52 protein-coding genes (2 of these 52 cut by a window edge) are annotated in these 57,097 nt (G+C 65.8%); 24 read left to right on the forward strand and 28 right to left on the reverse strand.

Going from position 1 to position 57,097, the window contains the following annotated elements:
• The 7 genes from K3551_RS10335 to K3551_RS10365 form a co-directional block, all read right to left on the reverse strand.
• Positions 1-4, reverse strand: the 5' end (the start) of a protein-coding gene (locus K3551_RS10335; RefSeq protein ID WP_259912991.1) for a TfoX/Sxy family protein. Its footprint begins 332 nt before the window's first position; the window shows 4 of its 336 coding nt (coding positions 1-4); the start codon lies at positions 2-4; its stop codon lies beyond the left edge, outside the window.
• Positions 5-489: 485 nt separating this feature from the next.
• On the reverse strand, positions 490-1,323 hold the full coding sequence (locus K3551_RS10340) for a metal ABC transporter permease (protein ID WP_311199722.1): 834 nt from the start codon (positions 1,321-1,323) through the stop codon (positions 490-492).
• Positions 1,320-2,159 (reverse strand): metal ABC transporter permease, encoded by an 840-nt coding sequence (locus tag K3551_RS10345; RefSeq protein ID WP_259912992.1) that lies wholly within the window; start codon positions 2,157-2,159, stop codon positions 1,320-1,322. Before K3551_RS10345 ends, K3551_RS10340 begins: the two co-directional genes overlap by 4 nt.
• Before the next feature lie 138 nt (positions 2,160-2,297).
• Positions 2,298-3,146: a manganese/iron ABC transporter ATP-binding protein gene (locus tag K3551_RS10350; RefSeq protein WP_259912997.1), complete on the reverse strand. Its 849-nt coding sequence runs from the start codon at positions 3,144-3,146 to the stop codon at positions 2,298-2,300.
• Complete coding sequence (locus K3551_RS10355; RefSeq protein ID WP_259912999.1) at positions 3,143-4,024, reverse strand: metal ABC transporter substrate-binding protein; 882 nt, start codon at positions 4,022-4,024, stop codon at positions 3,143-3,145. The genes K3551_RS10350 and K3551_RS10355 overlap by 4 nt, the downstream gene beginning before the upstream one ends.
• 144 nt (positions 4,025-4,168) lie before the next feature.
• Positions 4,169-7,921, reverse strand: a complete 3,753-nt coding sequence (locus tag K3551_RS10360; RefSeq protein WP_259913001.1) for an efflux RND transporter permease subunit — start codon at positions 7,919-7,921, stop codon at positions 4,169-4,171.
• Positions 7,918-9,474, reverse strand: coding sequence for an efflux RND transporter periplasmic adaptor subunit (locus tag K3551_RS10365; protein WP_259913002.1), 1,557 nt, complete (start codon positions 9,472-9,474; stop codon positions 7,918-7,920). Before K3551_RS10365 ends, K3551_RS10360 begins: the two co-directional genes overlap by 4 nt.
• 214 nt (positions 9,475-9,688) lie before the next feature.
• On the opposite strand from K3551_RS10365, the gene K3551_RS10370 reads away from it, so the two are divergent.
• The 5 genes from K3551_RS10370 to K3551_RS10390 all read left to right on the forward strand — a co-directional run bounded on the left by K3551_RS10370 (position 9,689) and on the right by K3551_RS10390 (position 14,453).
• Positions 9,689-10,348, forward strand: a complete 660-nt coding sequence (locus K3551_RS10370; protein ID WP_259913004.1) for a hypothetical protein — start codon at positions 9,689-9,691, stop codon at positions 10,346-10,348.
• 44 nt (positions 10,349-10,392) lie between these two features.
• On the forward strand, positions 10,393-11,718 hold the full coding sequence (locus K3551_RS10375; RefSeq protein ID WP_259913006.1) for a PQQ-like beta-propeller repeat protein: 1,326 nt from the start codon (positions 10,393-10,395) through the stop codon (positions 11,716-11,718).
• A gap of 3 nt (positions 11,719-11,721) precedes the next feature.
• Complete coding sequence (locus tag K3551_RS10380; protein ID WP_259913008.1) at positions 11,722-12,615, forward strand: dihydrodipicolinate synthase family protein; 894 nt, start codon at positions 11,722-11,724, stop codon at positions 12,613-12,615.
• 75 nt (positions 12,616-12,690) lie between these two features.
• Complete coding sequence (gene der / locus K3551_RS10385; protein WP_259913011.1) at positions 12,691-14,145, forward strand: ribosome biogenesis GTPase Der; 1,455 nt, start codon at positions 12,691-12,693, stop codon at positions 14,143-14,145.
• A 128-nt stretch (positions 14,146-14,273) separates the two neighbouring features.
• On the forward strand, positions 14,274-14,453 hold the full coding sequence (locus K3551_RS10390) for a Flp family type IVb pilin (protein WP_259913012.1): 180 nt from the start codon (positions 14,274-14,276) through the stop codon (positions 14,451-14,453).
• A 30-nt stretch (positions 14,454-14,483) separates the two neighbouring features.
• Here K3551_RS10390 and grxD read toward each other — a convergent pair whose 3' ends face one another.
• The 10 genes from grxD to K3551_RS10440 form a co-directional block, all read right to left on the reverse strand.
• Positions 14,484-14,846, reverse strand: a complete 363-nt coding sequence (gene grxD / locus K3551_RS10395; RefSeq protein WP_259913013.1) for a Grx4 family monothiol glutaredoxin — start codon at positions 14,844-14,846, stop codon at positions 14,484-14,486.
• A gap of 4 nt (positions 14,847-14,850) precedes the next feature.
• Entirely contained in the window at positions 14,851-15,108 is a 258-nt protein-coding gene (locus K3551_RS10400; protein WP_259913015.1) for a hypothetical protein, read from the reverse strand.
• Positions 15,105-15,347, reverse strand: coding sequence for a BolA family transcriptional regulator (locus K3551_RS10405; RefSeq protein WP_259913016.1), 243 nt, complete (start codon positions 15,345-15,347; stop codon positions 15,105-15,107). The genes K3551_RS10400 and K3551_RS10405 overlap by 4 nt, the downstream gene beginning before the upstream one ends.
• A 122-nt stretch (positions 15,348-15,469) precedes the next feature.
• On the reverse strand, positions 15,470-17,644 hold the full coding sequence (gene purL, locus K3551_RS10410; RefSeq protein ID WP_259913018.1) for a phosphoribosylformylglycinamidine synthase subunit PurL: 2,175 nt from the start codon (positions 17,642-17,644) through the stop codon (positions 15,470-15,472).
• 56 nt (positions 17,645-17,700) lie between these two features.
• Positions 17,701-18,051: a hypothetical protein gene (locus tag K3551_RS10415; protein WP_259913020.1), complete on the reverse strand. Its 351-nt coding sequence runs from the start codon at positions 18,049-18,051 to the stop codon at positions 17,701-17,703.
• A gap of 66 nt (positions 18,052-18,117) precedes the next feature.
• On the reverse strand, positions 18,118-18,744 hold the full coding sequence (locus K3551_RS10420; protein ID WP_259913022.1) for a DUF1638 domain-containing protein: 627 nt from the start codon (positions 18,742-18,744) through the stop codon (positions 18,118-18,120).
• A gap of 130 nt (positions 18,745-18,874) precedes the next feature.
• Positions 18,875-19,198, reverse strand: coding sequence for a YbjQ family protein (locus K3551_RS10425; protein WP_259913024.1), 324 nt, complete (start codon positions 19,196-19,198; stop codon positions 18,875-18,877).
• A gap of 4 nt (positions 19,199-19,202) precedes the next feature.
• Positions 19,203-19,415 carry a hypothetical protein gene (locus K3551_RS10430; protein ID WP_259913026.1) on the reverse strand — a complete coding sequence of 71 codons (213 nt, stop codon included), beginning with the start codon at positions 19,413-19,415 and terminating at the stop codon, positions 19,203-19,205.
• Between the two features lie 61 nt (positions 19,416-19,476).
• Positions 19,477-20,088: a glutathione S-transferase family protein gene (locus K3551_RS10435; protein WP_259913028.1), complete on the reverse strand. Its 612-nt coding sequence runs from the start codon at positions 20,086-20,088 to the stop codon at positions 19,477-19,479.
• Positions 20,089-20,222: 134 nt separating this feature from the next.
• Complete coding sequence (locus tag K3551_RS10440; RefSeq protein WP_259913029.1) at positions 20,223-20,927, reverse strand: B12-binding domain-containing protein; 705 nt, start codon at positions 20,925-20,927, stop codon at positions 20,223-20,225.
• Between the two features lie 150 nt (positions 20,928-21,077).
• On the opposite strand from K3551_RS10440, the gene K3551_RS10445 reads away from it, so the two are divergent.
• Positions 21,078-22,148, forward strand: coding sequence for a PA0069 family radical SAM protein (locus K3551_RS10445; RefSeq protein WP_259913030.1), 1,071 nt, complete (start codon positions 21,078-21,080; stop codon positions 22,146-22,148).
• Between the two features lie 2 nt (positions 22,149-22,150).
• On the opposite strand, the gene K3551_RS10450 is transcribed toward K3551_RS10445, so the two are convergent.
• From K3551_RS10450 to K3551_RS10460, 3 genes are all read right to left on the reverse strand, one after another.
• Positions 22,151-23,017, reverse strand: a complete 867-nt coding sequence (locus K3551_RS10450) for an endonuclease/exonuclease/phosphatase family protein (RefSeq protein WP_259913031.1) — start codon at positions 23,015-23,017, stop codon at positions 22,151-22,153.
• Between the two features lie 4 nt (positions 23,018-23,021).
• Entirely contained in the window at positions 23,022-24,032 is a 1,011-nt protein-coding gene (gene bmt, locus K3551_RS10455) for a betaine--homocysteine S-methyltransferase (protein WP_259913033.1), read from the reverse strand.
• A gap of 215 nt (positions 24,033-24,247) precedes the next feature.
• Entirely contained in the window at positions 24,248-24,568 is a 321-nt protein-coding gene (locus K3551_RS10460) for a DUF1476 domain-containing protein (RefSeq protein WP_259913034.1), read from the reverse strand.
• 132 nt (positions 24,569-24,700) lie between these two features.
• On the opposite strand from K3551_RS10460, the gene purC reads away from it, so the two are divergent.
• The 7 genes from purC to K3551_RS10495 all read left to right on the forward strand — a co-directional run bounded on the left by purC (position 24,701) and on the right by K3551_RS10495 (position 31,463).
• A complete protein-coding gene (gene purC / locus K3551_RS10465) occupies positions 24,701-25,462 on the forward strand; it encodes a phosphoribosylaminoimidazolesuccinocarboxamide synthase (protein ID WP_259913035.1) in 762 nt (253 codons plus the stop codon).
• 63 nt (positions 25,463-25,525) lie between these two features.
• On the forward strand, positions 25,526-25,753 hold the full coding sequence (purS, locus tag K3551_RS10470) for a phosphoribosylformylglycinamidine synthase subunit PurS (protein ID WP_259913036.1): 228 nt from the start codon (positions 25,526-25,528) through the stop codon (positions 25,751-25,753).
• 112 nt (positions 25,754-25,865) lie between these two features.
• Positions 25,866-26,345, forward strand: coding sequence for a hypothetical protein (locus K3551_RS10475; RefSeq protein ID WP_259913037.1), 480 nt, complete (start codon positions 25,866-25,868; stop codon positions 26,343-26,345).
• A gap of 65 nt (positions 26,346-26,410) precedes the next feature.
• Positions 26,411-27,445 carry a zinc-binding dehydrogenase gene (locus tag K3551_RS10480; RefSeq protein WP_259913039.1) on the forward strand — a complete coding sequence of 345 codons (1,035 nt, stop codon included), beginning with the start codon at positions 26,411-26,413 and terminating at the stop codon, positions 27,443-27,445.
• Between the two features lie 137 nt (positions 27,446-27,582).
• Positions 27,583-28,251 (forward strand): phosphoribosylformylglycinamidine synthase subunit PurQ, encoded by a 669-nt coding sequence (gene purQ, locus K3551_RS10485; protein WP_259913041.1) that lies wholly within the window; start codon positions 27,583-27,585, stop codon positions 28,249-28,251.
• Between the two features lie 157 nt (positions 28,252-28,408).
• The gene (locus tag K3551_RS10490) at positions 28,409-30,118 is read left to right on the forward strand and encodes an ATP-binding protein (RefSeq protein WP_259919558.1); all 1,710 of its coding nucleotides are present in this window, start codon (positions 28,409-28,411) and stop codon (positions 30,116-30,118) included.
• Positions 30,119-30,128: 10 nt separating this feature from the next.
• Positions 30,129-31,463, forward strand: a complete 1,335-nt coding sequence (locus K3551_RS10495; protein WP_259913042.1) for a sigma-54 dependent transcriptional regulator — start codon at positions 30,129-30,131, stop codon at positions 31,461-31,463.
• Between the two features lie 32 nt (positions 31,464-31,495).
• Here K3551_RS10495 and K3551_RS10500 read toward each other — a convergent pair whose 3' ends face one another.
• Entirely contained in the window at positions 31,496-32,182 is a 687-nt protein-coding gene (locus K3551_RS10500; protein WP_259913044.1) for a hypothetical protein, read from the reverse strand.
• 562 nt (positions 32,183-32,744) lie between these two features.
• Between K3551_RS10500 and K3551_RS10505 the strand changes: the two genes are divergently transcribed.
• Complete coding sequence (locus tag K3551_RS10505; RefSeq protein ID WP_259913045.1) at positions 32,745-35,996, forward strand: Rne/Rng family ribonuclease; 3,252 nt, start codon at positions 32,745-32,747, stop codon at positions 35,994-35,996.
• 60 nt (positions 35,997-36,056) lie between these two features.
• Here the strand turns inward: K3551_RS10505 and K3551_RS10510 are convergent, their stop codons facing one another.
• Positions 36,057-37,349: a M48 family metalloprotease gene (locus K3551_RS10510; protein ID WP_259913047.1), complete on the reverse strand. Its 1,293-nt coding sequence runs from the start codon at positions 37,347-37,349 to the stop codon at positions 36,057-36,059.
• A gap of 82 nt (positions 37,350-37,431) precedes the next feature.
• On the opposite strand from K3551_RS10510, the gene K3551_RS10515 reads away from it, so the two are divergent.
• The 4 genes from K3551_RS10515 to prfB all read left to right on the forward strand — a co-directional run bounded on the left by K3551_RS10515 (position 37,432) and on the right by prfB (position 43,695).
• On the forward strand, positions 37,432-38,580 hold the full coding sequence (locus tag K3551_RS10515) for a pyridoxal phosphate-dependent aminotransferase (RefSeq protein WP_259913052.1): 1,149 nt from the start codon (positions 37,432-37,434) through the stop codon (positions 38,578-38,580).
• Entirely contained in the window at positions 38,577-39,764 is a 1,188-nt protein-coding gene (locus tag K3551_RS10520; RefSeq protein ID WP_259913053.1) for an N-acetylmuramoyl-L-alanine amidase, read from the forward strand. The genes K3551_RS10515 and K3551_RS10520 overlap by 4 nt, the downstream gene beginning before the upstream one ends.
• A gap of 159 nt (positions 39,765-39,923) precedes the next feature.
• The gene (locus K3551_RS10525; RefSeq protein ID WP_259919561.1) at positions 39,924-42,458 is read left to right on the forward strand and encodes a penicillin-binding protein 1A; all 2,535 of its coding nucleotides are present in this window, start codon (positions 39,924-39,926) and stop codon (positions 42,456-42,458) included.
• 115 nt (positions 42,459-42,573) lie between these two features.
• On the forward strand, positions 42,574-43,695 hold the full coding sequence (gene prfB, locus K3551_RS10530) for a peptide chain release factor 2 (RefSeq protein WP_259913054.1): 1,122 nt from the start codon (positions 42,574-42,576) through the stop codon (positions 43,693-43,695).
• Between the two features lie 47 nt (positions 43,696-43,742).
• Here the strand turns inward: prfB and K3551_RS10535 are convergent, their stop codons facing one another.
• From K3551_RS10535 to bcp, 5 genes are all read right to left on the reverse strand, one after another.
• Complete coding sequence (locus K3551_RS10535) at positions 43,743-45,080, reverse strand: glycosyltransferase (protein ID WP_259913056.1); 1,338 nt, start codon at positions 45,078-45,080, stop codon at positions 43,743-43,745.
• A 28-nt stretch (positions 45,081-45,108) separates the two neighbouring features.
• Positions 45,109-45,615 (reverse strand): polymer-forming cytoskeletal protein, encoded by a 507-nt coding sequence (locus K3551_RS10540; RefSeq protein ID WP_259913058.1) that lies wholly within the window; start codon positions 45,613-45,615, stop codon positions 45,109-45,111.
• On the reverse strand, positions 45,605-46,936 hold the full coding sequence (locus K3551_RS10545) for a M23 family metallopeptidase (RefSeq protein ID WP_259913060.1): 1,332 nt from the start codon (positions 46,934-46,936) through the stop codon (positions 45,605-45,607). Before K3551_RS10545 ends, K3551_RS10540 begins: the two co-directional genes overlap by 11 nt.
• Positions 46,937-47,128: 192 nt before the next feature.
• On the reverse strand, positions 47,129-47,938 hold the full coding sequence (locus K3551_RS10550) for a ferritin-like domain-containing protein (RefSeq protein WP_259913061.1): 810 nt from the start codon (positions 47,936-47,938) through the stop codon (positions 47,129-47,131).
• A gap of 16 nt (positions 47,939-47,954) precedes the next feature.
• Positions 47,955-48,422 (reverse strand): thioredoxin-dependent thiol peroxidase, encoded by a 468-nt coding sequence (bcp, locus tag K3551_RS10555; protein ID WP_259913064.1) that lies wholly within the window; start codon positions 48,420-48,422, stop codon positions 47,955-47,957.
• A 95-nt stretch (positions 48,423-48,517) separates the two neighbouring features.
• On the opposite strand from bcp, the gene K3551_RS10560 reads away from it, so the two are divergent.
• The 6 genes from K3551_RS10560 (at position 48,518) to K3551_RS10585 (ending at position 56,887) form a co-directional block, all read left to right on the forward strand.
• On the forward strand, positions 48,518-51,823 hold the full coding sequence (locus K3551_RS10560; RefSeq protein ID WP_259913066.1) for an AsmA-like C-terminal region-containing protein: 3,306 nt from the start codon (positions 48,518-48,520) through the stop codon (positions 51,821-51,823).
• A 9-nt stretch (positions 51,824-51,832) separates the two neighbouring features.
• Entirely contained in the window at positions 51,833-52,879 is a 1,047-nt protein-coding gene (gene queA / locus K3551_RS10565) for a tRNA preQ1(34) S-adenosylmethionine ribosyltransferase-isomerase QueA (RefSeq protein ID WP_259913068.1), read from the forward strand.
• Positions 52,880-53,032: 153 nt separating this feature from the next.
• The gene (locus K3551_RS10570) at positions 53,033-54,292 is read left to right on the forward strand and encodes an MFS transporter (protein WP_259913069.1); all 1,260 of its coding nucleotides are present in this window, start codon (positions 53,033-53,035) and stop codon (positions 54,290-54,292) included.
• A 31-nt stretch (positions 54,293-54,323) separates the two neighbouring features.
• Entirely contained in the window at positions 54,324-54,899 is a 576-nt protein-coding gene (locus K3551_RS10575; protein ID WP_311199723.1) for a DUF924 family protein, read from the forward strand.
• 102 nt (positions 54,900-55,001) lie between these two features.
• Positions 55,002-56,393, forward strand: coding sequence for a dihydrolipoyl dehydrogenase (lpdA, locus tag K3551_RS10580; protein ID WP_259913070.1), 1,392 nt, complete (start codon positions 55,002-55,004; stop codon positions 56,391-56,393).
• 101 nt (positions 56,394-56,494) lie between these two features.
• Positions 56,495-56,887, forward strand: coding sequence for a hypothetical protein (locus K3551_RS10585; RefSeq protein WP_259913071.1), 393 nt, complete (start codon positions 56,495-56,497; stop codon positions 56,885-56,887).
• A gap of 3 nt (positions 56,888-56,890) precedes the next feature.
• On the opposite strand, the gene K3551_RS10590 is transcribed toward K3551_RS10585, so the two are convergent.
• On the reverse strand, positions 56,891-57,097 hold the 3' portion of the coding sequence (locus tag K3551_RS10590) for a DUF1330 domain-containing protein (RefSeq protein WP_259913072.1). 84 nt of this gene lie beyond the right edge of the window; only the last 207 of its 291 coding nucleotides appear in the window; its start codon lies beyond the right edge, outside the window — the gene reads right to left on this strand; its stop codon occupies positions 56,891-56,893.

Consider the following 57,097-nt stretch of genomic DNA (forward strand, 5'->3'; position numbering starts at 1 on the left):
TCATGAACCGGAGTGATACGCGCCTGGTCTCGGCTGTCCAGTGCCTTAGATCGAGGCCCAGTCCGTGAATTTGAACGGAGCGGGCACGCGGGTCCGCTTGGCGGGAACGGTCACTGGGGCGACGGGGGGTGTTGGTTGTCTCTGCATGATGTCTCAACGTCCTCAGACCCGGAATGGGTCCCGTCGTTCAGGGAAAGCGGAAACAATGAAAGCAGAAAGACCGAGCCGTGGCGGAAATGCGGCCCCGTCCAGGGAGGAGGAGGGGGACAGGGCCGCAAAGTTCCCCAAGATGGTGAAACCAGGGAGGAGGAGAGGTTCACCGTCTCGATAATTAAGAATTTAAGCTGCAACGCAGAAAGGTCAATGCTGCATCCGCAGCAAATATACGATTTCCGCGCGAAAGACGGAACATTTCGTATTGCGGCATCCCACTGAAACAAAGGCTGTTTTCCGAACGCATATGAATACAGCAGAGCGTCCGACCTTTGATCATTCGTGTCCTGGTTGCAACGCTCTGCGGCTGCCCCGCCAAGCCAGCGCCATCAGAAAGAGGGCTGTCAGAACCACAACGATCGTCGCCGCCGGTGCGCTGTCGAGGTAGATCGACAGATAAAGACCGGCAATTGCAGATCCGCAGGCCACCCCCATGCTCAACAGCAACATCGGTCCGAATCGCCGCACGAGCAGGAAGGCAATCGCCCCCGGTGTGACCAACAGCGCGATCACCAGGATGATTCCCACCGCCCCCAGGGCCGACACGACCGCAGCAGAGATCATGGCCAGCAACCCGTTGTGCAGCAACCCGACCCGCAATCCCGCAGCCCGCGCTTGCGTCGGGTCGAACGCATGCAGCAGAAAATCGCGCCAACGCAGCGCCATGACGGCCAGGATGATGATGGCGATGACCGCCGCCGTCCAGATTTCGAAGGCTTCGACGCCCAGCAGATTGCCGAAAAGGATGTGATCCAGATGCACCTCTGGCGCGATCCAGGTGATTGCGACGATGCCGGTCGCGAACATGCCGGAAAAGACGACCCCCATCAGGGTGTCACGCTTGACCCGGCTGTGTGTGTCCAACCATCCGGTCAGCAATGCCGACCCCATCCCGGCAACAAAGGCCCCCACGATGAGAGGCAGGCCAAGCAGGTAGGCGGCCACGACGCCCGGCAGGACCGCGTGGCTGATGGCATCCCCGATCAGGCTCCAGCCCTTGAGGACCAGAAAGGCGGAGAGCAGCCCGCAAGGTGCCGCCACCAGAAGCGCCGTCAGCATGGCGTCGCGCAGAAAGGGCAGCTGGAAAGGCAGCAGCAGTGTCTCGATCACGCGCGCGCCCTCCGCCGGGTGGCCAGCCAGCCATGGGTCGGTGCAAAGGTAAAGGCGAGCGCAAAGATCAGGGTCTGCAGCATGACGATGACGCCGCCGGTGGCCCCGTCCAGAAAATAGCTGAGGTACGCCCCAAGGGCGCAGGAGACCGTGCCCAACGTCACCGCAAGGATCAGCAGCAGGCCGAACCGGTCGGTCAGCAGATAGGCGGTGGCACCGGGCGTCACGACCATCGCGATCACCAGGAACGCGCCGACCGTCTGCATCGCCGCCACCGCGCAGGCCGACAACAGCGTGAACAGCACCGCCTTCCAGAAGCGCGGGTTCAAGCCGATGGCGCGGGCATGCGCCTCGTCGAAAAAGACCACCAAAAGATCGCGCCATTTCAGCGTGAGCACCGTCAAGGTTACGGCAGAGATCAGAACCACCTGCACCGTATCCTGAGGGGTGATGGCCAGGATGTTGCCCAGGACGATCGTCTGCAAGTCGACTGATGCGGGCGAGAGCGACACCATGAATAGCCCGAGTCCAAAGAACCCGGTAAAGATGACGCCGATTACCGTGTCGGTCTTCAACCCCGTTCGTTCCGTCAGCAGCAGCATCGCGGCAGCCGCCAATCCGCCCGACAGGAACGCGCCCAAGGCAAAGGGCAGGCCCAGCATATAGGCGCCGGCCACGCCCGGCACGACGGAATGGGACAAGGCGTCACCGATCAGGCTCCAGCCCTTGAGCATGAGGAAGGCCGACAGGAAGGCGCAGGTGCCGCCGACCAGGGCGGATACCCAGATGGCGTTGACCATGTAGCCGTAGGCGAAGGGGTCCAGCAGCGTGCTCATCGGGGCGGGGTCGCTTGGGGCGCGTGGGGCTGGGGGGCTCTGCCCCCCGACGCCGAGGGCGCCCCCCCCCGCGGTATTTTCGGCCAGAGGAAGGAGGGGGCGAGCGCGTTAACCTTAACGAATTTTAAACTGGAGGGCTCAGTCATGGTCGTCGCCATATATGACGAACGGCCGCTCATCGTCGGTCAAGACGGTCACGCGGCGCTTGTCCTCGTCGTCGTGCAGATCGTCCCCGCCCAGGTCATAGCGCCGGAGCACACCGCCAAAGGCACGTTGCAGGTTGGCGTGGGTAAAGACCTCTGAGGTCAGGCCGTAGTCCAGCACGGTTCCCTTGATGAAGATCGCCCGGTCGCAGAACTGCGGCACGGAGCCGAGGTTGTGGGTAGAGACCAGCATCACCCGCCCCTCGTCGCGCATTTCGCGCAGGAGCGCGATGATCGCGTCCTCGGTCTTGACGTCAACGCCGGTGAACGGCTCATCCAGCAGGATGACACGGGCGTCCTGGGCCAGCGCGCGGGCCAGGAAGACGCGTTTCTTCTGTCCGCCGGACAGGGCGCCGATCTGGCGATCCGCGAAGGCCGCCATGTCGACACGGGCCAGCGCGTCATCGACGGCGGCATGGTCCGTGGCGGCCGGGCGGCGCAGAAAGCCCATGTGCCCGTAGCGGCCCATCATCACCACGTCGCGGACCAGGACGGGGAAGGTCCAGTCGACCTCCTCGGCCTGGGGGACGTAGGCCACCAGGTTCAGGCGCAGCGCGTCTTCGATGGAATGGCCGAGCAGGGAAATCCGTTCCGCGCGTACGGGCAGGAACCCCATCAACGCCTTGAACAGTGTTGACTTGCCCGCGCCATTCACCCCCACCAGCCCGGCAATGGTGCCCGTCGGCAAGGTGAAGGACGCGTCGCGCAGGGCGGTCACGCCGCCTGCATAGGTCACCGACAGGCCCTCGGCGGCGATGCCTTCCTGAACGGAGATGTCCTTCATCGGGTCAGGCCGTTCAGGATCGTCTCGGAGGTGACGCGCAGCAGGTCCAGATAGGTCGGGACCGGCCCGTCCTCGCCCGACAGGCTGTCGACGTAGAGAACACCGGCGTATGCGGCCCCCGTCTCGCGCGACACCTGCTGGGCGGGGTCGGCGGAAACGGTGGATTCGGAAAAGACGGCGCGAATATCATTGTCGCGGACGGCGTCGATGACCGCGCGGACCTGTTGGGGTGTGCCTTGCTGGTCCGAGTTCATGGGCCAGAGATACAGCTCCCGCAGGGCGAAATCGCGGGCCAGATAGCTGAACGCTCCCTCAGAGGTGACAAGCCAGCGATCGGCCTCGGGCAGGGCGCGGATGGCGTCGCGCAGCGGGCCGATGGTGGCGGCAATCTCGGCCTTGTAGGTCTCGGCGTTGGCGGCATAGGTCGCGGCGTTGGCAGGATCATGCGCCGACAGCGCGGTGGCGATGTTGTCGACGTAGATCAATGCGGAATCGAGGCCCATCCAGGCGTGCGGATTGGGCTTGCCGTCATAGCTGCCGCCGGTGATCGAAATCGGGTCGATCCCATCGGTCAGAACCGCCTGCGGCGTGTCGCCCAGATTGCGGAAGAATTGTTCGAACCACAGTTCCAGGTTCATGCCGTTCCACAGGATCAGATCGGCGTCGCGTGTGCCGATGATGTCGCGAGGGGTCGGCTGATAGCCGTGGATTTCTGCCCCCGGCTTGGTGATCGAAACGACCTCGGCGGCGTCCCCGGCCACGTTGCGGACCATGTCGGCGATCACGGTAAAGGTGGTCGCCACCTTGAAATCAGGTTCGGCCCGCACGGGCAGGGCGGCCAGCAGCAGGGCGGCGAGGGCGACGAAGGGCCGGATCATCGGATCATCCTATGGTGAGCAGGTGTCGGATATAGATTGAGAACGATTCGCAGGAAGTCAATGCCCCTGCGAACCATTCTCAAGTAAGCCGATGAACGCCTGCGTCAAGGCGCAGCAAAAAGCCCCCGAAAAGGGGGCTTTCTGTCATTCCGCCGCGCGGATCGGGGTCGCGCCGCGCGGCGCCGCATCGTCGCTGTCGTCCCGCGCCGTGACCACCGCAACCGGGCGGGCCGGCACCGCCTCGCCGGGGATCTGCACGGCTTCCGGGAGGTCGGCATCTTCCTCCGCCCAGAGCAGGGTCGGGGCCTTCACCCGCTTGGCCGCGCGGCGCAGCGCCCAGTCCTGGCCCGACCGGCTGGTGCGGCCAAAGCCCACGCGCCCGATCATGCGGAACAATCCGATCGCGTAGGTCACGGCCCAGACCCGCGCCGCCAGCATCGCAGGCGTGAACAGCAGCGTCAGAACCGTGGCGACCCCCAGACCCCAGACCACCGCCGTCGCCAGCTGGATCCACCACAGGGACGTGGGCGACCCGATCGAATAGCCGCCGCCGATGAAGTCGAACGACAGGCCGAACATCATCGGTGCCAGGCCCGCCATGGTCGTCAGCGTGGTCAGCAGAACGGGGCGGATCCGATCCTCGGCGGTGCGGGTGATCGCCTCGATCCGGGGCATGTAGCGGCTGTATTCCTGATAGGTGTCGATCAACACGATGTTGTTGTTCACCACGATCCCCGCCAGTGCAACGATCCCCGTGCCGGTCATGATGATCGAAAAGGCCTGATCCATCACCAGCATCCCGATGAGCACACCCGTCGTGGACAGGACCACCGCCAACAGCACCAGGATCGAGTTGTAGATGGAGTTGAACTGCGCCAGCAGGATCACGAACATCAGGCCCAGTGCCCCGATGAAGGCTTGGCCGAGGAAGGCCTGGCTCTCGGCCTGCTCCTCCTGATCGCCGGTCCATTCGTAGGACACGGAGGCGGGCAGGACCTCTCCGGCGTCGAACAATTCGGTCAGCATGACGATGCGTTCGTTGGCGGTGACCGGCACCACGGTCAGGTCGCTGCCCTCGGCGTCGGCGGCGGGGACGATGCCCTGCACGGTGCCCGCGTCGTCGACCAGCTTGACGAGGCCGGGGGCCACGTCCGCCTTGACGTCGAAATAACGCTCGCCGTCGTAGCGGTCGATCTGGGCCAGTTGCGGCACCGGTTTGCGGGTGATGAAGTTGGCCAGCGGGACCAGGCCGTCGGCGGTGCGCACCTTCAGGTTGTCGAGGGTGGACAGAACCCGGTCTTCTTCGGGCAGACGGACGCGGATCTCGATCTCGTCGTCCGAGGAATCCACGCGCATCGTGTCCAGCAGGATGCCGCGCGTGACCAGCTGCACCATGGCACCGACGGTGGCGACATCCGCCCCAAAGCGCCCCGCCTTTTCGACGTCCACATTGATCTCCCAGTCGATGCCGGGCAGGGGCAGAGTGTCTTCGATGTCGATCAGGCCGGGGGTGTCTTCGAAAAAGGCGGACACATCGGCGGTGGTCTGGCGCAACACGCCGTAGTCGCCGCCGGTCAGGCGCAGGTGCACAGGCTTGCCCTGTGCGGGGCCGCGATCATTGGCCGACAGATCGACCTTGATGCCCGGCAATGCGCGCAGACGTGCCAGCAGTTCGTCGGCAATGGCATCACCGTCAAAAGCGGGGTCCACGACCTGCGTGTTCACGGTGAAGCCGGCGATGGTGAACCAGGGCTCCGACACGGTGGGGCGGTCTTCCCAGGGGACCATCTCGATCTGGATCTGGCCGATGGTGTCGCCCGGACCACCCGCAGCACCGGGGCCGCCGGAATTCAGGCCACCGTCGCCCGCAAAGGCAAAGGCCGACTGGATGCCCGGTGTTTCCAGCACCATCTGTTCGGCCCGCTTGAGCAGAGCGTCCTTTTCGTCCAGCGACAGGTTCCCCCGCGCGCGGACGTAGATGTTGGCCTGCTCCAGCTCGCTTACGACGAAGAATTCCACGCCTTTGTTGTTCGCGCCAAAGTAGGTGAAGGTCGACACCACCGCAAAGCCGACGACCCCAACCGCCACGATGGGACCCAGGGGGTTGCCGACAATCATGTGGACGAACCAGCCAAAGGGGCTGCGCCGATAGCCGAATTTCACGGCCTTCTGGCGACGCTGGAACGTGACGGATCCGAGGCTGGCCGACAGCAGCATCGCCGAGAAGACGAAAGCCAGCGCACCGGGGATCGACCAGGTCCAGACGCCCAAGGGGGCCTCGGGCAGCAAAAGCTGCGGGTTCAATGTCTGCAGGATTGCCACGACCATCAGCCAGGCGGCCCCGATCGTCAGAACAAGGCGCGCGACCCAGGGCAGGGTGCGGCGCAGGGCGCCCGACAGACGCTCGATCATACGGCTGACCCGGCCCGAGACGCCGCCCAGAACCGGCAGGTAGACAAGCGCCACGATCAGCGAGGCCGACAGCACGAAGATCAGCGTCACGGGCAACATGCCCATGAATTCGCCCGGCACGCCCGGCCAGAACAGCATCGGCAGAAAGGCGCAAAGCGTCGTCGCCGTGGATGACACCACCGGCCAGAACATCCGTTTCGCGGCCTCGGTAAAGGCGTGCATCGGGCCGGAGCCTTCGGATATGCGCTTGTCCGCGTATTCGACCACCACGATGGCCCCATCGACCAGCATGCCCACGGCCAGGATCAGGCCGAACATGACGATGTTGGAGATCGTCAGCCCCATCGCCCCCATCAGAGCAAACGCCAGCAGGAACGACGTCGGAATCGCGAAGCCCACGAGCAGGGCAGACCGGGTGCCAAGCGCCGCCAGCACCACGATCATCACCAGCGCGATGGCCGTCAGGACCGAGCCTTCCAGCTGCGAGACCATGGATTTGACCGTGCGCGACTGGTCCAGCGTCACCTCGACCTGAACCGCCTGTTGCAGTTCCTCGGGCCAGGACGCGACGCTGGCGTCGATGACCGCGCGGACCTCGGCGGCGGTGTCGATGATGTTGAAACCCTTCCGCTTGACCACCTGAAGCGCGACAGTGGTGTCGCCGTTGTAGCGGGCGGTGCCCTCGCGGTCCTCGAACGTCAGGTTGATCTGGGCCAGGTCGCCCAGGCTGATGATGCGGTCGCCGTTGGTCTTGACCGGCAGGTTGTAGACGTCCTGCGGGTCCTCGAACGATCCGGGGATCTTGACCGGAAAGGCCCCGGTGGCCGTCTCGACCGACCCGGTGGCCACCAGCAGGTTGTTGTTGGTGACGACGTTGATCAGCTCGCCCGCGGTGACGTTATACGCCTCCAGCGCGAGGGGATCGATCAGCACCTCCAGCATTTCGTCACGGTGACCGGCCAGACCAGCCTCCAGGATTGCGGGCATGCCTTCCAGCGTGTCCTGCAATTCATTGGCCAGCCGCAGCAGGGTGCGTTCCGGTGCCTGCCCGGACAGCGAGACGATCAGGATCGGAAATTCGGAGAAGTTGATCTCGTCGATGGCATATTGATCCGCCCCCGAGGGGAAGTTCGCCTCGGCGTTGTTCATCTTGTCGCGGACGTCGGCGATGGTGGCGGCCTTGTCCCAGCCGAACTCGAATTCCAGAAAGATCCCTGCGAATCCCTCGGCGGCGGTGGCCGACATGGATTTCAGCCCGTCGACTTCCTTCAGCTCGGTCTCCATCGGTTTGACCAACAACTTTTCGGCGTCGGACGCGCTGATGCCGGGGAAGGGGACGTTGACGAAGATGCCGGGGATGTCGATGTCCGGCTCGCCCTCTTTGGGCAGCGAGACATAGGCGATCGTGCCGGCCAGAACCGACAGGACCACAAAGGCCAGGACCATGCGGGCCCGTTCGGCGGCCCAGTCGACGATGCCGATCATTGCGTGGCCTCCTGGCTGGCGCGCAGGCTTTCGGGCGTCTCATAGGTTGCCCGGACCGGCACGCCTTCGGTGACGTATTCCTGTCCGACGATGATCACATCGACCGCGTCGGGCAAGCCCCCCAGCAGGACGCCCTGGGGCGTGTCGCGGATCAGGGTGACAGGTGCAAAGCCGGTCACGCCGTCCTCGATCACCCGCAGGCCCAGCGCGCCCATATCGTTGAGCGTCAGCGCCGAGGCCGGGATCATGTGGGCGCGCGTCGGATCGGTGCCGATCAGAATTTCGGCGGTCTGGCCGTCGCGGATCGTCAGATCGGCGTTGGGCACCGTGACCTCCACGCGGAAGGTCCGCGTCAGATCGTCAGCGGACCGCGACAGGAACGTCACCTGACCCACGACCTCTGCGCCAGAGGCAAGGCGTGCGCCTGCTTGCGCGCCGACCTCGATCCGATCCACCTGCGCTTCGGGCAGGAACCCGACCAGTTTCATCGGATCCAGCTGCACGATCACGGCACAATCGCCCGATCCCGGTGCACCCGCCTGCAGCAGGGCCCCCAACTCAGCGGTATCCGATTCCAGCAGACCGGCAAAGGGCGCCTCGATCGTCAGCTTGTCGATTTCCAGTCGGGCGGCTTCGACGCCGGCCTCGGCGCTTTCGATGGCGGCCTCTGCCCCGGCGACACCGGCGCGGGCGTTTTCAACCCCTGCCTCTGCGGCGGCGACGCTAGCCTGCGCGCTTTCGATCTGGGCGCGGGCACCCTCGACGCTGGCGCGGGCGCTTTCGATGTCGGCTTCGGTGGCCTCAAGACCCGTTTGCGCGGCGACCAGACCGGCTTCGGCGGTGCGCAGCGTGGCGTCCGCATTTGCCACGCGCGTCTGCGAGGCGAAGCCGCCTTCGGACAGCTGTTGTGCGGCGTTCTGGTTGATCCGCGCCTCTTCCAGGCGGGCTTCTGCTTCTGCGATGCGCGCGGTGGTATCGGCGCGGCCGGCTTCGGCGACGGTGACACGCGACTGCACTTCGGGCAGCCGGGCGCGGGCCTCGCGCAGGCGGGCCTCTGCCTCGGGGCCACGGGCGGCGGCTTCGGCGATGCGGGCGCGCGCTTCGGGCAGGCGCGCGCGGGCTTCGGCCAATCTTGCTTCGGCTTCGGCAACGCGGGCTTGGCGCGTGCCGGGATCCAGTTCACACAGCATTTGCCCGGCTTCGACGAACTGCCCCTTGCGCAGCGGCTCCGAGATGACGATGCCCGAGGTTTCCGCCTGAACGGTCACCTCGCGCGCGGCCTCGGACTGACCCCGCACCATAACCGCGTCGGGCACATCGCTTGCGACGGAGCGAAGCGCGATGACATGCACGGCCTCACCGGCTTCGGCGGCCTCCGTGGTGGCAATTGCGACTGGCAATTCAGCCGCCTCTTCCGTCACCGGGGCCGCGACCTCGGTGGTCTCTTCGGTGCCGAAGCTGCGGGCAAACTGCAGCAGCGCCTCCCGCTCAAGCACGACATAGAACAAGGCCACGGAAACCAGCACAGCGGTCAGCAGGGGAAAGAAACGCATGATAATCCTCTGAGTGTCGAATAACCGCGGTATCGGGTGCTGCCGCACGCGCTAAACCGTTCGGTTCAGATTTAGGGGTTCCCCTACGCCCGACAACCCCTTCACGCAAGAGAAATTGACGCAGGGGTGTTCTGCGCAAATGCAGGACGTATCATTGCCGCTTGGCCCCCGCCGTCCGAGACGGTAGGACAGCCGCGACACCAAGGAGGGGCCGATGTCCAACCCGGAAAGTTTCATCGACGAGGTGACCGAAGAGGTCCGTCGTGACCGTCTGTATGCGACGCTGCGTCGCTGGGGCTGGGTGGCGGCGCTGGTCGTGATCGTGGTTGTCGGCGGGGCCGCCTGGTCGGAATGGCAGAAGTCCACCGCCGAGACGCGGGCCCAGGCCTTTGGTGATTCCCTGCTGCAGGCGCTGGGTGCCGACGACATGGACGCCCGCCGCGCCGCCTTGCAAACGGTGACGCCCGAGGTTCCCGAACAGGCCGCCATTCTGGGGTTGATCCGGGCCACGGCGCTGCGCAACGGCGATGGCGGATCCACGGATGCGGCCCGCGACGAATTGCTTGCCCTGGCCGAAACCGAGGGGCTGTCGCCCACCTACCGGCACCTGGCCCTGTTGAAGGTGATGCTGGATGGGGGCACCGGCGACGCCGCCCGCGACGGTGCCTTTCTGGAAGAATTGGCCACCCCCGGTGCGCCGTACCGGCCGCTGGCGATCGAACAACAGGCGATCACGGCCGTGCGCGCGGGCGATACCGCCACCGCCGTCACCCTGCTGCGCGTGTTGAGCGAAGAGGCCGGTGTGACGGAGAGCTTGCGCCGCCGCGCCCTGCAGTTGATGGTGGCGCTGGGGGCGTCGCCGGACCCCGCGTGAGCGGGGCACGGAACGCGACGGGGCAGGGACACGAGGCCAGACCAATGAAATCACAGCTTCTCTTGGCGCTTGGCGTCAGTCTTCTGACCCTCGCAGCCTGCACCGAAAAAGAGGAAATTTTGCCTGGGCAGCGTCTATCGGTGCGCCCCGGCGACAATACCGCCGCCGTCCTGGCAGAGGTGGCCCCCGATGTCGCCACGGATGCCGTCGCGCTGACCCTGCCGCCTGCGCGCCGTCTGGCCGATTGGCCGATGCGTGTCGGCACCGCGTCGAATGACCCCGGTCATGCATCGCTGTCGACGGCCCCTGTCCGGGGCTGGACGGCGGGTATCGGTGCGGGCGACAGCCGCCGGCAGCGGATCACAGCAGACCCGGTATCGGACGGGGCGCGCATCTATACGCTGGACGCCAAGGCGACGATCACCGCGACGACGACCGGCGGCGGGACCGCCTGGTCGCGCAGCCTGGTGCCGCCCGCCGACAAGGACACCGACGCCTCGGGCGGGGGCGTCGCGGTTGTGGGCGATACGGTTTATGTGACCACCGGCTTTGGCCGCCTGCACGCGCTGGACGCCACATCGGGGGCGGAGCGGTGGGTGCAGCGGCTGGACGCGCCGGTCACCTCGCCCAAGGTGGCGGGCGGGCTGGTGTACGTGGTCAGCCGCGACAATCGCGCCTGGGCGATCGCCGCCGACACCGGTCGCATCCAGTGGGAGCTGCCGGCCGCCCCGGCCGCCGCCGCCATGGCAACCGCACCGGCACCGGCCATCGTTGGACGTCTGGCCGTCTTCCCGTTCGGCAGCGGCGAAATCCTGGCCACGTTGCAGCAATCGGGCATTCGTGTCTGGGGCAGCTCTGTCTCGGGCAAGCGCCGGGGCGTCGCGTCCAATTTCATCGGGGATATCACCGGCGATCCGGTCGCGCAGGACGGCGTGATCTATGCTGGCACATCGGCGGGCCGGATGGTGGCGCTGGAACAATCCTCCGGCAGCCGGATCTGGACCGCCGACGAAGGGGCCGTCAGCCCCCTGGTCGTCGCGGGCGGCTCGCTTTTTGCGGTGTCGGACCGGGCGCAGTTGCTGCGGCTCGACGCGGAAACGGGCGATGTCATCTGGCGCGCCGACCTGCCGTTCTATCAGAACAGCCGCGTGACGCGGCGGCGCGGTGTCTTTGCGCATTATGGCCCTGTCCTGGCGGGTGGGCGGCTTTGGGTCGCGTCCTCTGACGGGGTGCTGCGCGGCTTTACCCCCGAGACGGGGGCCCTGGCGACACAGGTCGAGGTTCCCGGCGGTGCCGCCTCTCGTCCTATCGCCTTTGGTGATGCGCTTTATGTCGTCGGTCGCGACGGCGATCTGCACGCGTACCGCTAGGGGATGCCGGTCGCACGCCCCTGTGTCGATGGCGTGCATACGGTTCTCTATGCGCTGTTCTCCGGGGATGGCACGCTGGACACGGGTGCGATGCGCGCGCAGGTGCAGGCCGTGCGGGACAGTGGCGTCAAGGGGATTACGGTCCTGGGCCTTGCCACCGAAGTGCAGAAACTGTCGCCCGCCGAGCAGCGTCACCTGATCGAGATCGTCGCCCCCGAAACAGGCGACCTGCCGCTGTCTGTCACCCTCACCGGGGGCAGCGTCACCGCCCAGCGAGAGATGGCGCGCGTTGCGCTCGACCACGGGGCGCGCTGGCTGATCCTGCAACCTCCTGCTGTCGGCACCTATCCAGGTGCGACCTACCTGGAATTCTTTTTGGCCGTGGCCGAGGGCTTCGACCTGCGCGTCGCCGTTCAAAATGCGCCGCAATACCTGGGCCGGGGTCTCAGCCGGGACGACATCCTGCTCTTGCGTGACAGGAATCCGAATTTCGACGTGATCAAGGCCGAGGCACCCTCCGTCGATCTGGCCCGCCTGGCCCAGGCGGCAGGCGACCGTATCGACATCCTGAACGGGCGCGGCGGGCTGGAGCTGCTGGACTGTCTGCGCGCGGGGGCCTGCGGGTTCATCCTGGCCCCCGACATCGCCGACCGGGCGCAGCAGGCCATGACCCTTTGGCAAGCGGGCCGGACGCAGGAGGCAGAGGCCGAATACGCCGCGATCCTTCCCGCCATCACCTTTTGCATGCAGTCGATCGAACATCTTATCTGTTACGGCAAACGCCTGTTCGCCGCGCGCGCGGGACTGACCATTCACGACCGGGCCCCGGCGCAGATCCCGACCGACTTTGGCCTCGCGGCGGTGGACCGCTATGCCCGCGTTCTGGGCCCGATCTGACGTCGGGCTTTCCCTGCGCCGTCAGGTGCGCTAAGGCCCGCGCCTGACCTCGCCCTTCTTCGGGACCCGCGCCCCATGTTCACGCTCGCCATTGTTGGCCGACCCAATGTCGGCAAATCCACCCTGTTCAACCGTCTGGTTGGCAAACGCCTGGCGTTGGTCGACGACCAGCCGGGCGTGACCCGCGACCTGCGCGAGGGGGCCGCACGTCTGGGCGACCTGAAGTTCACCGTGGTCGATACCGCCGGTCTGGAACAGGCGACCGACGATTCCCTGCAGGGCCGGATGCGCCGACTGACCGAACGGGCCGTCGACGTGGCGGACGCCGCGCTTTTCGTGATCGACGCGCGGGTGGGCGTGACCCCCGCCGATGAGATCTTTGCCGATATCCTGCGTCGCAAGGGCCACCCGGTCCTTGTCGCCGCCAACAAGGCCGAGGGCCGCCTGGGCGAGGCCGGCATGTTCGAGGCCTTTTCGCTGGGTCTGGGCGAGCCGGTCGGCATCTCCGCCGAGCACGGCGAAGGCATGGCCGACCTGGCCGCCTTGCTGCGCCCCCTGATCGAAGCCAAGGCCGAGGAGCCCAGCGAAGAGGCCGAGGCCGAAGTCGAGATCGACGAGGACGACCTGGGGGAGGAGGCCGACTGGGCCCCGACGGCCAAGCGTCCGCTGAAGATTGCCGTCGTGGGGCGCCCCAACGCGGGCAAGTCCACGCTGATCAACCAGATCATCAAGGAAGACCGGCTGCTGACCGGGCCAGAGGCCGGGATCACCCGCGATTCCATCGCGCTGACCTTCGACTGGGAAGGCACGCCGACCCGCATTTTCGACACGGCCGGCATGCGCAAGCGCGCCAAGATCACCGAAAAGCTGGAAAAACTGTCGGTTTCCGATGGACTGCGGGCGGTGAAATTCGCCGAGGTCGTGGTTGTTCTGCTCGACACCGACAGTTCCTTTGAACAGCAGGACCTGCGCATCGCCGACCTCGCGTCCCGCGAGGGGCGGGCCGTGGTGGTCGCTGTCAACAAGTGGGACCTGGAAGAGAACCGCCAGGAAAAGCTGGCCGAACTCAAGGAAGCGTTCGAGCGTTTGCTGCCGCAGCTGCGCGGTGCGCCTCTGGTCACGGTTTCCGCCAAGACCGGCCGCGGGATGGAGCGCCTGCGCGAGGCCATCCTGAAGGCGCACGAGGTCTGGAACCGCCGCATTCCGACGGCCCAGCTGAACCGCTGGCTGACCGGAATGCTGGAACAGCACCCGCCCCCCGCACCGCAGGGGCGCCGCATCAAGATGCGCTACATGACCCAGGTAAAGACCCGTCCGCCCGGGTTCGTCGTGATGTGTTCTCACCCCGATTCGATCCCCGACAGCTATACGCGCTATCTGGTGAACGGCCTGCGCGAAGATTTCGACATGCCGGGCACTCCGATCCGTCTGCACATGCGCGGGCAGGGCGATGCGAACCCCTACAAGGGCAAAAAGCGGATTCAGGCCTCGCGCCTGCGCAAGCATACGGATGGCCGCCGCCCGGATTGACGGGCGCAGGAACCGCAAGAATTGTTGCTAAAGCGCGCATTTCTGCCCGCTTTCAGCCGTCCCCATGATCCGCCGCGGTGTGCATTCCTTGGCCTGTCCAACAGGGGAAGGTGCACGCGATGGCGTCAATGGTAGCAAGGTTCAGACAGTCCGAATCCGGGGCCGTCACGGTTGATTGGGTGGTTCTGACGGCTGCGGTCGTCGGACTGGGGCTGGCGATCGTGGGGCTGTTTTCCAGCGGCTTCACCAATCAGACCACGTCCATTCAGACAGGCATCAACGGCACGACCGTCAAGACAAGCTTCTGACGGGGCGGCCGGGACCGCCCCGAAAGGGGATCAGGCGTTGGCTTCGCGGATCTTGTCTGCGGCGTCCTTGTCGAACCCGACGCCGTTCTCGGCCAGCATCGTGTCCAATTCGCCCGACAGGGTCATTTCGGTGATGATGTCGCATCCGCCCACGAATTCGCCCTTCACATAAAGCTGGGGGATCGTCGGCCAGTCGGAGTAATCCTTGATGCCCTGGCGCACGCCATCATCGGCCAGCACGTTCACGTCCGAATACTCGACCCCCATGTAGTTCAGGACGCCGGCCACCTTGGCGGAAAATCCGCACTGCGGCATGGATTTCGTGCCCTTCATGAACAGCACCACATCGGTGCCCTTCACCATTTCGTCGATCTGCGTCTTGGCGTCGGTCATGGTCTCACTCCTGTCTGTCACGGCGCGGCACGAAGGCACGCGCATATTCCTGAGGGTCCCTCGGCACGCGGCTGGTCAACTGATTGCCGCCCCCCACGCCCGAGGAATAGTCGCTTTCGATCTCGGTATAGCCCGTGCCGGGGTCGATCCCGCGCGGCCGCCCACCGTCTTCCTGACCCGCTTCCTTGCGCAGGATCCAGATGGCGCGACCCAGCAGGATCGCCAGGATCAGCGCCGACAGGATCGCGGTCAGAAAGGTCATCCCGGCACGCGGGTCGTCAGGGCCAGCGCATGCAGTTCACCATGGGCACCGTCCATCTTGCCCTTGAGCGCGGCGTAAACGGCGCGTTGCTGGTTCACGCGGGACTTGCCGCGAAAACTCTCGTCCTCGACCTCGGCGGCATAGTGGTTTCCGTCACCGGCCAGATCGGTGATCGTGATCTTTGCCTGCGGAAATGTCTCGCGGATCAGATCCTCGATTTCCTGTGCCTGCATCGCCATTGCCGGGTCTCCTGTCTGGTCCGCATTTAGCTAAGCGCCCCCCCGCCCGAGGGCAAGACCAAGGCGCGGGCGTCTTCTCTGCTTCTCAAATATCCCGGGGGGCCGGGGGCTGGCCCCCGGCGCTAGGCGAAGATCTCGGCGAAGCGGCCACGATAGATATTCGACAGCTCGGCCAAGGGCGCGCTGGACGCGCCCAGCTTGACCATGTCGCCGCCGAACTGGCCCACCATGACCAATGGCACGCCCGCCTGGCCTGCCGCCACCATCAGCGCCTCGGCGCAGTCGAAGGTCACGGCCAGCAGATAGCGGGCCTGGTCCTCTCCGAACAACGCCTCGGTGCCCGAGACGTCCAGCGTGACGCCCATGCCCTGTGCCTCGGCCAAGGAGAAGGCCGCCAGGGCCAGCCCGCCATCGCTGAGGTCGGTGCAGGCGGTGATCCAGGCGCGGTTGTCCAGGATGAAATCGCCATGGGCCCGCTCGGCGGTCAGATCCACGGCGGGGGCATCGCCGGACCGCCATCCCAGATGCTCGGCCAACAGGGCCGATTGTCCCAGATGCGTGCCTTCGCCGCCCAGCAGCAGGGCGATCATGCCGGGTTGAATGGCACCCGCGATCCGATCGTCCAGATCCTCGATCAGACCCACCGCGCCGATGGTCGGTGTCGGGTCGATCCCGGTGCCATCGGTTTCGTTATAAAGCGAGACGTTGCCCGATACGATCGGCATATCCAACGCGGTGCAGGCTTCGCCAATGCCTTCCAACGCCTTGACGAACTGGCCCATGATCTCGGGCTTTTCGGGGTTGCCAAAGTTCAGGTTGTCGGTCGTCGCCAACGGGCGTGCGCCCTTGGCGATCAGGTTGCGATAGGCCTCTGCCACGGCCTGGCGCCCCCCTTGCAGCGGGTTCGCCTTGACGTAGCGCGGGGTCACGTCAGAGGTGAAGGCCAGCGCCTTTGGGGTCCCGTGGACGCGGATGACACCGCCGTCGAGGCCCGGCAAGACGACCGAGTCGCCCATGACCTGCGTGTCATACTGCTCCACCACCCAATCGCGGGCGCAATAGTTGGCGCTGCCGATCAGGGACCGAAGCCCCGCCATCGCGTCGATTGCGGGGACGTCGCCCAGCGGGGCGGCAGGCGGCGTTTCGACCCAGGGGCGGTCGTATTCCGGGGCGGAAGAGGCCAGCGTCGACAGCGGCAGATCGGCGCGCACCTCGCCGCCGTGGACGATCACAAAACGGTCCTCGGCAATGGTTTCGCCCACGATGGCGAAATCCAGGTCCCATTTCTCGAACACGGCGCGGGCCACGTCTTCCTTGGCGCTGTCCAGCACCATCAGCATACGTTCCTGGCTTTCGGACAGCATCATCTCATAGGCGGTCATGGCGACTTCGCGGACCGGCACACGGTCCAGGTCAAGCCGGATGCCAAGGCCGCCCTTGTCGCCCATCTCAACGGCCGAACAGGTCAGGCCCGCGGCCCCCATGTCCTGGATCGACACGACCGCGCCGGTCGCCATCAGCTCCAACGTGGCTTCCATCAGGCGCTTTTCGGTGAAGGGATCGCCGACCTGCACGGTCGGGCGCTTCTCCTCGATGGTGTCGTCGAATTCCGCGCTGGCCATGGTGGCCCCGCCGACGCCGTCGCGGCCCGTCTTGGCACCCAGATAGACCACGGGACGCCCGACGCCCGACGCCGCCGAGTAAAAGATCGCATCGGCATCGGCCAGGCCTGCGGCAAAGGCATTCACCAGACAGTTGCCGTTGTAGCTGGCGTCAAAGCGGACCTCGCCACCTACGGTCGGCACGCCAAAGCAATTGCCGTAGCCGCCGACACCTTCGACCACGCCGTGCACCAACTGTCGCGTCTTGGGGTGCGCGGGTTCGCCGAACGACAATGCGTTCATCGCGGCCACGGGCCGGGCGCCCATGGTGAACACATCGCGCAGGATGCCGCCCACGCCGGTCGCGGCCCCCTGATAGGGCTCGATATACGAGGGGTGGTTGTGGCTTTCCATCTTGAAGACGACGGCCTGGCCATCGCCGATATCCACCACGCCCGCGTTTTCACCGGGGCCGCAGATCACCTGAGGCCCATCGACCGGCAGGGTGCGCAGCCACTTTTTCGACGACTTGTAAGAACAGTGTTCGTTCCACATCGCCGAAAAGATGCCGAGTTCGGTGAACGTCGGTTCGCGGCCCATGATTTCCAGGATGCGGTCGTATTCGTCAGCCGACAGGCCATGGGCCGCAATCAGGTCGGGGGTGATGGCGGGATCGGAATGGGGCGTGGATGCCATGGGGAAGGGCCTCGCGTGGGTTGCGGGCCCCTCTTACGGCAGGTCAACGGGGGGGTCTAGCGGGTGACGGGCACCAGAGACGTGTCCAGCGGCAGGTTCATCCGCGCGGCCAAGGTCGCAGCATCGTCCGCCAGGCGCAACGATCCGTCGCTTGCCCGCGACAGACCCGCCACCATCAGGGCCGAGGTTTGCACCCGCAATGCCCGGTCCAGCATGACAACACAGGAAAACAGGCCATCGGACATCTCGTTGACGGCGACCAACCGGCCCAGTCGGACCGCATCGGCGGTCAGGACATCGGTGCCGACCACTGCGCGCGCCTCATCGACCCGCAGGGGGTGCAGGTCGTCCATGGCTTGTGCAAAGCTGGGCAGCAAGAACAGGGCAATCGCAATGGCGAAACGCATTTTCGATCTCTCCCTCGGCTGGAGCTAGACAAAAGCGCATTGCCGCGCTGAGTCAAGGGAGGCCCCTCAAAGGCGCTGTATTTCGGGCAGAAGTTCGCCATATCCCGTGGCCCGCCGTTCAAATGAGAGGCCCAGCGCAGTTGCGGCCGCCTCGGCCCGCGCGGTCAGGTCCGGGTCATCGGTCTGTGCAAGATAGACAAGTTTCCTGTAATTGCCAAAGTACATATCCCGCAGCTCCGGGTGTCGGTCCAGGCCCAGAGGCCGGACCACAAAGGCGTCGAACTGCCGGGCGAGGAAATCGGTCAGGTAAAAGGCGTCGATCTCGTCGCGGGCGGCAAACCGGTCGAGACCGTCGAAAAAGGCATAGCAATGCGGCCCGGCGATCATCTCCACGCCCAGCCGCGCGCACACCTCTGACAGCGCGCCACCGGTGCCGCAATCGGCATAGGCGACAAAGGCGCGGGCGTAGGCACCCGCGCGTTCGTCCAAAGCGGCCTCGACGGCGGGGGCGATCCGATCAGGGTGATTGTGAAGAATGGCGGGCAGGCAATGCAGATCCAGATGATCCATGCCGTTCATATCGCGAATGGCCAGAACCTCTCGTGCAAGGGCACCGCAGGCGACGACCAGAACGCGGCCCGTGCCTTTCGCGGTCAGCCCGTCCTGGGTCAGCGTCGTGTCGTCAGGGATCATCGCCGGGCGCTTGCCTGTGGGCAGGGGGCCGGACCCGGGCCGACCCCAGACCGCCCGCGTCCCCCGCCTGCCTGTCGGATCGCGGGGCCCGGCGCCTGCGCAAGGGCAGGGATCGGTCGGGGCCAGCCGGTCACTTCAGCCGCACAGCGGTGCCGTAGGCGACCACTTCGGACGCGGCCTGGGTGATGGTCGAGGTTTCCAGCCGCATGCCGATCACCGCATCCGCCCCCAGAAGCCGCGCCTCCGACAGCATCCGGTCAAGCGCTTGTTCCCGCGATCCGGTCAGCAGGGCCGCGTATTCCTTGATCTCGCCGCCAACCAGGTTGCGCAAGGACGCCACGATGTCCGACCCCACATGCTTGGCCCGCACGGTGGAGCCTTTGACCAGGCCCAGGGTCGCCACGATCTCTCGCCCTGGAACGCCGTCGGTCGTGGTGATGATGATGTCGGTCATGGGGTCACTCCATCCGGTCGTAATGGTCGTCTTCGCGGTTGGCGAGCCGCTCGGAAATCACCCGCCAGGCGATCACGGCAAGCGCCGCGATGGGCAGCAGGATCAACCAGCCCATCGGGATCGAAACGGCGGCACCGACGGCCACCGCCAGCCAGACGGTCGCCCCCGCAGCCGCAAGGACGATCACAAGGATCAGGACAAATTTGTCGAGCGGCATGGGCGTCTCCTTTGCGTCAGGACCGATATGGGGGCGCAGACTGGCGGCCGCAATCCAAGGGTCAGCCGTGAAGCGCCGCGATCCGCGCCACCGCCGGACGCGCGGCGACGCGCGCGCTGTGGGCGTCAAGCGCAGGATAGTTGGCCAAAGGCACGCCATCGCCCTCCATCCAGCGCATCATCGTCCAGAGGTAGACATCCGCGACCGAAAAGGTCGGCCCGACCCAATCGCCGTGCAACCGGTCCTGCATGTAGGCCGCGCTGGCGGCCATGTTCTCGGCCACCTTGGCGCGCATGGCGTCGTGGGTGGCGGGATCGTCGGCCCAGCGGTGACCGCGCAACTTGTGCGCATGGGCGATATGAACGGTGCTGGCCAGATAGGCCATCATCTCGCGCACCTTGGCGGCCTGCCAGGGATCGGTCGGCATCAGCCCGGCCTCTGGATGGGTCTGGGCGACCCAGTCCAGCAAGGCCAGCGCTTCGGTCAGGATGCCGTCCTTGGTCACCAGGGCCGGGACGCGACCCTTGGGGTTCAGGACCAGATAATCGGCGCTGGTCTGCTGTCCCTTGGACAGGTCGAGCCAGACCACCTCATAGGTCGCGCCCGCCTCTTCCAGGGCTGCGTGCACGGCCAGGCCGATGCTGTTGGGGGACACGTGTAGAACCGGGGTCATGGGGCTTCCTTCGGAGGAGGGGCGTCTGGTCGGACCATGGACCGGGCCGGGGCAATCGGAAAGGTCCAATCCCCCGGCAGGGTCGCGAAACCGCCGCCGATATACAGGCGGTCACCCGACCGGGCCGCCGTGTCCTAGCCGGCGGCGGCAGAGTTGTGCTTGCGCGCCATGAAGGTCTTGGCCGTCTCCACCGCGACGGCGGCATCGCGGCAATAGGCGTCGGCCCCGATGGCGCGGCCGAACTCTTCGTTCAGGGGGGCACCACCGACCAGCACGGTATAGTCGTCGCGCATGCCCTTTTCGATCATCGTGTCGATCACGACCTTCATGTAGGGCATCGTCGTCGTCAGCAGGGCCGACATCCCCAGGATGTCCGCATCCTCGGCCACCAGGGCATCCAGATAGGCGTCCACGGCGTTGTTGATGCCCAGGTCCACCACCTCGAAACCCGCGCCCTCCATCATCATCGACACCAGGTTCTTTCCGATGTCGTGGATGTCGCCCTTGACGGTGCCGATCACCATCTTGCCCACACGCGGCGCGCCGGTTTCCGCCAGCAGCGGTTTCAGGATGGCCATGCCGCCCTTCATCGCATTGGCGGCCAGCAGAACCTCAGGGACGAACAGGATCCCGTCGCGGAAATCGTTGCCGACGATCGTCATGCCGCCGACCAGGGCCTTGGTCAGGATGTCGTAGGGCTGCCAGTCGCGTTCCAGCAGGATGTTCACCGCCTCTTCGATTTCCTCCTTGAGGCCATCATAGAGGTCGTCGAACATCTGTTGGACGAGATCGTCGTCGTTCAGTTCGGACAGGATGATGTCGTCTTCTTCGTCGGACATGGGTTACCTCTGATCTTTGACAGGCATTTGTGACCAGTTCACGGAACTGACCACACGGAAAGCGACATGGCGCGGTCGCGCCGCGACCCCCTTGCCGTGAAATGGCGAATGTTCTAACTTTGTTCTCAGCCATCGGGCGGGGAACGGGGCATGTGGACGGACTCTGAGCACGTCGAAGACGAGATCGCTCCAAAACGCGCGGCCACGCGCGGGGCGCTGTCGAATGCGGGCAGCCGGTTCGATCCCTACCTGCGCGAGGTGCCCGTCGCCGACCGCCCCCGTACCGAGGTGCGCGACGAGCCGATCACCCGCGTCATCAGCTACAACAGCTCGCCCGATCTGGGCTTTGACCGGTCGGTCAACCCGTACCGCGGGTGCGAGCACGGCTGCATCTATTGCTTTGCGCGGCCCAGCCATGCCTATCTCGGCCTGTCGCCGGGGCTCGATTTCGAGACCCGGCTGATCGCCCGCCCGACCGCGCCCGATGCCTTGGCGCGCGCGCTGCGGCAACGGGGCTACGCCCCCGCGATGCTGGCGCTGGGCACCAATACTGATCCCTACCAGCCGATCGAACGCGACCGCCGCATCATGCGTGGGCTGCTGGAGGTTCTGCGCGATCACCGCCACCCCGTCGGCATCACCACCAAGGGAACCCTGGTCGAGCGTGACATCGACATCCTGCAAGACATGGGACCGGAGCTGTGCCGCGTCGGCCTGTCCGTCACCACGCTGGACGCCGATCTGGCGCGCCGCCTGGAACCGCGCGTGCCCAGCCCCGCGCGCCGTCTGGCCGCGATCGAACGCCTGGCGCGGGCCGGTGTCGTGGTGCGCGTCATGGTCTCGCCGATCATTCCCGGTCTGACCGATCACGAGGTCGAGGCCGTGCTGACCGCGGCCCGCGACGCAGGCGCGCGGGCCGCCAGCATGATCCCCCTGCGCCTGCCGCTGGAGGTTGCGCCCCTGTTCGAGGAATGGCTGCACGAACACGCGCCCCTGCGCGCCGAAAAGGTTCTGCGCCGCCTGCGGGAGTTTCATGGCGGAGACCTGTACCGGTCCGGGTTCGGTACGCGGATGCGGGGGCAGGGGGTTCATGCCAGCCTGCTGCAACGCCGCTTTCGTCGCGCCTGCGACAGTCTGGGATTGGCCCGGCACCTGCCGCCCCTGCGGGACGATCTGTTCCGGTTGCCACCGCGCGCGGGCGATCAGCTGTCGCTGCTTTAGGGTCACGAGTCGCTCCGCTGGATCAGGGCGCGCACGGCCTCGTGGTCGCTGCCGTGGCGGCCCGCGAGGTCGGCGTCGACCAGCCAGTCGGACGGCGCGATGACGTGGTCGATGGGCAGCGGCACAGGCCCCAGCCAGAACGAGGACCGCCAGCCCGGCGCCACTAGGCCATCCGCCGCCCGCGCCAGTTTTCGCACGGCCGCCGACCAGGGCATCTGGTTGAAATCGCCCGCGATGACGACCGGTTCGTTCAACTGCTCAACGGCCTGTGCCAACCAGGCGACCTGCTGCGCCTGCGCATCCCCGCCGCGCGGCCAGGGCCATCCCAGATGCACGGACATCACCGTTACCTCGCCCGAGGGGGCCGCGATCCGGGCCCAGGCCGTATCTTCCAGCGCGCAGCCCCGGTCGATGACCGGATGGCGCGACAACACCGCCGTGCCGATCCCCGGTGCGTCGGGGCAATCCACCAACGTCCACGGGGCCGGCAGGGTGTTCAGCGCCAGCCAGGCTTGCTCCACCTCCTGCACGGTCACCACGTCGTAGTCGCCCAGTCGGGAAACCAGATTGGTGCCGTCATTGCGGTGCAGGATGTTGTGCTGCAACAGCTTCAGGTCGGCCTGGAACACCACCGCATCCCGCGACAGCACGGCCGTCACGGGCAAAAGCGCCACCGCGCCCGCAACCACGGCACCGACTCGCCAATAAATCCGCATCGAAAACGCCAACAGGCCGATCAGGATCAGCAGGCCACCAACCCAGGGCTGTGTAATCGCCAGACTGTCCAAAGGCGCGGATCCACCGCCCGCATAGGGCAGCAACGCGGCAAAGACCAATCCGCACAGCAACAGCAGACCCGCGTGGCGCATCCGGTCAGGCCCGAGAACGGCGGCGCGATTTCGACCGGTCGCGCGTCGGGCCGCGCCCGTCCGTGCCATCACTGTCGGAAGAGAAGCCGCCCAGCGTATCCGCGACAACAGCCAGATCCGGGGCAGGGCCCCGAGCCGTCGTCTCCAGCGCCGCCCGCATGGCGCGCAGGTGATCAGGCGTTGTGCCGCAGCAGCCGCCGATGATCGTGGCCCCGGCGTTGCGCGCCATGACGGCATATTCCGCCATCAATTCCGGCGTGCCGTCATAGTGGATGTGGCCATCGTGATACTTGGGGATGCCCGCATTGCCCTTGGCGATCACCGGCAGGCCGGGGCCAAAGCCCATGACCGTGCGGATCAGGTCGGATGCGCCCACGCCACAGTTCGCGCCATAGGCCACCGGCGGGTTCGGCAGCTTGCTGACCAGGCGGGTCATTGCCTCGGACGTGGTGCCCATCATGGTGCGGCCCGCGGTGTCAAAGCTCATGGTTACACACCAGGGCATGTCTGCCAGGGCGGCGGCCTCGGCGGCGGCCTTCAACTCTTCGGGGGCGGAAATCGTTTCGACCCAAAGAACGTCAGCCCCACCTGCCTTCAGGCCTTCGGCTTGCTGGTGAAAGATCTCGACGGCGCTTTCGTGGGTCAGCGGACCCATCGGGGCCATGATCTCTCCGGTTGGGCCCATGGACCCTGCGACGATGACGGGGCGACCGGCCTTGTCGGCGATCTCGCGCCCGATTTCGGCCCCCATACGCGACAGGTCACCGGCGCGGTGGCCCGCGTCGTGCAGTTTCAGCCGCGCCGCGTTGCCGCCGAAGGTGTTGGTCAGGAACAGGTCCGATCCGGCATCCACCGAACCCTGGTACAGCGCGCGCACCTTGTCGACATCGGTCTCGTTCCAGAACTCGGGCGCATCGCCCGCCGTCAGTCCCATGTTGAACAGGATCGTTCCGGTGGCCCCATCGGCCAGCAGCCAGTCGCGGTCTTTCAGTAGGGCGGTCAGGGCGTCGGGCATCATACTTCTCCGGGGCGAGGTCCCGGGCGTATGGCGAAGCCGGCCACTGAGTGCAAATTCATATTCGGCATGCAGATCATGAGCCGTGCGCATGTTCCGCCCGGCACAGCCTGGCACCGCCGGTGTCTTGCAGGGCAGCGACACCGCACCCCAGGGGCGCGGCGCCAGCAACCGCACCGAAGCGGCCCTCGGCCTTCGGTGCGGTGGAAACCGTGTCAGTCGAGCTCGGTCATGACCTGCTGCTTGGCCTCGGTCTTCAGCGCGGACATCTTGGCGCGGATCGTGGCTTCGTCGGCCTTGCCCTCCAGGTCGGTTGATACCTTGCGGAACACATCCTCGTCGCCGGCCTCTTCGAAATCCGACTTCACGACGGCGACGGCATAGGCCTTCAGGTCATCGCCAGATTTGCCCAGCAGGGTCCCGGCCCATTCCCCCAGCAGGCGGTTGCGCCGTGCTTCGACCTTGAACTGAAGTTCGGCGTCATGGGCGAACTTGTTCTCGAAGCTCTTTTCGCGGTCGCTGAAGCTGTTGGACATCGGTCCCTCCTCGGGCTGGATCATTGACGGGGACAGATATGCGGGCCGATCCGCCGGGCTTCAAGCGGATTGCTTGCGGTGTCTCGACATTGGCCTTATGTGCGGCCTCAATCACAGCACCCGGGGACGATCATGGCCAGACGCAAGAAGGTCTACGAAGGCAAGGCCAAGATTCTGTACGAAGGCCCAGAGCCGGGCACCCTCGTCCAGTATTTCAAGGACGACGCCACCGCCTTCAACGCCCAGAAAAAGGACGTGATCGACGGCAAGGGCGTGCTGAACAACCGCCTGTCCGAATTCTTCATGACCGGTCTGGCCAACGTCGGCGTGCCCACCCACTTCATCAAGCGCCTGAACATGCGCGAACAGCTGATCCGCGCCTGCGAGATCGTGCCGCTGGAAGTGATCGTGCGCAACGTCGCCGCCGGATCCATGTCCAAACGTCTGGGCATCGAAGAGGGAACGCCCCTGCCGCGCCCGATCATCGAGTTCTGCTACAAGGACGACAAGCTGGGCGATCCGCTCGTCGCCGAAGAACACATCATCGCCTTCGGCTGGGCCAGCCAGCAGGACCTGGACGACATCGTGGCGCTGGCGCTGCGGGTCAACGATTTCATGTCCGGTTGCATGATGGCGGTCGGCATCAAGCTGGTCGATTTCAAGATCGAGATCGGTCGCGTCTGGGACGGCGATTTCCAACGCCTGATCCTCGCCGATGAGATCAGCCCCGATTCGTGTCGCCTGTGGGACATCGAGACCGGGCAGAAGCTGGACAAGGATGTGTTCCGCCGCGACCTGGGCTCTCTGACGGATGCCTATACCGAGGTGGCGCGCCGTCTGGGCGTGATGCCCACCAACTCCGGCCCGGTGACGCGGCCGACCCTGATCAACTGATCCGCTGCGCCCGGTGGCGGGCGCAGCCTTTGCATATTTGTGAAACAAGGAAGGACGGGCACCATGAAGGTCCAGGTGACGGTTATGCTCAAGGACGGTGTGCTCGACCCTCAGGGGGAAGCAGTGCGCCATGCGCTTGGCGCGTTGGGCTTCGACGGTGTCTCGGGCGTCCGCCAGGGCAAGCTGATCGAACTGGACGTCGCCGATGGCACGACCGAAGATCAGGTGCGCGAGATGTGCGAAAAGCTGTTGGCCAACACGGTGATCGAAAGCTATCGCATCGACATGTAACGGGGCCGGGCGGGGCGCGTTAACCTTTTATACCGTTTTTCCGCAAACTCTCGTCAAAGTTCCGCCTTTTCCCTGCGTCAGGTCTTGTTGGACCGAATTGGGGAACAGGCCAATGCGCTACGAGACATTCTACGCCCACAACGCCGACCGGGTTTTGCCGAACTGCCCCTGTGGCGCGACGCTCGCGCGCTGGGCCTTGCGTGTCTTTTTCGCAGGCTACATCGCGACTACGCTTTATTTTCATATTTCCGCGTTGCAGCCGATCGACCGGATTGGCCTGCTCATGACGCCCTTGGCGTGGCTTTACGTCGAACGGATCACCCGTCTGCCAAGGTCCACGCGCGTCACGGCGCGGGGGCTCTGGTCGGAACCTTCGGGGCAACTGATCCCGGCGCAGCGTATTGCGGGTATCGCCGTTGAACCCGGTTCGGATGATTGCGTGGGCAAGCTGCGCGTACGGCTCAGGACGCCGATGTACGGCGTGGGCCTGGGCGGTGCACATGCCTTCGGGACCGATCTGACGATCCCCTACAAACTCTGCGCAAAGGCCACGGCCAGCGCGACCAAGCCAGAGGCGGCGCGCGCGCCCTGACGGCTGTCGGGGCTTTACAACCGCCCCGCCGCCCCCGACCCTTCGGCCATCCCGGAGGAGGTCCCATGCGCGCAGCCGTTCTAAGAGAGTACAACGCCCCCCTGTCCATCGAAGATGTGCCCGATCCGTCGTGCCCGTCCGATGGTGTCGTTCTGAAGGTCATCGCCTGTGGCGTCTGCCGGTCGGACTGGCACGGCTGGGTAGGGGAACACCCGCGCGTCAAGCCGGGCCAGATCGGTGGCCACGAATACTGCGGAGAGGTCGTCGCCGCGGGCCCGGAGGCGCAGTATGCGGTGGGTGACAGGCTGGTCGCGCCATTCATTCTCAGCTGCGGGGCCTGCCCGCAATGCCGCTCGGGCGCGTCGAATACCTGCCTTGATCAACGTCTGCCAGGGTTCATCGAGCCAGGCGCCTTTGCCGAATACGTGGCCGTTCCGCGGGATTTCAATCTCGCGCGCCTGCCCGAACGCGTGTCGCCCACGGTCGCGGCGGGGCTGGGGTGTCGCGTCACGACGTCCTGGCATGCCCTGACCGGGCGGGCGGCCTTGCAGGCGGGCGAGTGGCTGGCCGTTCATGGCACCGGCGGCATCGGCCTGTCGGCGGCGCTGTTGGGTCGGGCGCTGGGCGCACAAGTCGTGGTGGTGGACGTCGTGCAGGAAAAGCTGGACCACGCCCTGAGCCTCGGAATCGACGCGGCGGTTCTGGCGGGCGAAGACACGGCCGCACAGATCCGGGAGATCACGGGCGGCGGGGCCCATGTTTCGGTCGAGGCGCTGGGCATCCCCGCCACGGTCAACGCGTCGCTTGAATGTCTGCGCCCCTTGGGGCGGCACGTGCAGGTCGGGATGCCGGTCGGCCACACCGCCCGGATGGAGATCAACATGTCCGCAGCCTACCAGGGCAACCTCGCGCTTTTCGGGACGCGGGGCATGCCGTCCTGGCGCTATCCGTCCCTGCTGTCGTTGATCACGTCCGGGCGGGTCGACATGTCTCCGATGATCGCGCGCGAAGTGGGGCTGTCGGACGTGTCCGCCGAATTGGCGGCCTTCAATGGCCCGACGCCGCCGGGGGTTGCGATCGTGACCGATTTTGCCGGCTGACGCGCGGTCTTGCTGCGGTCCTCCGAACCGGGGGGCGGGTTCGGAAGGGTCCGCGCCCCATTGGGGACGAGCGTCTGGCAACTTGCCACAAAATGTGAAAAACGCCTGCGCAACCGACCCCAAAATGTGAAAAGCCCATGAAAGCCGCCGTCCTCGTCTTCCCCGGTTCGAACTGCGACCGGGACCTTGCCGTCGCCTTCCGGGCAGCTGGTTTCCAGACCGAGATGGTCTGGCACAAGGAAACGGCCCTGCCGGAGGGCACCGACCTGGTGGGTGTGCCCGGCGGCTTCAGCTATGGCGACTACCTGCGTTGCGGTGCCATCGCCGCCCGCTCTCCTGTTGCGGCGGCGCTCAAGGCGCATGCAGATCGGGGCGGCTATGTTTTCGCGCCCTGCAACGGGTTCCAGATCCTGACCGAGGCGGGGATGCTTCCGGGGGCGCTCTTGCGCAATGCCGGGCTGAAATACATCTGCCGCACCGTCGGCTTGCGGGTAGAGGAAACCGACAGCGCCTTTACCTCTGCCTACGACAAGGGGCAGGTGATCGATATTCCGATCGCCCACCACGAAGGCAACTACAACGCCTCGCCCGAGACGCTCAAGCGTCTGAACGGGGACGGTCGCGTGGCGTTCCGGTATGTGGATACGCCCAATGGCGCGATGGATGGGATTGCCGGAATCCTGAGCGAAAACAAGCGCGTGCTTGGCATGATGCCGCACCCTGAACGGGCCGCGGAACCAGCCCACGGCAACACCGACGGGGCCGCGTTGTTCACCGGGTTGGCCCAGGCGCTGGTGGCGGCCTGAAGCGGCGCGTGGCGCGCCTCCGCCGAGCGGTGCAGCCCGGCTTGAGCGGGGCGGGGTCGCGCGATAGATCTGCCTCATGTGGTGGCGGCGAAAGTCCAGCGAGAACGGCGACGTGAGGCCCACGTCTGCGGCCGACCGGGTTTTGCCGCGTCTGCCGATGATGGCGCGCGTCATCGTCGTGGTGACGGTCATCGTCGCGACGGCTGTCGTCTATGTCGCCAACAGTTTCCTGACCGAACGTTTCGTCGAGACAACGCGCATGCGCGCCGAGCTGCGCCAACAGCTTTACTCCGGCGCTATCCTATCGGAATTGCAGCGTAATTCGGTCGTGCCCCTGCTGCTTGCGCGGGACCAGACGCTGATTTCGGCGCTGACCGCGCGGAATTTCTCGGCTTCTTCGCAGCGGTTGATTTCCTATGTGGACGAGATCGGGGCCGCGTCCATCCGGCTGCTGGACATGGACGGGCGCACCGTCGCCGCCACCGATCGCGAACAATTGGGCACGTCCTACAGCGAAACGCCCTTTTTTACCGAGGCTGTGGATACCACCGACACCGTCTTTACCCTCGCCCCCGATGCGCGGGGGGCCTACGTGGCCAGCTTTTCGCGGCAGGTGCGCGATGGGCAGCGTCCGCTGGGCGTGCTGCAGGTGCAGGTCGATCTGGCCCAGTTCGAAAGCCGCTGGCGGGGCACCACCGCGGCCGTTGCCGTGACAGACGCCGCAGGCACCGTGATCCTGTCGACCGAGCCGCGCTGGCGCGGGAAACCTCTGGATGAAGCGCTGGAAACGATGTCGGTTCCAACGGCGCTGCAGCGCGCGCTGGCCTCGACCGGGGCATTCGGGCCCGACGTCGAGGACGGCTATTTCACAGGCTCCGCCCTGATGCAGCTAGAGGCGCGGGTGCCGTTCCGTGGGTGGCGTCTGGTCAGCTTCACCAGCTATGAAAGCGTGCGCGAACGGGTCAACGGCGTCCTGGCCTTGATCATCATGGGGTTCGCGCTGTTCCTGGCTGCGGGGTTCTATATCCTGAACCAGCGATCCACCCTCAGGTCATTGTTGTTTCAACGGGAATCGGTCCAGCTACGCCGCCTGAACGACCGCCTGAGCCGCGAGATCACAGAGCGGAAGCGCGTTCAGGAAGAGTTGAAGGAAACCGAGCAGAGCCTGGCGCAAAGCTCCAAACTGGCCGCCTTGGGCGAGATGTCGGCGGCGGTCAGTCATGAGTTGAACCAGCCTCTGGCCGCGATGAAGACCTATCTGGCGGGCGCGCGTCTGCTGTTGCAACGGCGTCGTCCGGACGAGGCGCTCTCCTCGTTTCAGCGGATCGACGATCTGATCGACCGGATGGGCGCGATCACCCGGCAGTTGAAATCCTATGCCCGAAAGGGCGGCGAAGCCTTCGAAGAGGTGGACGTGCGCCAGGCGGTGGGCGCCGCCCTGACCCTGATGGAGCCGCAGTTGCGCCAGGAAAAGGTCCGCCTGAACCAATTGATGCCGGAGACGCCCGTGCCGGTCATGGCCGACCGTCTGCGGCTGGAACAGGTGATCATCAACCTCGTGCGCAACGCGCTGGATGCGATGAAAGGCACCCGCGACCCGGAGCTCGACATCCTGATCACCGCGGGCGAGGAGGTCGTGATCGCCGTGCGCGACAGCGGCACCGGGATCGAGGCGCCAGAGCAATTGTTCGAGCCGTTCTACACCACCAAGAAGCCGGGCGAAGGCGTGGGGCTTGGCCTCGCCATCTCGTCCGGGATCGTGTCGGATCTGGGTGGGCGGCTGACCGCCCGAAACGGCGACACCGGTGGCGCTGTGTTTGAAGTTCGCCTTCCGGCGTTGGATACGCGGCTCGACGCCGCCGAATAAGGATAACCCCATGGCCGAGCAAACCCGGATTGCCATCGTCGACGACGAACAGGACATGCGGCAGTCGATTTCCCAGTGGCTGGCCCTGTCCGGGTTCGCGACGGAAACCTATGCCTCGGCCGAAGAAGCGTTGAAAAAGATTACGCCCGATTTTCCGGGCGTTGTCATCAGCGACATCCGCATGCCCGGAATGGATGGCATGGCGTTCCTGAAAAAGCTGATGAGCGCCGACAGCTCTCTGCCGGTCATCATGATCACCGGCCACGGCGATGTGCCCATGGCAGTCGAGGCGATGCAGCTGGGCGCCTATGATTTCATGGAAAAACCGTTCAACCCTGACCGTCTGACCGATCTGTCCCGGCGCGCGGCGCAGGCACGCAAGCTGACGCTGGACAACCGCGCCCTGCGGCGCGAGCTGTCGGACGGCACCGTTCTGATGCGCAAACTGATCGGCACCAGCCCGGCGATGGAGCGTCTGCGCGAGGACATTCTGGACCTGGGTCAGGCCGATACCCATGTGTTGATCGACGGCGAAACCGGCACCGGCAAGACGCTGGTGGCCCATGCGTTGCACGCGGTGGGGCCGCGGGCGGGCAAGACATTCGCCCTGACGTCCTGCGCGGCCCTGGGCGAGGCGGAATTGGGCGCGAAACTGTTCGGCCCGGTGACCGAAGGCGGCTTGCCGCTGGTCGAAGAGGCGCGGGGCGGTACCCTTGTCCTGGAGGATATCGAGAGCCTGCCGCTTGCGCTTCAGGCGCGGTTGCTGACCTTCATCAACGATCAGGGCACCCCTGCCGAGACGCGGATCGTCGCGATCTGCAACGGATCAGAGCCGGAGAAGACCTGTGAGGACGCGCTGCGTTCGGACCTGTTTTTCCGGCTGGCGGCGATGAAACTGGTTCTGCCGCCCCTGCGGAACCGGGGCGAAGACGTGCTGACGCTGTTCACCCATTTCGCAGAAACCTTCGGCGACGAATACGGGGCCGCGCCCCCGCAACTGTCCGCCCAGGAAGCGGCGCAGCTGTTGCAGGCCCCCTGGCCGGGCAACGTGCGCCAGCTGATCAACCTGGCCGAACGGGCGGTGTTGCAGCAGCGGCGCGGCACCGGGTCCATCGCCTCGCTTTTGATGTCCGATACCCAGGAGCAGGGTGAGACCGCGCAGGTCACGACCGAGGGCAAGCCTCTCAAGGAGTATGTCGAGGCCTTCGAGAGAATGCTGATCGACAACACCATGCGCCGTCATCGCGGGTCGATCGCGGGCGTCATGGAAGAGCTGTCGCTGCCGCGCCGGACATTGAACGAGAAGATGGCCAAGTACGGGTTGAGCCGGTCGAACTACCTGTAGGGCAGGGAAGGGGCGTGCCGTTTCCGGTTGTTCTAGGCAATCGGAACCCCACCCCAAAAGTCGTCATAGGCACGCAGGATGTTGGGATGCCGGTTCAGGAAATCCCTTTCGGCTTCGTTCAGCTCCAAACGTGGCGCATCGTTGAACTTTTCCGTCGCATTCGCCTTTTTCGCGGCATTGACCCTGCGGGCCCAGTCCGCGGGGGCAGAAAGGCCGATGGCTTGACCGACGTCTGTCAGGTGGTCACGCGGGCTCTTGCTCATCGGTTCCAGGCCAAAGGCGACCAGGTTGACGCGATCGGACGCCTGCATTGCCTGTGCTGCGCGGATCGACTGCAGGTAGAGCGCTGCCATTTCCGCAATCGAATGCCCCGGCCAGCGATTGCACACTGACAACCAGTGGGAAGGGAAGGGACGCAGACAGTAGACAAAGGTATATGGCCCGAGAATGGCTTGCAGGGGTTCCCAATGCTGCTCGAGGCGCGGCAACTTGAAACCGACATGATGCGCCACAGAGAAGCCAGGATGCTGCTCATGCTTTTGGCCCGCGCGAATCATGTTGAGAAACAGCATGGGCCTCTGATCGTTCCAAAACGGCGGAGTTTGCGTGGCGAGCGACTGAGATACCTGTTCGAAGAAGCGGAGCGTGTTGACGAACACAGGCTGGTAAGGTTCCCCTTCGAGAGCGACCTCTGCGTGTTTATTCAATGCGTTGGTCATGAACCGGGTGCCTGACCGGGGCGGTCCGCCGACGATGACAACCTGTCGATCTGTAAGAGGGCTGTCGGGGGGCACCTGCGCTCCTGCTTCTTGGCGTCGCCAGATTTGGGACGAGGAAATCACGCGATCCGCTGGGCCAGTCAATCGTATGATGTCAATCACGGCAGAGTATTGCAGTTGCGTGACGGTCACCTTGCCGATATGCAGCAAGGACGGTTGTGCCGCCGATTGGACGGCGGTCGGAACCGGTAGGATTCTTTTCCGTGCGCATCAAGGGCCGTCAATACAGGCTCGCGCAGCGGGGGAAGTTTGCAGGGACGGGCCGTTGCCCGCTCTGGCAATGACGCTCGGCGCTACAATGCCGGGCAGTGAACGGGTTCGCAGCCCCCAAGGGTGGCGCGGGCCGGATATGGAAGCGCGATGACGCAGGATATGACAGCGACGGGTGGGACGCGGCACAGCCGCCCCGCCGACGTGGTCGCCTGCCTCGCTAAATCAAGACAGCTCTCCCGATCGCTCGGTCCCCCCGGGGCCCGAAGACGCGCGGGCTGCGGAAAGCACAATGGCGAAGAAAATGCTGATCGACGCCACCCACCCGGAAGAGACCCGGGTCGTGGTGGCAGACGGAAACAAAGTCGAGGAATTTGATTTCGAGAGCCTGAACAAGCGTCAGCTTGCAGGCAACATCTACCTGGCAAAGGTGACGCGGGTCGAGCCGTCGCTGCAGGCGGCGTTCGTGGACTATGGCGGCAACCGCCATGGGTTCCTCGCGTTTTCGGAAATTCATCCCGATTACTATCAGATCCCCAAGGCCGACCGCGATGCGTTGCTGGCCGAGGAACGCGCCTATGCCGAGGCGCAGGCCGCCGCCGACGAAGCCGCCGACGCCAAGCGCGATGCGGCCGATGCAGCCGAGGCCGCGGACACGTCCGAGGGCGACGTGCCTGCCGATGGTGAGGAAAAGCCAAAGAAAAGCCGGTCCCGTTCCCGGTCGCGCAGCCGCAAGAAAAAGGTCGAGGATACGCCGGTAGAGGCATCCGAGACCGACGCCGCCGATGCGGCAGCTGACGCTGACGCCGCCGTGTCTGCGCCCGAAACTGCGCCCGAAACCGCAGCAGAGCCTGCGCCCGAAGCGATCGCGGAGCCTGCGCCGGTCGAAGATACCCCCGCAGAGGCCCCCGCGACGGAAGACGCCCCGGCTCCTGCTGCGGCAGAGGTTCAGGCGCAGGCGGCCGAAGCCGCCGAAGTGGTGTCGGGCACCGGAGCCGAGCTGTCAGAGGCTGCGGAACAGATCTCCGCCGAGGCCGACGCCCCGGACGCCCCGTCCGAGGGGGACGATGACGGCCCGGTCACGACCATCGCCGAGGACACCGGCCTGGAAGACGAGACCGTCAGCGCGGGTGATCCCACCCCGACCGAGGAAACCGCTGTCGACTCGCCCGAGGCCGACACCCCGGTTGCCGAAATCCCTGCCGCCGCGCCCGAAACACCGGCCTCGGAGCCGATGGGCATGGAGACGATCGAAACCTCTGACGACAGCGCCGAAGACGACGTCTTGGTCGAGGAGCCAGCGGCCCCCGAAAAGCCCAGGCGCAGCCGCAGCCGGTCCCGCAAGAAGGCGGCACCGGAGAAGGACGAAACCGTCGAGACCGTGGCCGACGACGACGAAGCCGAGGACATTCGCGAAGACGTGCGTCCCGTGCGCAAGCCCCGCGCGCGCAAGTACAAGATCCAGGAGGTCGTAAAGGTTCGCCAGATCATGCTGGTCCAGGTCGTCAAGGAGGAGCGTGGCAACAAGGGCGCGGCTCTGACGACCTATCTGTCTCTGGCGGGTCGCTATTGCGTCCTGATGCCGAATACCGCGCGCGGTGGCGGCATTTCCCGCAAGATCACCAACGCGGTCGACCGCAAGAAGCTGAAAGAGATCGCCTCGGAGATCGACGTGCCGCAGGGGGCAGGGCTGATCGTACGCACGGCGGGGGCCAAGCGCACCAAGACCGAGATCAAGCGTGACTACGAGTACCTTCAGCGCCAGTGGGAGCAGGTGCGCGAGCTGACGCTCAAGTCCATCGCGCCCGCGCCGATCTACGAAGAGGGCAACCTCATCCACCGCTCGATCCGCGATCTGTATTCGCGCGACATCGACGAGGTGATCGTCGAGGGCGAGGCCGGTTATCGCCACGCCAAGGACTACATGAAACTGATCATGCCGTCCCACGCCAAGAACGTGAAGCACCACCCCGAGGGGGGACAGCCGCTGTTCGCCAAACATGGGGTGGAGCAGTATCTGGCCTCGATGTTCAATCCGACGGTTCAGTTGAAGTCGGGTGGCTATATCGTCATCGGCATCACCGAGGCGCTGGTTGCGGTCGACGTCAACTCGGGCAAGTCGACGAAGGAGGGGTCCATCGAGGACACCGCCGTCAAGACCAACCTGGAGGCCGCCGAAGAGGTGGCGCGTCAGGCCAAGCTGCGCGATCTGGCGGGTCTGATCGTCATCGACTTCATCGACATGGATGAGCGCAAGAACAACCTCGCCGTGGAGAAGCGTCTGAAAGACGCGCTCAAGAACGACCGGGCGCGCATCCAGGTCGGGCGGATTTCCGGCTTTGGCCTGTTGGAGATGAGCCGCCAGCGGCTGCGTCCCGGCATGTTGGAGGCGACGACCCAGGACTGCCCGCATTGCCATGGCACGGGTCTGATCCGGTCGGACGATTCCGTCGCGCTGTCGATCCTGCGCGCCCTGGAGGAAGAGGGGACGCGCAAGCGGTCGCGTGAGGTCCTGCTGAAGGTGCCGGTCGATATCTGCAACTATCTGATGAACGAAAAGCGGGAGCATCTGGCCACGATCGAGATGCGCTATGGCATGGCCGTGCGCGTGATCGCCGATCCGTCCATGGTCGCCCCCGATTTCCACATCGAAAAGTTCAAGACTGCGACCCGCATCGTGCCCAAGCCGCAGGTCGTGGCGATGGATACGTCCTGGACCTCGTCGGTCGAAGAGGAAGACGACGTGGTCGAGGCTGAGGCCGAGGAGGTCTCGGACGAGGCCCCGGTCGTCGAGGCACCGCAGGAGGCTGCGCCCCGCGAAGAAGCTTCGGACGGGGAAGAGCAACCCAAGAAGAAGCGTCGCCGCCGGTCGCGCCGCCGCAAGACCGGCAACGGTGAGGGCGAGGATCAGTCGCAGGACACGCCGCAACCCGATACGGCACCCGAAGGGGCCGCTGCCGCCGACGTCCCGCCCCAGGACGGGGCCCCCGCGACCACGGTCGAGGGCGATGCCCAGACCGAAGCAGTGGCCGAAGAGACCGCGCCAGTGGCCGAAAAGCCAAAGCGCAGCCGGTCCCGCAGCCGCTCGCGGTCCAAAAAGCCGGTGGAAACGGTAACCGACGAGGCTGCTGAAACCTCGGCGGAGGAGCCTGCGGTCGAGGCCAATGCGCCGGAGGCGGCCGCGCCAGAGGCGGCTGTTCAGGAAGCACCGGCACAAGAGACCCCGGCAGAGGCGCCTGCGTCCGAAGCCCCGGTCGATCCTGCGCCGGAAGCCCCGGCCGACCCCGCGCCGGAGGCTGCTGCCCCCAAGAAGCGGCGCACCCGCGTCCGTGCCAAGGCCCCCGCACCTGCGCCGGAGCCCTCGGCAGAGGTCGAAGCGGTCGCCGAGGTTGTGGAGACGGTCACCACGGATGCCCCGGTGGAAACGCCCGCGCCGCAGCAGGAGGCCGCAGCAGAGGCGACACCGGAGCCTGAGACCGCATCCGACGACACCGAGGCCGATGCAAAGCCGAAGAAACGCGGTTGGTGGTCTTTCGGCAGCTGATCCGGATTTACACGAACGACTGAACGCGCGGCCCCCCGGGGTCGCGCGTTTTGCTTTGGGCTAGCGCGTCACCGCCAACACGTCCTGCGCCCGCAACCAGCCACCGGAACCGGAGGGCAGCAGCCCACTGGCCCGTTCCGCATGGATCTTGGCGTCGTCCAGACGCCCCAGCACCGCATAGCGTTCCGCCACCGCGACCGAGGCCATGCCGTTCTGCCCGGCGCGGGCATGGGCCGTGGCCAGATCGCGCAGCAGCCGGGGGTCCGAAGGGTCGCGCGCGCGCGCGGCGGTCAGCACGCGCAATGCCTCTGGGTCGCGGCCTGCCGCCAGCAAGGCGCGGCCCAATCCGGCCTGGATCAAAGGCTGGTTCGGAGCCAGCTGGGCGGCACGGCTGTAGGCCTGCGCCGCTGGTCCGGGCTGTCGGCTTTCCAACAGGAATTGACCGCGCAGTTCGTGATAAAAGGCGTCGTTCGGGCGCGCGGCAATCAGCGCATCTATCCCGGCCAACGCGCGGCGCGCGTCGGGTTTGCGGTGATGGGCGATGGCGCGACGCAGGGCCGCGATCTCTCCGGTTTCGGCCCGCACGCGCCGCAAGGTCCAGGACGGCGCGCGGGTAAAGGCCGACAGCTTTCCCGACGCCCGCGCGAACCAATAGTCGACGGACCGGCGATCGCGGGCGCGGGGCTCGACCGATTGGCCAAAGGCCTCGACCGCGCGGATCCGGTCACGGGTCAGCGGATGGGTGCGGGCGTAGGGGTCCTGGCGCCCGGCAGACAGAAATTCCTGCCCCTCGAACAGCTTCAGCACGCGCGCCGCGGCCTGTGGGTCAGTGCCGGCAGCGGCCATGTAGCGCAACGAGGATTGATCGGCGCTCGCCTCTTCGGACCGGGTATGGGCAAAGAGCGCACGCTGCGCCGCCGAGGACGTCCCGGCAGCAATGCCCAAACCTGCCTTTGGCCCACCCGCGGCTGCTGCGGCGGCTGCAAGGATCAGGCCCAGCTTGGCTGCGGTCGCGGCACCGCGTGCGGCCTGGGGGCGGCGGGTCAGGTGCCCGTTTGCGATATGCGCCGCCTCATGGGCGATCACCGCTTGCAGTTCGTCCGAGGACGCGACGCGCAAGATCAGGCCCGAGTGGATGAAGATCGCCCGCGAATTGCCGACGAAGGCATTCATGCGGTCATCGTCGATCACATAGATGCGGATCGACCCCGGCAGGCCCGCCGCCTGCAGGATCGGTTGGGCAACCTGGCGCAGGGCGTATTCGATCTCTGCGTCGCGGATCAGGCCCTGCGCCTTGGCGGGACCGAGCGCGAGCGCAAAGGTGGTAAGCAGCGCGGCAAGGATACGGATCATGGGTCTCTCCGGGGTCGGGGCCGTTGACCCGGCCCCTCCGACCGGTCCATCTGTCGCCCGAGGTCGGAGTATGGAGCAGGCGATGACAAGCGCAAGGCAGGTATCGGCGCGCAGCCAGGTTGATCCCTTCATCGTGATGGACGTGATGGAACGTGCCCGCGCCGCAGAGGCGGCGGGCCGCTCGATTATCCATATGGAGGTCGGCCAGCCGGGCACCCCGGCGCCGGTCGCCGCCCGTGCCGCCCTGGCCCGCGCGATGGAAGGCGACGCCCTGGGCTACACCGTCGCCCTGGGCCTGCCGGAGCTGCGGGCGCGGATCGCGCGGCTGTACCGCGATTGGTATGGCATCGACCTGGATCCGAACCGGGTGGTCGTGACGGCGGGATCGTCGGCGGCGTTCCTGCTGGCGTTCACGGCGCTGTTCGATGCGGGCGACCGGGTCGGGCTGGGCCTGCCGGGGTATCCGTCCTACCGGCAGATCCTCAAGGCGCTGAGCCTTGAAGCCGTGGGCATCCAGACCCGTGCCGAGGATCGATTCCAACCCGTCGCGGGCGACCTGCCGGACCTTGCGGGCCTGATCGTCGCCTCGCCGTCGAACCCCACCGGCACCATGCTGGACCGCGCCGCCATGGCCCGCCTGATCGAGGCCTGCCACGCGCAGGGCACGGCCTTTGTCAGCGATGAGATCTATCACGGCGTCCAATACGAGGGCCGGGCCGTCAGCGCGCTGGAGGTGTCCGACGACGTCTATGTCATCAACTCCTTCTCCAAGTATTTCTCGATGACCGGCTGGCGGATCGGCTGGATGGTCGTGCCCGAGGCGCATGTCCGCACGATCGAGCGGCTGGCCCAGAACATGTTCATCTGCGCCCCCCATGCCAGCCAGATTGCCGCCCTGGGCGCGCTGGATGCCGAGGCGGAGCTTCAGGCCAATCTGGCGGTCTATGCCGAAAACCGTCGTCTGATGCTGGACGGGCTACCGCGCGCAGGTTTTACCCGGATCGCACCGCCGGACGGAGCGTTCTATATCTATGCGGACGTGTCCGAAATGACGTCGGATTCGCTGAGCTTCGCGTCCGAAATCCTTGATAAGGCGGGGGTTGCCGTGACGCCGGGGCTGGACTTCGATGCCGGACGCGGGGCCGGGACCCTGCGGTTCAGTTATGCCCGTGGCACTGCCGATATCGCCGAGGGGCTGGATCGGCTGACTCGGTTCATGGCGGCGCGATGATCCGGGCGCTGTGTCTGCTGTTGCTGTTGCTGTTGTCCGCGCCCGCGCTGTCGCAGGATTTTCGCGCCCTTGCCGTGCCCGACCCCGCCGCCACCCGACTGGAGGAAACCCGGCGCGGGCTGTCTGTGGAGTTGGCGCTCAGCCAGCCGGTGCCCTGGCGTGTGTTCGTGCAGGATGACCCTTGGCGATTGGTTCTCGATACTTCGGAGGTGGACTGGTCCCGCCTGGATCCCAGCCTGGTCGATGCCGAGCGGGTGACAGGTCTGCGAACCGGGCGCGTGGCCCCCGGTTGGTCGCGGCTGGTGGTGGATCTGGCCGGGCCGATGCAGATCAGCCGCGCCTGGATGGACACGGACACAGCCACGCGCATCCGCATAGAGGTCGTCGACGGGGCGGGTCCGGGCGGCCCGCTGATGGCCCAGGATTGGGACGCGGTCACACCCCTTTCGGTCGCGCCGGAGCGGCGACGCCAGACCGGCGACCGCCCGCTGGTCATCGCGCTCGACCCCGGTCACGGCGGTGTCGATCCGGGGGCAGAGCGGGGCGGCCTGACCGAAGCGAACCTGATGCTTGGGTTCGCGCGCGAATTGGCCGAGGTGCTGCGCCGCGCGGGACATGGGGTCATTCTGACGCGAGACAGCGACTCCTTTCTTGCGCTGCGCGGTCGGGCCTCGGTCGCGCGCGCCGCCGGTGCGGACCTGATGATCTCGCTGCATGCGGATGCGGTCGAGGGCGGCGGCGCATCAGGGGCAACGGTCTATACCCTGTCGGATGCCGCCTCGGACGCGATGTCGGCTGAACTGGCGGCGCGTCTGGCGCGCGATGACCTGCTTTTGGGGCTGGAGCTGGAGGATAGCGGCGACGAGGTGGCGCGTGTGCTGATCGACCTTGCCCGCGCCGAAACCGCCCCGCGTTCCGATGCGCTTGCCGATGCGCTGGTGACGCGGGTACGTGCCGCCGGGCTGCGCCTGCACAAACGGCCCCGGCTGGAGGCGGCGTTTACGGTTCTCAAGGCACCGGACATCCCGTCCGTCCTTTTGGAGCTGGGATTTCTGTCCAGCGAGGCGGACCTGCGCAACCTGACGTCCCCGGACTGGCGCGCGCGCATGGCACAGGCCATCGCCGACGCCATCGAGGTCTGGGCCATTGATGATGCCGCTGCCGCCCTGCGCCTGCGGCAATGACACCACACACGACCCCGCGAGAACCCGCTCAGGCGCTTTGACGCCGGGGGGACGGGTCCTTATATCTTCGGTAACCCTTTTGCGGGCAGGATATCCGTTATGAATGTGAAATCACTGGGCAAGCTGGCCGGTCATGGCCTTTGGTCGGGCGGGCAGGGCATTGTGATGTTCGTGCTGTCGACCGTCGGCGGCCTGTTTTCGGCCATCACGCTGGGCGTCATCGCAGGCGCGCTGACGGTCGGCGCGATCTTGTGGATGTATGGTCGCGACCTGCCGAACCACGAACAGCTGGCGCAATACACTCCGCCCACGATCAGCCGGATCTATTCCAGCGAGGGGCGGTTGATGGACGAATTCGCCCGCGAACGGCGTCTTTTCACCCCGGCGGAGGATATTCCCGATCTGGTCAAACAGGCGTTCATCTCGGCCGAGGACAAGAATTTCTACCTGCACGCCGGGTATGACCCCGTGGGCATGGTCGCCGCCGCCGTCGATGCGGCGCGGGGCGGGCGGCTGCGCGGGGCGTCGACGATCACGCAGCAGGTGATGAAGAACTTCCTGCTGTCGTCCGACCGCAGCGCGGAGCGGAAGGTAAAGGAAATCATCCTCGCCTCCCGCATCGAAGAGACGCTGGATAAAGAAGGCATCCTGGAGCTTTATCTCAACGAGATCTTTCTGGGCCAGAATTCCTACGGTGTGTCCGCCGCCGCCCAGACCTATTTCAACAAACCACTATCGCTGCTGACCCTGGAAGAGGCCGCTTATCTGGCTATCCTGCCCAAGGCGCCGTCGGATTATCACCCGGTGCGTCAGGCCGAACGCGCCATTGATCGGCGCAATTTCGTTCTGCGCGAGATGTTCGAGAATGGCTATATCACCCGCGCCGAAATGCAATCGGCCCAGGCGAAGCCGCTGTTGACGGTGCAGTCCGGTCACTACCCGCCGTTCCGCGCCGCGCTGCCGCCGCGGGACTATTTCACAGATGAAATCCGCCGCCAGCTCAGCCGCGATTTTGGCGAGGAGGAGTTCTTTACCCAAGGGTTCACCGTCCGTGCCACGGTCGACAAGGAAATGCAGGAAATCGCGGCCAAGGCTCTCCAGGACGCTCTGGAAAGCTATGATCGGTCACAGGGCATCTGGCGTGGGACGGGCAAGACCGTCCCGGTGGAAACGCTGGGCGACGAGGCGGCGTGGCGGGCGGCCCTGGCCGACGTGGAGGTCAGCCGCGACGTGGAACTCGACAGCCGCTGGCACCCTGCCGTCGTGCTTGAGGTGGCTGATCAAAGCCTGACGCTGGGCGCAGAGGACGTGGACGGTGCGGTGTCAGTGCCCCGCGCGGACATCTCTTGGATGCGCGGCGACTTCTTTGACAATTTCGAGCCGGGGCAGGTGGTTCACGTGCGCCGCATGACCGAGGATTCGAGCGGCGAGCTGATCCGCTGGTCCCTGCGTCAGGTGCCCGAGGTGCAGGGCGGCTTCATGGCGATGGACGTCAACACCGGGCGCGTCATCGCGATGCAGGGCGGCTTCTCGTACCAGGATTCGGTGTTCAACCGCGCGACCCAGGCGACGCGGCAGCCCGGATCGTCCTTCAAGCCATTCGTCTATGCCGCCGCCCTCGACAGCGGCTATCAACCCAACACCATCGTCGTCGATGCCCCCATCGAGATCGTCTCTGGCGGGGAAATCTGGCGACCGACCAACGCCTCGAACCGGTTCTACGGCCCGTCGCCCCTGCGCACCGGGATCGAGCGGTCGCGCAACCTGATGACCGTGCGTCTGGCGCAAGATGTCGGCATGGATGTCGTCGGGCGCTATGCCGAACGTTTCGGCGTCTATGACGACATGCCGGAACTGCTGGCAAACTCGCTCGGCTCGCAGGAAACGACGCTCTACAAGATGGTGTCTGCCTACGCCATGTTCGCCAATGGCGGCGAGCGGGTCGAGCCGACCTTGGTCGACCGTATCCAGGACCGGTATGGACGCACTGTCTATCGTCACGATCAGCGGGAATGCCGCGATTGCGAGCAGTTCGCCGCCCTGTCCGAAGGCTTTGGTCCCCGGATCGTGTCCAACCGCGAACAGGTCATGGATCCGATCACGGCCTATCAGCTGACCTCGATGATGAAGGGGGTTGTCGATCGCGGCACCGCCTCGCGCACGATCAATCTGCCGGTTCCGATCGCGGGCAAGACCGGCACGACGAACGACGCCAAGGATGTGTGGTTCGTGGGGTTCTCTTCCTCGATCGCGGCAGGCTGCTACATTGGTCATGACCGGCCCCGGTCGCTGGGGCGCGGCGCGTCGGGCGGCGGCATGTGCGGACCGGTGTTCAACACCTTCATGCGCGAGGCGATCAAGAAATATGGCGGCGGACCGTTCGAGGTGCCGCCGGGCGGCTACTTCGTCAAGATCGACCGCTACACCGGTGCCCGCCTGCCAGACAACGCATCGGGAGAGCACGTCGTGGCCGAGTATTTCCGCGATGGCGCGGATCCGTTCCTGGGCATCGGCGGCGGTGCCATCATCGACGGCGGCTTTGCCATGGCAGGCGATCTGCCGCTGTTCGGGCGGGGCGAGACCGACGATGGCGAGAGCAGTGCCGCGCGCGAGGTACAGACCTCTACGGGACGCAAGGTTGTCGTGCCGAAACGCGCGACCTTTGGTGCGCTGTCGTCAGGCGGTCTTTACTGACACGGGCGGGCAGGGCGCGGTGAAACGGCGCCCTGAGGGGCCCTGAGCGCGCTGCCTGCTTGCCGCCCCGCGGGTGGCGGTTTAGGTGAAGCGACCAGAACCGCCGGAGCGAGAGATGCGCGCAGAAGTCCAGAACAACGTCGAGGCCATCGCCAAATCCGTGTCCCTGCTCAAGCGCAGACTGGACTGGGAGACGGCCGCCCATCGCCTGGAGGAATTCAATGCGATGATCGAGGACCCGACCCTTTGGGACGACCAGGCGCGCGCGCAAAAGTTGATGCGTGACCGTCAGGCCCTGATGGACGGGATCGAAAGCATCGAAAGCCTGGAGCGTGACACCGCCGACAACGTCGAGATGATCGAGCTGGGCGAGATGGAAGACGACCAGGAAGTCATCGCCGAAGCCGAAGCCGCGATTGCCAAGTTGGTCGAAACCTCCGCCGAAAAGGAGCTGGAGGCCCTGCTGGACGGAGAGGCCGACGGCAACGACAGCTTTCTGGAGATCAACGCGGGTGCCGGCGGGACAGAGGCCTGCGATTGGGCCGAGATGTTGCAGCGGATGTATGTTCGCTGGGCTGGCAAACGCGGTTTCGACGCGGAACTGCAAAGCCAGGAAGCCGGCGGTGAGGCGGGGATCAAGTCTGCGGTTTACAAGATCAGCGGCAAGAACGCGTACGGATGGCTGAAATCCGAGTCGGGCGTGCACCGGCTGGTGCGTATCTCGCCCTTCGGCAAGGGCACGCGCGAGACGTCTTTTGCCTCGGTCTGGGTCTATCCGGTGGTGGATGACAATATCGAGATCGAGGTAAACCCCTCGGACATCCGTATCGACACCTATCGGTCGTCGGGTGCCGGCGGGCAGCACGTGAATACCACCGACTCCGCCGTTCGGATCACCCATATTCCGACCAATATCGTCGTGACCTCGTCGGAGAAATCGCAGCACCAGAACCGCGATATCGCGATGAAGGCCCTGAAATCGCGGCTCTATCAGTTGGAGCTGGACCGCAGGAACGCCGACATCAACGCGGCGCACGAGGCCAAGGGGGATGCGGGCTGGGGCAATCAGATCCGGTCCTACGTCCTGCAACCCTACCAGATGGTAAAGGATCTGCGCACCGGCTACGAGACGTCTGACACCTCGGGCGTGCTGGACGGGGCCCTGGACGGGATCATGGCGTCGGTGCTGGCCTCGGACGCCTCGGGCAAGAGCCGGGCAGACGCGGGCAACGCGTAATCTGCGGTTTGGCGTGTTCTGAGCACAGGCTTGCGTGAGACTTCGCGTCACCCCTCGATGACGATCCGTTCCAACAGGCGGGCTGCAAAGGCGGCCCCGTCTTCTTCGGTGATGGTCCGGGCCAGTGCCGCGACGGCGTTATAGTCGAACCGCTCCAACAGCTCTGTCAGAGCGGCGGCCCCGCGCGCGCCCGAGAAACGTTTGGCCGACAGGCTGCGTGCCACACCCAGCCGTTCCAGCCGCGCGGCATTGTCTGGTTGGTCACCACCCACCGGCACGACCAGTTGCGGTCGCCCCGCGCGCAAAGCCTCGGCCGTGGTGCCGATGCCGCCATGGTGCAGGACGGCGGCACCTAACGGAAACAACGGTGCATGGGCCGCATAGCGTAGCGGCAAGAGATCCGGACCTTCGGGGACCGTGGCCTTGCCGTGCAACAACACGGCGCGCAGGCCCAGTGTCCGCGCCATGGCGATCGCCTCCTGCCAGAAGGTTTCGGGCTCGAGGTCATGGGCGATGGATCCACGGGTCACGATCAACGGCGGTGGTCCCGCGCCGATCCAGTCAAGGACAGCACGGGGCAAGTCGCCTTCGGGGGCAGGCGGAAAGCCCGCGATCTGCAGGCCAGCGGGGGCGTCTTGCGCCAGGGGGGCAAAGCGCGGCGACCAAAGTCCCAGACGCAGGGGCACCGTGGCCCCGTGATCGAACAACGGTGTGCCCGGTTGCGGACCCAGGCCCAGGTCGGCGCGCAGGCGCGTAAGCTCCGCGCTGTGCCGTTGCCGCAGGACCCACCGGGCCGCCGACAGCAGGCCCTTGTTCCATCCGACGCCCAGGCGCGTGCGCGGTTTTTTGATCGCAAGCCGGAAGGCCGGGCCGACTGGCGGGTCGTCGGCGGAGAACGTCATCATCGGTTGCAAAAGCAGGGGCACGTAGGCCGTGCCTGTCATCTCTGCCGCGAGCGATGCGCCCAAAGCAAACGTCGTTCCGGTGACACAGCCCGCGCCGGAACAAAGGTCAGCTACCTGCCGCGCGATCCCCGGCAGCAGGGGCATCATCGCGTGGGACATCATCCGGCTGGGGTCGCGCAGGACCGCGGCGGCAATTTCTTCTCGCGTCATCTGCAACGCGCGGCAGACGTCCGCCTCCGAGGGGCCGACCGGGGACGCGAGCAAGCCCCAGTCGCGGGCCCGTTCACAGTCATCCGGGGACAGGGCGAGGCGCGGCTCGACCCCGCGCGCCTCTAACGCGCGGGCCAGCGACAACACGGGGTAGAGGTCGCCCAATGATCCCAAGGAAGAGAGGACGACGGCGCGGTTACGCGGCCTGGGAATGCGGCCGGTCAGGCCCGGCAAACGTTTGACCCCGCTCCATTGCGGGGGCGGGGTCAAGGAAATCTTCGACATCTTGTGCGGCGGATCAGGCCTTGGGCGCGTCGGCTTTTGGCTTGGCGGCTCCGCCCAGCGGGTCGTCCTGGCGCTGTACGGCACCTTCGAAATGGGCACCCGATTCGATGGCGATGGTCTTGTGGATGATGTCGCCCTCGACGCGTGCGGTCGACGTCAGGCGTACCTTCAGACCGCGCACGCGGCCCACGACGCGGCCATTCACGACGATGTCGTCGGCGATGACCTCTCCGCGAATCGTGGCACCTTCGCCGACGGTCAGCAGGTGGGCCTGGATGTTGCCCTCGATCTCGCCTTCGACCTGGATGTCGCCGGTGGTCTTGATGTCGCCTTTGATCACAAGGTCCGAAGACAGGGTCGACGGCGCGACCTTGGGCTTCATCGCCGAGGACCCGGCCCCCAGCTCAAGCCCGGCGGGCTTGGATGGTGGCGTGGCGGGTTTGGCCGGCGCGGCTGCGCCGGGGGCGGTGGGCTTGTCGGCGTCGCCGCCGGGCTGGTTCAGCTTCGATTTAGAAAACATCCTGACCTGCATTTAGGAAAGTGGCTGGGTTCAAGGCACGACCGCCCCGACGGATCTCATAGTGCAGATGCACCCCGGTCGAGCGTCCGGTGGTTCCCATACCACCGATACGTTCCCCGCGCGAGACCCTTTGGCCGACGGACACGTTGATCGAGTTGAGATGGGCATAGCGGGTCTCGAAACCAAGGGGGTGCTGGATCTTGACCAGTTTGCCATAGCCCGACTGCCAGCCGGCGTGGACCACGGTGCCCGCGGCCGTTGCGCGAATCTCGGACCCACGAGGGCCCGCGAAGTCCAGGCCCGAATGCATCCGGCCCCAACGCGGGCCATAGCCCGAGGTGCGGCGGTGCGGGCCGGGCACCGGATGGGCCAGCGGCAGGCTTTCGGCGGCGATGCGATACAGCTCGACCTCCTCCAGCTTGCTCAGCAGGCGATTGGCGCGCTGCGTATCCAGATCCGGCAGACCCTCCGGGTTGCCACGGGTGGACAGGATCATCGGCTCCAACGGGCCGCCCTGGCCGGAATAGCCACGGCGCACCTGCTCCAGGATGGCATCGGTCGAGATGCCGGACCGGGCGAACACCTTTTCCAGCGGCTCCAGCGAGACCTCGACGGCTTCTTCGAGGCGCGAGAAGATGCGGTCGTTGCGGTCGGCGACGACCTCGGCCATGGCTTCCATCCGCCCGATTTCACTATCGGCGGAGGAGGCGACGATCACGGCTTCGTCGCGCTGCAACGCGGTGGCATCCAGCACCTCGGCCAAGGCAGAAGCAGTGGCGGCAGCGTCGGCGTGCAGACGTTCCGCGCGGGCCGCGGCCTCGGGCGCGTTTTCCAATTTGGCTTGCGCGATATCCACCTCTTCGCGGGCAGCGTCGCGTTCGGCCACGGTGCGGCGCAGGGTGCGCTGGATCACTTCGACGCCGGTTTCCAGCTCGCGGACGCGCTGCTCGGACCCGAGCAGCTGTTCCTGCATCTTGGAAACTTCGTCGAGCGCGGCATAGAACCGCTCCAACGCTTGCTCCGCCTCGCGGGTCCGAGCATCGCGTTCGCCGGACAGCGCATCAAGACGGGTTTCATAGGCCAGTTGCGCGCGCGCGGTCTGTTCGCGCGACGAATTGGAGCTGATGGCCCCGATCAGGAAGAACGAGGTGACGATCACCGTCCAGCCCAACAACACGGCCCCGCCCAGAAGGATACCGGCCTGCGTTGCCGGTCGCATGCGCACAAAACGCGTGCCTTCTTCGGATTTCAGAAACAGTCGTTGTTCCGGCAAATGCTGCTCCAGGCGAGCATTTACCTTGTCAGACAGGCGTTGCTTCACGCGCGTCCCCCCATTGATAACAGCCGATGGTGAGTCATCGACGCCGCGTTTCCGTACCCCTGCCCAGGTTTCGTCCTGGGTCAAACTTGACGCGCTTTTATGCATACCGTTGCAACGGGGCAACCTTCCTGACCCAAATGCCCTTGGGTGGGGCCCGTTTGCGCAGATTCTTGCCGAGTGGTTCGGTTCGTCTCAATCGCGTTCCGTCAGCGGCCAGTAGAAATCGGGCGGAATCCCGGCCTCTGCGCGTTTTTCCTCGTTGAAGGGTGGCTTCAACGGGCCGTGGAAATACCGGCGCACAAGATCGTGGAAGACGACCTTGGGGTCCAGATCGTGGCGACCGCAGAGGAAATGGAACCACTTCGACCCATAGGCCACATGCGCGACCTCTTCGGAATAGATCACCTCCAACGCGGCGACAGCGCTATCGGCGCGGGCGCGGCGGAAGATCTCGATCATGCCGGGCGTCACGTCCAGGCCCCGCGCCTCCAGGACCATGGGCACGACAGCGAGACGCCCCATCAGGTCGTCTGCCGTATCCTCGGCGGCACGCCACATGCCGGCATGTGCGGGCAGCGCACCGTAGTGGCTGCCCAGCTCCTCCAGGCAGTCGGCCATCAGGTTGAAGTGCTTCGATTCCTCGTCCGCCGCCTTGACCCAATCGTCGAAGAACCCCATCGGCATCGGGACATCGGAAAACCGCGCGATGATGTCCCAGTGCAGGTCGACGGCGTTCAACTCGATGTGCGCGACGGCGTGCAGCAGGGCGATGCGGCCTTCGGGCGTGCCCGGTTTGCGGCGGGGCACATCGCGCGGATCCAGAAGTTCGGGTGAACTGGGCCGGGCCGGACGGTCCGGGGGCGCGGCGCGACCGACCTCGGGCGTGTCCCCGGCGGCACGCGCCGCTTGCCATGCCGCGGCATGGCGCCGTGACAGGGCCGTCTTGTCACGCCCGTCCGCACAGCGCAGCACCTCGTCGGCCATCTGGGCGAGTGGCAGCATCCCCTTGCAACCGCGTCTAGGCTTTGACCGCGTCCAGCACGGCCTCGACGTGGCCCGGCACCTTCACCTTGCGCCACACCTGTTTCACGACGCCTTCGGCGTCGATCAGGAAGGTAGCGCGTTCGATGCCCATGCTTTTCTTGCCGTACATGTTCTTTTCGACCCAGACGCCATAATCCTCGCAGGTGGTGCTTTCGGCGTCCGAAGCCAGGATCACGCCCAGGTCGTGCTTGGCGATGAACTTGTCATGCTTGGCCACCGTGTCCTTGGACAGGCCGACGACCACGGCCCCCGCCTCGGCAAAGGCGGCCCCATGTTCGGTGAATCCAATCGCCTCTGTGGTGCAGCCCGGCGTGTCGTCGCGCGGGTAGAAATAGAGAACGACTTGCTGGCCGCGCAACGCGGACAGGCTGACCTCACCGCCGCCATCGCGGGGCAGGGTGAAATCTGGGGCGGTGGTTCCGGCGGTGATTTCTTCGGACATCTGCAAAGGCTCCTGCAAGGGGTGCGTTGGCGAAGGACTTGGAACCGGCACCCCGTCAGGTCAAGGTAAACCTGCCCATTGCCCCCAGGACCCGCATGACCGAGTTGCCCGCCAAACCCCGCAAGACGCGCGTCCTTCTCAGGGGCGGGCTGTATCTTGGGCTTATCCTGCTGGGGCTGGCGATCGGCACGGCCTACCGGCTGACGCGTGGGCCAGTGGCCTTTCCGGTATGGGCGGTCGAGCGGATCGAGGATCGCCTGAACCGGGATCTGATCGACGCGCGTTTGACGATCGGTGACGTGGCGCTGGCCTACGATCTGCAGGCTCAGGCGCTGCGCCTGCGGATCCGCAACGCCGTCCTTCGCCGCGATGACACCGATGTCCTTGCGTTGCCGGTTGCCCGTGTCACCCTGGATGGACGCAGCCTGCTGGCGGGCGACCTGCGCCCGCAGGTGATCGACTTCGAGGGGTTGGGCCTGAACGCCGCCCGCGATGCCGAAGGACGGTTCAGCCTGTCGCTTGGTGCCGGGGGCGGCGGTGCCCTGCCGGATAGTCCCGGCGCGGCGCTGGCGTTGCTGGACCGGGTTCTGGCGACGCCGGTTCTGACGCAGTTGACCGATGTGCGCCTGACCGACATCGACCTTGCCCTGCGCGACGACATTACCGGGATCGCACAGCGTCTGACCGGGGGGGCATTGGTTCTGCGCCGTCAGGCCGGTGGCCTGCGCGCCACGCTTACGCTGCGCCTTCCGGCGGGGCCGGGCCGGACATCCGACCTGGCGTTGACGGTGAACCGGGCGGCGGCTGGCGGCGGGGCGCAGGCGCGGATTGCGCTTGTCGATCTTCCGTTGTCGGCGCTTGCTGCGCTGGTTCCGGGGGTGCCGGCCCTGTCCCTGGCGCGGGCGCGGTTGTCGGCCACGGCGCAGGTGACCCTCTCCGAGGGGGGGACGCTCAGTCCGCTGACGGGCCGGTTGGAGGCGCGGGACGCCGTGATGATCGACCGCCCCGCACTGGCGCTGGACCGCACGACCCTGGCCTTTGCCTGGCGACCCGGCGCGGACCGCATAGAGGTGACCGAACTCGTCGCCAGCTCCGACGCCGTTTCCACACGGGCCGAGGGGCAGGTCCTGCTGGAGCAGGGGGTGACCGGCCCGATCACCCTGCAACTTCGCCTGGGCGAGACGGTTCTCGACCCGGAGGCGATGTTCGAAACCCGTGTCGCCTTTGATCGCGGCCTCCTGGAGGCGCGCGTCACCCAGTCGCCGCTGACGTTGCATTTGGGGCAAGGCATGGTCACCGGCCCTTCTGGCATGGCGCGCCTGTCTGGCAAGGTCGCGATCACGCCCACCGGCCCGCAGGGCAGTCTCTCGCTATTCGTGCCTGAGATGGCGGTGGGGCAGTTGACCGCGCTCTGGCCGCCGTCGGTTCAGGTTCAGGCCCGCCGCTGGTTCACCACCAACATGCTGGGTGGCACCGCGCGACAGGCGTCCGGCGTGTTGCGGCTGGAACCGGGACAACCGCCTGAGGTGCTTGCGAATTTCCTCTTTTCAGAGGGTCGGGTCAGGTACATGCGTTTCATGCCGCCCGCCGAAGCGGCCAGTGGCGCCGCGCAATTTGATGGCCGACGTCTGGCGCTCCGCATTGATGTGGCACAGGTGCCCGCGCTTGGCCCGGACGATGACCTTTCGGCAGACACGCCGCGTCTTGCTGTCGGCCCCTCGACGTTCGTGATCCTTGACGCGACGCAACGCCCCGCGACGGGGCAGCTGACCCTGCGGGCCTCGGGCGAAATAGGTGACATCCTCACCCTGACCAACAATCGCCCTCTGCGCCTGTTGGATCGGTTGAAGAGATCGCGCGACGTGGCCCAGGGGCAGGCGGATGCGTTGGTGCGTGTGACCCTGCCGCTCAGACGTGGCAACGCGCCCGCCGATATCGACTGGGCCGTCGAGGCGACGTTGCGCGATGTGACCAGCGCGGGCATCGTGCCGGGCCGCAGCCTGCGTGCCGATCGCCTCAGCTTTGCCGCCACGCCCGAGGCGGTGTCCGTGGCTGGGCCCCTTACCTTCGACGGAGTACCCTTTGAGGGCCGCTGGCGACAGGCCCTGCCGCCCCGCGCAACCGAGGCGCGGGATCCGGAGGCCCCCCTGCCACCCCCCGTCCCCCTGCCGGAGCCGGGGTCCGTGACCGGCACCGCGCGTGTCGCGCCCGAAGACCTGACACGCCTTGGCATTTCGCTGGCGGCGCTGGACCTGGGCGGTCGGACGGATGTGGCTGTCACCGTGATCTTGCCACAGGGTCGGGCCCCGCAACTCTCCATCACCAGTGCGTTGCAGGGCATGCGCGTGGGCCTGCCCGCCATCGCCTGGACCAAACCCGCCGAAACGCGCGCGGAGTTCGCCCTGGGCGCTGTCCTCGGCCCCGTGCCGGAGGTGACGGCGCTGTCGCTTTCGGCCCCCGGACTGCGCGCGCAGGGCGCAATAACCCTCCGGCCGGAGGGCGGCCTGGATCTGGCGCGGTTCTCCGAGATCGATACCGGCTGGTTCGCCGGGCCGTTGACTCTGCGCGGGCAGGGCAAGGGGGTGCCGCCCGCCATCGACATCACCGGTGGTCGTGCCGATCTGCGTCGCGCGCTGTTGCGGGGGGGCGGTGCCGGCGGTGGCGGCGGACAGGGTAGCCCGCTCAACATTTCCCTGTCACGACTGACGGTTACCGAAGGTATCGCGCTGACCGATTTGCGCGCGACGTTGCGTGGCGGTGCGGGATCGTTCACCGGACAGATCAATGGCGGGACCCCGATCGAAGGCGTTGTGGCCGGGGGGCCGCAGGGGGCCACGGTGCAGATTCGCGGGGCGGATGCGGGCGGTGTTCTGCGCTCTGCCGGACTGTTCCAAGAGGCGCGGGGCGGGGCCTTGCAGATGACGCTGCGCCCCACCGGCGAGACGGGCACCTACGACGGGGCCCTGCGTCTGTCGGAGCTGCGGGTTCGCAATGCCCCCGCGTTGGCCTCTCTGCTCCAGGCGCTTTCCGTTGTGGGAATCCTTGAACAACTGACTGGCGAGGGGCTGTTTTTCCAAACCGTCGAAAGCGACTTCACCCTGCGCCCCGGATCCATCGCCGTTCGCCGCGCATCTGCTGTCGGTCCGTCGATGTCGATCACCGCGGATGGAACCTACGACTTGGGGGACAAGTCTTTGAATATGCAGGGCGTCATCTCTCCGATCTATCTGGTGAACGGGCTGTTCGGGGCGCTTTTCTCGCGGCGGGATGAGGGGTTGTTCGGGTTCACCTATCGGTTGGACGGGTCGGCTGCAGCGCCGCAGGTTTCGGTCAATCCCCTGTCGATTCTGACGCCGGGAATTTTTCGCGACATCTTTCGCAGCCCCCCGCCCGAGGGGTAAGGGCAGGGCATGAAACTCAGCGATTTCGATTTTGACCTGCCCGAAGACTTGATTGCGACCCGCCCGGCGCGACCACGGTCGTCTGCGCGGATGATGGTCGTGCAACCGGATGTGATCACAGACGCGCGTGTCACGGATCTGACCGACTGGCTGCGGCCTGGGGATCGGTTGATCCTGAATGATACCAAGGTGATACCTGCTCGGCTGACCGGTGAGCGGGTGCGTCAGACCACGGATGGATCGGGCCGCGCCAAGTGTGAATTCACCCTGACGGAGGCGCAGCCGGATGGCAGCTGGCGCGCCTTGGGCAAGCCGCTGCGGAAACTGCGCGCGGGCGATCATATCGTGTTCGCCGCCGGGTTGACCGCTCAGGTCCTGGCAAAGTCAGAGACGGATGTTACCTTGTCTTTTGATACTGAAGACAAGGATTTGGATGATGTTCTTCAGGTTGCGGGGCAGATGCCGCTGCCGCCCTACATCGCCGCCAAGCGTCCGCCCGATGCGCAGGACAACGATGATTATCAGACGATCTGGGCGCGGCATTCCGGGGCGGTCGCGGCACCGACGGCCTCGCTCCACTTCGACGCGCCCCTGTTGGAGGCACTGCGGGCACGGGGCGTGGGCTTTACCGAGGTGACGTTGCACGTCGGGGCAGGGACGTTCCTACCGGTCAAGGTAGAGGATGTGACCACGCACAAGATGCATGCGGAATGGGGAGAGGTCACCTCCCAAGCGGTTGAAGATATTCGTAAAACCAAATCTGATGGGGGACGGGTGATCCCGGTAGGGACGACTGCCTTACGGCTGATCGAGAGCGCGGCGCGCGGGGGTGTGATCACAGAATTCCGGGGCGAGACGGACATCTTCATCTACCCAGGCTTCCGCTTTCAGGTCGCGGATGGGTTGATGACCAATTTCCACCTGCCGCAGAGCACGTTGTTGATGCTGGTCAGTGCCTTGATGGGGCGAGATCGGATGATGGAGGCCTATGCCCATGCGGTTCAGGACCGCTATCGGTTCTTCAGCTACGGGGACGCCTCGCTGCTGCTGCCATAACGGATTTTTCACGTTTTGGGGGTAGTCTGTCAGGTGACTTTCACAATTTGGGGGAAAACCTGAGCGGCAAGACGCGGGGTGTCGGCTTGGTGCTAGACCTGACGCGAATCGAGGCGTAGGCGCGGCCCAGCAATCGTGTCTCAGAGGTCGGCCATGCTCATCGTGTTACGAAACTCCTGGGCGCTGCTCCTGGGGATTACCCTGCTGATGCTGGGCAACGGGATTCAGGGCACTCTGCTAGGTGTGCGCGGCGAGATCGAGGGCTTCTCGACCGGGGCGATGTCCATCGTGATGGCCAGCTATTTTGCCGGCTTCCTTTTGGGGTCGCAATTGGTGCCCGATCTGATTCGAAAGGTCGGTCATGTGCGCGTGTTCGCGGCCCTGGGGTCCTTGGCGAGTGCGGGTCTGATTCTCTATCCGGCGTTGGTGGATCCGATCGCCTGGACGGCGCTTCGCCTGCTGCTCGGCTTTTGTTTCTGCGGTGTTTATATCGTCGCGGAAAGCTGGCTGAACAATACAACTACGAACGAGACGCGGGGGCGCGCGCTGTCGCTTTACCTGATCGCGCAGATGGTCGGGATCGTCGCCGCGCAGGCCTTGTTCACCCTGGGCGACGCGAGCGAGTTCTATCTGTTCATCACCGTCTCGGTTCTGGTGTCGCTGGCCTTTGCGCCGATCCTTTTGTCGGCCACGCCGGTGCCCCCGTTCGAGACGACAAAGCCGATGTCGTTCCGGGAACTGTACCGGGTGTCCCCGCTGGGGTTCATCGGCATCCTGTTGCTGGGGGCCGTGTTTTCGGCGTTGTTCGGTATGGCGGGTGTTTACGGTGCCTTGGCAAAGCTGACGTCGGCGCAGATCGCGCTGTTCGTGTCGGCCATCTATCTGGGCGGTATGGTGTTTCAGTACCCGATCGGCTGGCTTTCGGACAAGATCGACCGCCGCCAGATGGTCGTCGTCGGGGCACTGGTCGGGTTGGCGGGGTGCCTGCTGGGCATGTCGGGGATCGGTGGCTTCACCGGAGCCTTGAGCGCCGCCTTTCTGATCGGCGGCATGGCAAACCCGCTGTATGGCCTGCTGCTGGCCTATACCAATGACTTCCTCGCGCCCGAAGATATGGCCTCGGCCTCTGGCAGGTTGTTGTTTGTCAACGGCTTGGGGGCAATCGGCGGGCCGCTTGTCACCGGTTGGCTGATGGAGCGGACGGGCCCTGCGGGGTTCTTTCTGTTCATCGGCGTCCTGATGGCCGCGCTGGCGGGCTATGCCATCTGGCGGATGACCCAGCGCCCGGCAGTGGAAACCGACGAGACAGCGGCCTACGTGGCTATGTCACCGGGTGCCACGACGCCCGTGACCATCACCGCAATGGTCGATGAATGGGAAGAACAGTTGACGCAGGACGAGGAGACTGCGTGAATTGCAGCCAGGGGAAACGGGAGGAGTTTCAATGGTGCATGATCCTGAAGAGGTTCTGCATTTCTGGCTGGAGGAATGTGGACCACAGGAATGGTATGCGGGGGGCGACGCCCTGGATGCCAGGATCCGGGACCGCTTTGCCGCAGTCTGGGAAGCGGCACGCGATCGCAAGTTGGAAGGCTGGCGCTGTACTGCGCGCGGCACGCTGGCCCTGCTGATCCTGTGCGACCAGTTTCCGCGAAACATGTTCCGCGGTCAGCCCAAGGCCTTTGCCACCGACGCCTATGCGCGGCGGGTGGCGAGCGTCGGGATCAGTCGCAACATGGACCGGGACATCGGTGGTAAGGCGCAGCAGTTTTTCTATCTGCCGTTCGAACATTCCGAAAGCCTGACAGATCAGGAACGGGCCGTGCGCCTGATCCTGTTGCGGATGGAGGCCCCCGACAGCCTGCTGCATGCGCGCGCCCATCGACAGGTCATCCGTGATTTCGGACGGTTCCCGTTCCGCAACACCGCGCTGGGCCGCCAGAGCAGCCGCGCCGAGCTGTCTTTTCTGGAGGGCGGCGCCTATGGCGGTGTTCTGCGAGAGTTGCAGAATGCAGCCTGAGTTATGCACTGTGTGCATGGCTGGGCCATCGAAGGGGCACTTCACCTTTTGGCATGGACCAGTTAGTTCAACGTTAAACAAATTCGACGCAAGGGGCATGACATGGCCAATTCCTTCGACCTTATCGTGATCGGCTCCGGCCCTGGTGGCTATGTGGCCGCCATACGCGCGGCGCAGCTGGGGCTGAAGGTCGCCTGCGTCGAGCGGGAGCATCTGGGCGGTATCTGCCTGAACTGGGGCTGTATCCCGACCAAGGCGATGCTGCGGTCGTCCGAGGTGTTCCACCTGATGCACCGCGCCAAGGAATTCGGGCTGAAGGCGGAAAAGATCGACTATGATCTGGACGCCGTGGTCCAGCGGTCGCGCGGCGTGGCCAAACAGCTGTCGGGCGGGATCGGCCACCTGTTCAAGAAGAACAAGGTCACCGTCGTCATGGGCGAGGCCAAGCTGGCAGGCAAGGGCAAGGTTTCGGTCAAGACCGACAAGGGCACCGAAGAGCTGACGGCGAAGAACGTGATCGTCGCCACCGGCGCGCGGGCCCGCAACCTGCCGGGGCTGGAGGCGGACGGCAAGCGCGTCTGGAACTACAAGACCGCGCTGATGCCGCCGCATATGCCCAAGAAGCTGCTGGTCATCGGATCGGGCGCCATCGGCATCGAATTCGCCAGCTTCTACAACACGTTGGGGGCTGACACGACGGTGGTCGAGGTGATGGATCGCGTGCTGCCGGTGGAGGACGAGGAGATTTCCAAGTTCGCCAAGAAGCAGTTCGAGAAGCAGGGAATGAAGATCCTGCAGAAATCGACCGTCAAGTCGCTGGACCGCAAGGCCGACAAGGTGATCGCCACCATCGAGTCCGGCGGCAAGTCCGACACGCATGAATTCGACACCGTGATTTCCGCCGTGGGCATCGTCGGCAACGTCGAGAACCTGGGCCTCGAAGAGCTGGGCGTGAAAATCGACCGGACCCATGTGGTCGTGGACGAATACTGCGGCACCGGGGTCGAGGGGCTGTATGCCATCGGCGACATCGCGGGCGCGCCCTGGCTGGCGCACAAGGCCAGCCACGAGGGGGTCATGGTGGCCGAAAAGATCGCGGGCAAGTCGGTGCATCCGATCCGCCCCGAAAGCATCGCAGGCTGCACCTATTGCCATCCGCAGGTGGCCAGCGTCGGTCTGACCGAGGCGAAGGCCAAGGAAGCGGGCTATGACATCAAGGTCGGTCGTTTCCCCTTTATCGGCAACGGCAAGGCGATTGCCCTGGGCGAGCCGGAGGGCATGATCAAGACCGTTTTCGACAAGAAGACGGGCGAGCTGCTGGGGGCGCACATGGTCGGGGCCGAGGTGACCGAGCTGATCCAGGGCTATGTCATCGGCCGTCAGCTGGAGACGACGGACGAGGATCTGGCGCATACCGTGTTCCCGCATCCGACCCTGTCGGAAATGATGCACGAGGCCGTGCTGGACGCCGACGGGCGGGCCATCCACTTCTGATCCGGTGCAGGATTGCGCAGGACGGGTCGCCCTTGGGCGGCCCGTTTGCGTTTGCGGGGCGGGGCGGTAGGGTTCGGGGCAGTCACCGACCGGAGTTTGCCATGAAAGCCGTGTTAGCCATCGCCCTGACCGCCCTGTCCCTCGCGGCACCCGCCCAGGCGCAGCAGCAGTTGGGATACTATTTCGCGGAGATCGGGCCGCAGGACGTGGTCAATTCCCGGGGCGCGCGCCTGGGGTCTGTCTGCGCGATCCTGCAGCAGGACCGCGCCAATGTGCATCGGTTCGGGCGGCGGGATCGGAGCGATGAAATCGACCCGTTCTTCGGCGACCGGGCTGCCCGTGGGATCATCAGTCAGGATTGCCGCCCGGTCTATCCGGGCGACAAGAACATTCAGCGGCTGATTCTGAACGGGACCTCTCCGTTGGTTCGGGTTCAGATCTGGGGCCGCCCCGGCCGGATCCAGTTCGTGACCTACGAGAACGGCGCCGGCTAGACGTCAGAGATCGCCTAGCAGGGTGATCATCGTCTGCGCCCCGCGCTTGCGCAGGGCATGTACGTCCGCCAGATCCGGGTCGTTGATCCAGGCGCGGGCTGCTTCGGCATCGGGGAAGGCCGCCATGACGGCGGTCGCGGGGCCGGCGCCCGTGTCCTCCAGCACCTCGCTGCCGGGGCCTCCGGCGAGGATCTTGCCGCCGTGCTTGGC

Source organism: Jannaschia sp. M317 (assembly GCF_025141175.1).
Lineage (GTDB): Bacteria > Pseudomonadota > Alphaproteobacteria > Rhodobacterales > Rhodobacteraceae > Jannaschia.

Coding starts and splice junctions, on each gene's coding strand:
- K3551_RS10345 (WP_259912992.1), bottom strand. CDS start 2,159: ATGAGCACGCTGCTGGACCCCTTCGCCTACGGCTACATGGTCAACGCC.
- K3551_RS10350 (WP_259912997.1), bottom strand. CDS start 3,146: ATGAAGGACATCTCCGTTCAGGAAGGCATCGCCGCCGAGGGCCTGTCG.
- K3551_RS10355 (WP_259912999.1), bottom strand. CDS start 4,024: ATGATCCGGCCCTTCGTCGCCCTCGCCGCCCTGCTGCTGGCCGCCCTG.
- K3551_RS10360 (WP_259913001.1), bottom strand. CDS start 7,921: ATGATCGGCATCGTCGACTGGGCCGCCGAACGGGCCCGCATGGTCCTG.
- K3551_RS10365 (WP_259913002.1), bottom strand. CDS start 9,474: ATGCGTTTCTTTCCCCTGCTGACCGCTGTGCTGGTTTCCGTGGCCTTG.
- K3551_RS10370 (WP_259913004.1), top strand. CDS start 9,689: ATGTCCAACCCGGAAAGTTTCATCGACGAGGTGACCGAAGAGGTCCGT.
- K3551_RS10375 (WP_259913006.1), top strand. CDS start 10,393: ATGAAATCACAGCTTCTCTTGGCGCTTGGCGTCAGTCTTCTGACCCTC.
- K3551_RS10380 (WP_259913008.1), top strand. CDS start 11,722: ATGCCGGTCGCACGCCCCTGTGTCGATGGCGTGCATACGGTTCTCTAT.
- der (WP_259913011.1), top strand. CDS start 12,691: ATGTTCACGCTCGCCATTGTTGGCCGACCCAATGTCGGCAAATCCACC.
- K3551_RS10390 (WP_259913012.1), top strand. CDS start 14,274: ATGGTAGCAAGGTTCAGACAGTCCGAATCCGGGGCCGTCACGGTTGAT.
- grxD (WP_259913013.1), bottom strand. CDS start 14,846: ATGACCGACGCCAAGACGCAGATCGACGAAATGGTGAAGGGCACCGAT.
- K3551_RS10400 (WP_259913015.1), bottom strand. CDS start 15,108: ATGACCTTTCTGACCGCGATCCTGTCGGCGCTGATCCTGGCGATCCTG.
- K3551_RS10405 (WP_259913016.1), bottom strand. CDS start 15,347: ATGGCGATGCAGGCACAGGAAATCGAGGATCTGATCCGCGAGACATTT.
- purL (WP_259913018.1), bottom strand. CDS start 17,644: ATGGCATCCACGCCCCATTCCGATCCCGCCATCACCCCCGACCTGATT.
- K3551_RS10415 (WP_259913020.1), bottom strand. CDS start 18,051: ATGCGTTTCGCCATTGCGATTGCCCTGTTCTTGCTGCCCAGCTTTGCA.
- K3551_RS10420 (WP_259913022.1), bottom strand. CDS start 18,744: ATGATCCCTGACGACACGACGCTGACCCAGGACGGGCTGACCGCGAAA.
- K3551_RS10425 (WP_259913024.1), bottom strand. CDS start 19,198: ATGACCGACATCATCATCACCACGACCGACGGCGTTCCAGGGCGAGAG.
- K3551_RS10430 (WP_259913026.1), bottom strand. CDS start 19,415: ATGCCGCTCGACAAATTTGTCCTGATCCTTGTGATCGTCCTTGCGGCT.
- K3551_RS10435 (WP_259913028.1), bottom strand. CDS start 20,088: ATGACCCCGGTTCTACACGTGTCCCCCAACAGCATCGGCCTGGCCGTG.
- K3551_RS10440 (WP_259913029.1), bottom strand. CDS start 20,927: ATGTCCGACGAAGAAGACGACATCATCCTGTCCGAACTGAACGACGAC.
- K3551_RS10445 (WP_259913030.1), top strand. CDS start 21,078: ATGTGGACGGACTCTGAGCACGTCGAAGACGAGATCGCTCCAAAACGC.
- K3551_RS10450 (WP_259913031.1), bottom strand. CDS start 23,017: ATGCGCCACGCGGGTCTGCTGTTGCTGTGCGGATTGGTCTTTGCCGCG.
- bmt (WP_259913033.1), bottom strand. CDS start 24,032: ATGCCCGACGCCCTGACCGCCCTACTGAAAGACCGCGACTGGCTGCTG.
- K3551_RS10460 (WP_259913034.1), bottom strand. CDS start 24,568: ATGTCCAACAGCTTCAGCGACCGCGAAAAGAGCTTCGAGAACAAGTTC.
- purC (WP_259913035.1), top strand. CDS start 24,701: ATGGCCAGACGCAAGAAGGTCTACGAAGGCAAGGCCAAGATTCTGTAC.
- purS (WP_259913036.1), top strand. CDS start 25,526: ATGAAGGTCCAGGTGACGGTTATGCTCAAGGACGGTGTGCTCGACCCT.
- K3551_RS10475 (WP_259913037.1), top strand. CDS start 25,866: ATGCGCTACGAGACATTCTACGCCCACAACGCCGACCGGGTTTTGCCG.
- K3551_RS10480 (WP_259913039.1), top strand. CDS start 26,411: ATGCGCGCAGCCGTTCTAAGAGAGTACAACGCCCCCCTGTCCATCGAA.
- purQ (WP_259913041.1), top strand. CDS start 27,583: ATGAAAGCCGCCGTCCTCGTCTTCCCCGGTTCGAACTGCGACCGGGAC.
- K3551_RS10490 (WP_259919558.1), top strand. CDS start 28,409: ATGATGGCGCGCGTCATCGTCGTGGTGACGGTCATCGTCGCGACGGCT.
- K3551_RS10495 (WP_259913042.1), top strand. CDS start 30,129: ATGGCCGAGCAAACCCGGATTGCCATCGTCGACGACGAACAGGACATG.
- K3551_RS10500 (WP_259913044.1), bottom strand. CDS start 32,182: ATGACCAACGCATTGAATAAACACGCAGAGGTCGCTCTCGAAGGGGAA.
- K3551_RS10505 (WP_259913045.1), top strand. CDS start 32,745: ATGGCGAAGAAAATGCTGATCGACGCCACCCACCCGGAAGAGACCCGG.
- K3551_RS10510 (WP_259913047.1), bottom strand. CDS start 37,349: ATGATCCGTATCCTTGCCGCGCTGCTTACCACCTTTGCGCTCGCGCTC.
- K3551_RS10515 (WP_259913052.1), top strand. CDS start 37,432: ATGACAAGCGCAAGGCAGGTATCGGCGCGCAGCCAGGTTGATCCCTTC.
- K3551_RS10520 (WP_259913053.1), top strand. CDS start 38,577: ATGATCCGGGCGCTGTGTCTGCTGTTGCTGTTGCTGTTGTCCGCGCCC.
- prfB (WP_259913054.1), top strand. CDS start 42,574: ATGCGCGCAGAAGTCCAGAACAACGTCGAGGCCATCGCCAAATCCGTG.
- K3551_RS10540 (WP_259913058.1), bottom strand. CDS start 45,615: ATGTTTTCTAAATCGAAGCTGAACCAGCCCGGCGGCGACGCCGACAAG.
- K3551_RS10550 (WP_259913061.1), bottom strand. CDS start 47,938: ATGCTGCCACTCGCCCAGATGGCCGACGAGGTGCTGCGCTGTGCGGAC.
- bcp (WP_259913064.1), bottom strand. CDS start 48,422: ATGTCCGAAGAAATCACCGCCGGAACCACCGCCCCAGATTTCACCCTG.
- K3551_RS10560 (WP_259913066.1), top strand. CDS start 48,518: ATGACCGAGTTGCCCGCCAAACCCCGCAAGACGCGCGTCCTTCTCAGG.
- queA (WP_259913068.1), top strand. CDS start 51,833: ATGAAACTCAGCGATTTCGATTTTGACCTGCCCGAAGACTTGATTGCG.
- K3551_RS10570 (WP_259913069.1), top strand. CDS start 53,033: ATGCTCATCGTGTTACGAAACTCCTGGGCGCTGCTCCTGGGGATTACC.
- K3551_RS10575 (WP_311199723.1), top strand. CDS start 54,324: ATGGTGCATGATCCTGAAGAGGTTCTGCATTTCTGGCTGGAGGAATGT.
- lpdA (WP_259913070.1), top strand. CDS start 55,002: ATGGCCAATTCCTTCGACCTTATCGTGATCGGCTCCGGCCCTGGTGGC.
- K3551_RS10585 (WP_259913071.1), top strand. CDS start 56,495: ATGAAAGCCGTGTTAGCCATCGCCCTGACCGCCCTGTCCCTCGCGGCA.